At 57.1% G+C, this 56,911-nt stretch carries 54 protein-coding genes, 1 tRNA gene and 2 pseudogenes (1 of these 57 only partly in view); 17 read left to right on the forward strand and 40 right to left on the reverse strand.

Annotated features, from left to right (window positions below):
• Positions 1 to 49 precede the first annotated feature (49 nt).
• Both yfcD and yfcE read right to left on the reverse strand, forming a co-directional pair.
• Complete coding sequence (yfcD, locus tag DXX3274_RS15085; protein ID WP_049853705.1) at positions 50 to 661, reverse strand: NUDIX hydrolase YfcD; 612 nt, start codon at positions 659 to 661, stop codon at positions 50 to 52.
• Between the two features lie 90 nt (positions 662 to 751).
• Entirely contained in the window at positions 752 to 1,303 is a 552-nt protein-coding gene (yfcE, locus tag DXX3274_RS15090) for a phosphodiesterase (protein ID WP_039691151.1), read from the reverse strand.
• Positions 1,304 to 1,553: 250 nt separating this feature from the next.
• Between yfcE and yfcG the strand changes: the two genes are divergently transcribed.
• Positions 1,554 to 2,183 (forward strand): GSH-dependent disulfide bond oxidoreductase, encoded by a 630-nt coding sequence (yfcG, locus tag DXX3274_RS15095; RefSeq protein WP_039691149.1) that lies wholly within the window; start codon positions 1,554 to 1,556, stop codon positions 2,181 to 2,183.
• Between the two features lie 272 nt (positions 2,184 to 2,455).
• The gene (locus DXX3274_RS15100; protein ID WP_042860475.1) at positions 2,456 to 3,364 is read left to right on the forward strand and encodes a TIGR01777 family oxidoreductase; all 909 of its coding nucleotides are present in this window, start codon (positions 2,456 to 2,458) and stop codon (positions 3,362 to 3,364) included.
• 41 nt (positions 3,365 to 3,405) lie between these two features.
• Here DXX3274_RS15100 and hisP read toward each other — a convergent pair whose 3' ends face one another.
• From hisP to tctD, 16 genes are all read right to left on the reverse strand, one after another.
• The gene (hisP, locus tag DXX3274_RS15105; protein ID WP_042860476.1) at positions 3,406 to 4,179 is read right to left on the reverse strand and encodes a histidine ABC transporter ATP-binding protein HisP; all 774 of its coding nucleotides are present in this window, start codon (positions 4,177 to 4,179) and stop codon (positions 3,406 to 3,408) included.
• Between the two features lie 38 nt (positions 4,180 to 4,217).
• Complete coding sequence (locus DXX3274_RS15110; RefSeq protein ID WP_042860477.1) at positions 4,218 to 4,934, reverse strand: ABC transporter permease; 717 nt, start codon at positions 4,932 to 4,934, stop codon at positions 4,218 to 4,220.
• Positions 4,927 to 5,616 (reverse strand): histidine ABC transporter permease HisQ, encoded by a 690-nt coding sequence (locus tag DXX3274_RS15115; RefSeq protein ID WP_042860478.1) that lies wholly within the window; start codon positions 5,614 to 5,616, stop codon positions 4,927 to 4,929. The genes DXX3274_RS15110 and DXX3274_RS15115 overlap by 8 nt, the downstream gene beginning before the upstream one ends.
• Positions 5,617 to 5,684: 68 nt before the next feature.
• Entirely contained in the window at positions 5,685 to 6,464 is a 780-nt protein-coding gene (locus DXX3274_RS15120; protein WP_042860479.1) for a lysine/arginine/ornithine ABC transporter substrate-binding protein, read from the reverse strand.
• 387 nt (positions 6,465 to 6,851) lie between these two features.
• Positions 6,852 to 7,421, reverse strand: a complete 570-nt coding sequence (locus DXX3274_RS15125; RefSeq protein WP_038911555.1) for a UbiX family flavin prenyltransferase — start codon at positions 7,419 to 7,421, stop codon at positions 6,852 to 6,854.
• A gap of 140 nt (positions 7,422 to 7,561) precedes the next feature.
• Positions 7,562 to 9,079, reverse strand: coding sequence for an amidophosphoribosyltransferase (gene purF, locus DXX3274_RS15130; protein WP_042860480.1), 1,518 nt, complete (start codon positions 9,077 to 9,079; stop codon positions 7,562 to 7,564).
• A gap of 30 nt (positions 9,080 to 9,109) precedes the next feature.
• On the reverse strand, positions 9,110 to 9,601 hold the full coding sequence (gene cvpA, locus DXX3274_RS15135; RefSeq protein ID WP_024106620.1) for a colicin V production protein: 492 nt from the start codon (positions 9,599 to 9,601) through the stop codon (positions 9,110 to 9,112).
• Positions 9,602 to 10,157: 556 nt separating this feature from the next.
• Positions 10,158 to 11,039 carry a cell division protein DedD gene (gene dedD, locus DXX3274_RS15140; RefSeq protein ID WP_042860481.1) on the reverse strand — a complete coding sequence of 294 codons (882 nt, stop codon included), beginning with the start codon at positions 11,037 to 11,039 and terminating at the stop codon, positions 10,158 to 10,160.
• Positions 11,029 to 12,297, reverse strand: coding sequence for a bifunctional tetrahydrofolate synthase/dihydrofolate synthase (gene folC, locus DXX3274_RS15145; protein WP_042860482.1), 1,269 nt, complete (start codon positions 12,295 to 12,297; stop codon positions 11,029 to 11,031). Before folC ends, dedD begins: the two co-directional genes overlap by 11 nt.
• 79 nt (positions 12,298 to 12,376) lie before the next feature.
• The gene (gene accD / locus DXX3274_RS15150) at positions 12,377 to 13,288 is read right to left on the reverse strand and encodes an acetyl-CoA carboxylase, carboxyltransferase subunit beta (protein ID WP_038667424.1); all 912 of its coding nucleotides are present in this window, start codon (positions 13,286 to 13,288) and stop codon (positions 12,377 to 12,379) included.
• A gap of 230 nt (positions 13,289 to 13,518) precedes the next feature.
• A complete protein-coding gene (locus DXX3274_RS15155) occupies positions 13,519 to 14,181 on the reverse strand; it encodes a DedA family protein (RefSeq protein ID WP_042862153.1) in 663 nt (220 codons plus the stop codon).
• A gap of 66 nt (positions 14,182 to 14,247) precedes the next feature.
• Positions 14,248 to 15,078: a tRNA pseudouridine(38-40) synthase TruA gene (gene truA, locus DXX3274_RS15160; RefSeq protein WP_038919662.1), complete on the reverse strand. Its 831-nt coding sequence runs from the start codon at positions 15,076 to 15,078 to the stop codon at positions 14,248 to 14,250.
• Positions 15,078 to 16,088, reverse strand: a complete 1,011-nt coding sequence (locus DXX3274_RS15165) for an aspartate-semialdehyde dehydrogenase (RefSeq protein ID WP_042860483.1) — start codon at positions 16,086 to 16,088, stop codon at positions 15,078 to 15,080. Before DXX3274_RS15165 ends, truA begins: the two co-directional genes overlap by 1 nt.
• Before the next feature lie 85 nt (positions 16,089 to 16,173).
• Positions 16,174 to 17,307 (reverse strand): 4-phosphoerythronate dehydrogenase PdxB, encoded by a 1,134-nt coding sequence (gene pdxB, locus DXX3274_RS15170; RefSeq protein ID WP_042860484.1) that lies wholly within the window; start codon positions 17,305 to 17,307, stop codon positions 16,174 to 16,176.
• Between the two features lie 167 nt (positions 17,308 to 17,474).
• Positions 17,475 to 18,866, reverse strand: coding sequence for a sensor histidine kinase (locus DXX3274_RS15175; protein WP_042860485.1), 1,392 nt, complete (start codon positions 18,864 to 18,866; stop codon positions 17,475 to 17,477).
• Positions 18,853 to 19,527 (reverse strand): transcriptional regulator TctD, encoded by a 675-nt coding sequence (tctD, locus tag DXX3274_RS15180; protein ID WP_042860487.1) that lies wholly within the window; start codon positions 19,525 to 19,527, stop codon positions 18,853 to 18,855. The genes DXX3274_RS15175 and tctD overlap by 14 nt, the downstream gene beginning before the upstream one ends.
• A 202-nt stretch (positions 19,528 to 19,729) precedes the next feature.
• Between tctD and DXX3274_RS15185 the strand changes: the two genes are divergently transcribed.
• From DXX3274_RS15185 to DXX3274_RS24310, 5 genes and pseudogenes are all read left to right on the forward strand, one after another.
• A complete protein-coding gene (locus tag DXX3274_RS15185; RefSeq protein ID WP_042860488.1) occupies positions 19,730 to 20,707 on the forward strand; it encodes a tripartite tricarboxylate transporter substrate binding protein in 978 nt (325 codons plus the stop codon).
• A gap of 14 nt (positions 20,708 to 20,721) precedes the next feature.
• Positions 20,722 to 21,150 (forward strand): tripartite tricarboxylate transporter TctB family protein, encoded by a 429-nt coding sequence (locus tag DXX3274_RS15190; protein WP_042860489.1) that lies wholly within the window; start codon positions 20,722 to 20,724, stop codon positions 21,148 to 21,150.
• 15 nt (positions 21,151 to 21,165) lie between these two features.
• Positions 21,166 to 22,683, forward strand: a complete 1,518-nt coding sequence (locus DXX3274_RS15195; RefSeq protein WP_042860490.1) for a tripartite tricarboxylate transporter permease — start codon at positions 21,166 to 21,168, stop codon at positions 22,681 to 22,683.
• 256 nt (positions 22,684 to 22,939) lie between these two features.
• Positions 22,940 to 23,404, forward strand: a pseudogene (locus tag DXX3274_RS24305) (flagella biosynthesis regulator Flk); the annotation flags it as partial.
• A gap of 265 nt (positions 23,405 to 23,669) precedes the next feature.
• Positions 23,670 to 24,158 (forward strand): hypothetical protein, encoded by a 489-nt coding sequence (locus DXX3274_RS24310; protein WP_238556048.1) that lies wholly within the window; start codon positions 23,670 to 23,672, stop codon positions 24,156 to 24,158.
• Between the two features lie 164 nt (positions 24,159 to 24,322).
• On the opposite strand, the gene fabB is transcribed toward DXX3274_RS24310, so the two are convergent.
• On the reverse strand, positions 24,323 to 25,543 hold the full coding sequence (gene fabB / locus DXX3274_RS15205) for a beta-ketoacyl-ACP synthase I (protein WP_042860491.1): 1,221 nt from the start codon (positions 25,541 to 25,543) through the stop codon (positions 24,323 to 24,325).
• Positions 25,544 to 25,701: 158 nt separating this feature from the next.
• On the opposite strand from fabB, the gene mnmC reads away from it, so the two are divergent.
• Positions 25,702 to 27,726, forward strand: coding sequence for a bifunctional tRNA (5-methylaminomethyl-2-thiouridine)(34)-methyltransferase MnmD/FAD-dependent 5-carboxymethylaminomethyl-2-thiouridine(34) oxidoreductase MnmC (mnmC, locus tag DXX3274_RS15210; protein ID WP_042860493.1), 2,025 nt, complete (start codon positions 25,702 to 25,704; stop codon positions 27,724 to 27,726).
• On the opposite strand, the gene DXX3274_RS24015 is transcribed toward mnmC, so the two are convergent.
• Positions 27,723 to 27,986 carry a hypothetical protein gene (locus tag DXX3274_RS24015; RefSeq protein ID WP_042860494.1) on the reverse strand — a complete coding sequence of 88 codons (264 nt, stop codon included), beginning with the start codon at positions 27,984 to 27,986 and terminating at the stop codon, positions 27,723 to 27,725. The two genes, mnmC and DXX3274_RS24015, sit on opposite strands and share 4 nt — an antisense overlap.
• On the opposite strand from DXX3274_RS24015, the gene DXX3274_RS15220 reads away from it, so the two are divergent.
• From DXX3274_RS15220 to DXX3274_RS15230, 3 genes are all read left to right on the forward strand, one after another.
• Positions 27,985 to 28,818: an AraC family transcriptional regulator gene (locus DXX3274_RS15220; protein WP_042860495.1), complete on the forward strand. Its 834-nt coding sequence runs from the start codon at positions 27,985 to 27,987 to the stop codon at positions 28,816 to 28,818. The two genes, DXX3274_RS24015 and DXX3274_RS15220, sit on opposite strands and share 2 nt — an antisense overlap.
• A gap of 86 nt (positions 28,819 to 28,904) precedes the next feature.
• Complete coding sequence (locus DXX3274_RS15225) at positions 28,905 to 29,633, forward strand: AzlC family ABC transporter permease (RefSeq protein ID WP_084478806.1); 729 nt, start codon at positions 28,905 to 28,907, stop codon at positions 29,631 to 29,633.
• Positions 29,630 to 29,944, forward strand: a complete 315-nt coding sequence (locus tag DXX3274_RS15230; protein ID WP_042860498.1) for an AzlD domain-containing protein — start codon at positions 29,630 to 29,632, stop codon at positions 29,942 to 29,944. Before DXX3274_RS15225 ends, DXX3274_RS15230 begins: the two co-directional genes overlap by 4 nt.
• 145 nt (positions 29,945 to 30,089) lie before the next feature.
• Here DXX3274_RS15230 and DXX3274_RS15235 read toward each other — a convergent pair whose 3' ends face one another.
• The 4 genes from DXX3274_RS15235 to DXX3274_RS15250 are packed head-to-tail and all read right to left on the reverse strand — an operon-like array spanning position 30,090 to position 33,355.
• Entirely contained in the window at positions 30,090 to 30,515 is a 426-nt protein-coding gene (locus DXX3274_RS15235; protein ID WP_042860499.1) for an organic hydroperoxide resistance protein, read from the reverse strand.
• A gap of 47 nt (positions 30,516 to 30,562) precedes the next feature.
• A complete protein-coding gene (locus tag DXX3274_RS15240) occupies positions 30,563 to 31,192 on the reverse strand; it encodes a glutathione S-transferase family protein (RefSeq protein ID WP_042860500.1) in 630 nt (209 codons plus the stop codon).
• A gap of 25 nt (positions 31,193 to 31,217) precedes the next feature.
• Complete coding sequence (locus DXX3274_RS15245) at positions 31,218 to 31,895, reverse strand: type 1 glutamine amidotransferase domain-containing protein (RefSeq protein ID WP_042860501.1); 678 nt, start codon at positions 31,893 to 31,895, stop codon at positions 31,218 to 31,220.
• 41 nt (positions 31,896 to 31,936) lie between these two features.
• Positions 31,937 to 33,355: a coniferyl aldehyde dehydrogenase gene (locus tag DXX3274_RS15250; protein WP_042860502.1), complete on the reverse strand. Its 1,419-nt coding sequence runs from the start codon at positions 33,353 to 33,355 to the stop codon at positions 31,937 to 31,939.
• A gap of 307 nt (positions 33,356 to 33,662) precedes the next feature.
• On the opposite strand from DXX3274_RS15250, the gene DXX3274_RS15255 reads away from it, so the two are divergent.
• A complete protein-coding gene (locus DXX3274_RS15255; protein ID WP_042860503.1) occupies positions 33,663 to 34,559 on the forward strand; it encodes a LysR family transcriptional regulator in 897 nt (298 codons plus the stop codon).
• Positions 34,560 to 34,720: 161 nt separating this feature from the next.
• Here DXX3274_RS15255 and DXX3274_RS15260 read toward each other — a convergent pair whose 3' ends face one another.
• From DXX3274_RS15260 to prmB, 6 genes are all read right to left on the reverse strand, one after another.
• Complete coding sequence (locus DXX3274_RS15260) at positions 34,721 to 34,999, reverse strand: YfcL family protein (protein ID WP_042860504.1); 279 nt, start codon at positions 34,997 to 34,999, stop codon at positions 34,721 to 34,723.
• 35 nt (positions 35,000 to 35,034) lie between these two features.
• Positions 35,035 to 35,598, reverse strand: a complete 564-nt coding sequence (locus DXX3274_RS15265) for an elongation factor P hydroxylase (protein WP_084478808.1) — start codon at positions 35,596 to 35,598, stop codon at positions 35,035 to 35,037.
• Complete coding sequence (locus DXX3274_RS15270; RefSeq protein WP_042860505.1) at positions 35,598 to 36,398, reverse strand: sulfite exporter TauE/SafE family protein; 801 nt, start codon at positions 36,396 to 36,398, stop codon at positions 35,598 to 35,600. Before DXX3274_RS15270 ends, DXX3274_RS15265 begins: the two co-directional genes overlap by 1 nt.
• A 3-nt stretch (positions 36,399 to 36,401) precedes the next feature.
• Positions 36,402 to 37,232 carry a penicillin-insensitive murein endopeptidase gene (gene mepA / locus DXX3274_RS15275; protein WP_042860506.1) on the reverse strand — a complete coding sequence of 277 codons (831 nt, stop codon included), beginning with the start codon at positions 37,230 to 37,232 and terminating at the stop codon, positions 36,402 to 36,404.
• Between the two features lie 46 nt (positions 37,233 to 37,278).
• Positions 37,279 to 38,364, reverse strand: coding sequence for a chorismate synthase (gene aroC, locus DXX3274_RS15280; RefSeq protein WP_042860507.1), 1,086 nt, complete (start codon positions 38,362 to 38,364; stop codon positions 37,279 to 37,281).
• Between the two features lie 72 nt (positions 38,365 to 38,436).
• Positions 38,437 to 39,369, reverse strand: a complete 933-nt coding sequence (gene prmB, locus DXX3274_RS15285) for a 50S ribosomal protein L3 N(5)-glutamine methyltransferase (protein WP_042860508.1) — start codon at positions 39,367 to 39,369, stop codon at positions 38,437 to 38,439.
• Positions 39,370 to 39,641: 272 nt separating this feature from the next.
• Between prmB and smrB the strand changes: the two genes are divergently transcribed.
• A complete protein-coding gene (gene smrB / locus DXX3274_RS15290) occupies positions 39,642 to 40,184 on the forward strand; it encodes an endonuclease SmrB (protein ID WP_038667348.1) in 543 nt (180 codons plus the stop codon).
• Positions 40,185 to 40,287: 103 nt separating this feature from the next.
• On the opposite strand, the gene sixA is transcribed toward smrB, so the two are convergent.
• From sixA to DXX3274_RS15310, 4 genes are all read right to left on the reverse strand, one after another.
• Positions 40,288 to 40,773 carry a phosphohistidine phosphatase SixA gene (gene sixA, locus DXX3274_RS15295; protein WP_042860509.1) on the reverse strand — a complete coding sequence of 162 codons (486 nt, stop codon included), beginning with the start codon at positions 40,771 to 40,773 and terminating at the stop codon, positions 40,288 to 40,290.
• An 879-nt stretch (positions 40,774 to 41,652) separates the two neighbouring features.
• Positions 41,653 to 43,845, reverse strand: coding sequence for a fatty acid oxidation complex subunit alpha FadJ (fadJ, locus tag DXX3274_RS15300; protein WP_042860511.1), 2,193 nt, complete (start codon positions 43,843 to 43,845; stop codon positions 41,653 to 41,655).
• A complete protein-coding gene (gene fadI / locus DXX3274_RS15305; protein ID WP_371206785.1) occupies positions 43,842 to 45,161 on the reverse strand; it encodes an acetyl-CoA C-acyltransferase FadI in 1,320 nt (439 codons plus the stop codon). Before fadI ends, fadJ begins: the two co-directional genes overlap by 4 nt.
• Positions 45,162 to 45,426: 265 nt before the next feature.
• Complete coding sequence (locus tag DXX3274_RS15310; RefSeq protein ID WP_072093503.1) at positions 45,427 to 45,723, reverse strand: YfcZ/YiiS family protein; 297 nt, start codon at positions 45,721 to 45,723, stop codon at positions 45,427 to 45,429.
• A 381-nt stretch (positions 45,724 to 46,104) separates the two neighbouring features.
• Between DXX3274_RS15310 and fadL the strand changes: the two genes are divergently transcribed.
• Entirely contained in the window at positions 46,105 to 47,370 is a 1,266-nt protein-coding gene (gene fadL / locus DXX3274_RS15315; RefSeq protein ID WP_042860513.1) for a long-chain fatty acid transporter FadL, read from the forward strand.
• Positions 47,371 to 47,451: 81 nt separating this feature from the next.
• Here fadL and mqo read toward each other — a convergent pair whose 3' ends face one another.
• Positions 47,452 to 49,023 (reverse strand): malate dehydrogenase (quinone), encoded by a 1,572-nt coding sequence (mqo, locus tag DXX3274_RS15320; protein ID WP_042860514.1) that lies wholly within the window; start codon positions 49,021 to 49,023, stop codon positions 47,452 to 47,454.
• Positions 49,024 to 49,113: 90 nt separating this feature from the next.
• Here mqo and DXX3274_RS24020 point away from each other — a divergent pair, with 90 nt between their 5' ends.
• The gene (locus tag DXX3274_RS24020; RefSeq protein ID WP_193747037.1) at positions 49,114 to 49,251 is read left to right on the forward strand and encodes a hypothetical protein; all 138 of its coding nucleotides are present in this window, start codon (positions 49,114 to 49,116) and stop codon (positions 49,249 to 49,251) included.
• Between the two features lie 189 nt (positions 49,252 to 49,440).
• On the opposite strand, the gene mlaA is transcribed toward DXX3274_RS24020, so the two are convergent.
• Positions 49,441 to 50,202: a phospholipid-binding lipoprotein MlaA gene (gene mlaA / locus DXX3274_RS15325; protein WP_042860515.1), complete on the reverse strand. Its 762-nt coding sequence runs from the start codon at positions 50,200 to 50,202 to the stop codon at positions 49,441 to 49,443.
• Between the two features lie 499 nt (positions 50,203 to 50,701).
• Between mlaA and DXX3274_RS15330 the strand changes: the two genes are divergently transcribed.
• Positions 50,702 to 50,776 (forward strand) — tRNA-Arg (locus tag DXX3274_RS15330).
• Positions 50,777 to 50,938: 162 nt separating this feature from the next.
• Positions 50,939 to 52,114 carry a tyrosine-type recombinase/integrase gene (locus DXX3274_RS15335; protein ID WP_042860516.1) on the forward strand — a complete coding sequence of 392 codons (1,176 nt, stop codon included), beginning with the start codon at positions 50,939 to 50,941 and terminating at the stop codon, positions 52,112 to 52,114.
• Between the two features lie 73 nt (positions 52,115 to 52,187).
• On the opposite strand, the gene DXX3274_RS15340 is transcribed toward DXX3274_RS15335, so the two are convergent.
• The 4 genes and pseudogenes from DXX3274_RS15340 to DXX3274_RS15355 all read right to left on the reverse strand — a co-directional run.
• On the reverse strand, positions 52,188 to 52,721 hold the full coding sequence (locus DXX3274_RS15340; protein ID WP_042860517.1) for a hypothetical protein: 534 nt from the start codon (positions 52,719 to 52,721) through the stop codon (positions 52,188 to 52,190).
• A gap of 1 nt (position 52,722) precedes the next feature.
• The gene (locus DXX3274_RS15345; protein WP_042860518.1) at positions 52,723 to 53,898 is read right to left on the reverse strand and encodes a hypothetical protein; all 1,176 of its coding nucleotides are present in this window, start codon (positions 53,896 to 53,898) and stop codon (positions 52,723 to 52,725) included.
• Positions 53,899 to 54,626: 728 nt separating this feature from the next.
• Positions 54,627 to 54,875 (reverse strand): annotated as a pseudogene (locus tag DXX3274_RS15350) (ogr/Delta-like zinc finger family protein); the annotation flags it as partial.
• Positions 54,876 to 55,179: 304 nt separating this feature from the next.
• Positions 55,180 to 56,911, reverse strand: partial view of a DUF927 domain-containing protein gene (locus DXX3274_RS15355; protein ID WP_042860520.1) — the 3' portion only. 971 nt of this gene lie beyond the right edge of the window; the window shows 1,732 of its 2,703 coding nt (coding positions 972–2,703); its start codon lies beyond the right edge, outside the window; the stop codon is at positions 55,180 to 55,182.

Consider the following 56,911-nt stretch of genomic DNA (forward strand, 5'->3'; position numbering starts at 1 on the left):
CCAGCAAATACTGGCGTTTTTTTATAGGTGCCCTTCGGAACAACCTAACTCAATGTTCTTCTTCCACCGCGTCGCGATCTTCCGTTCCGGCCGAATCATCGTTCTGGGCGCGTGACGAAACACGTTGCGGTTTGACGTAGTCGTTGCTGCCGCTGTTGCGGCTTAGCCATAACGACAACGCCTTGAGTGAATCCGGGGTGAACTCATCGCAGCGCGCCGTAATCTCCTCCGGCGTCAGCCAGCTGACTTCGTCAATTTCTTCCGCCTGCAGGGCGAACGGGCCGTGCATTACGCAGCTGAACAGCGCGCCCCATACCCGGCAGTCATCGCTTTCATAGTAAAACAGACCGTGCTCGGCAAACGGCACGCCGGCGATTCCCAGCTCCTCTTCCGCTTCACGGCGCGCCGATTCCAGCAGGTTTTCACCGCTTTGCACCACGCCACCTGCGGTTGCATCCAGCCAGCCGGGGTAAAAATCTTTGGTTTCGGTGCGGCGCTGGACCAGAATCTTGCCCATGCCATCATGTACAACAATGTAGGTAGCACGGTGCCGCAGGTGCTGAGCGCGCATCTGCTGGCGACTCGACTGGGCGATAACCTCGTTGTTTTCATCAACGATGTCGACCCACTCCGTGCCTGCCGTCTGTGTTTGTTCCACCATCCTCTGAAACCCTTTCGTCGTGGCGCGGTCACGCGCATCAGTTTTTAAAAATATTGGAATTATTGATGTGATGTGAGAGTAGCGTCTAAGTTAGTGGCTAATCGCAACCTGTGCAATAGCCTCCCCACCCTGCAATGGCACAACCTGCAACACGCCGTTATCCAGCAGGCCGTAACTGGCGGGATAACCGCCTTTGGGCAGGCTGACAGAGCCGGGATTGAAACAGTAAATATCGTCACGTCGCTCGGCCACCGGGATATGGGTATGACCAAACACCAGTACGTCGCCGGCGTGCAGCGGCGGCCGTTTTTCCGGGTGATAAAGGTGCCCGTGAGTCACAAATAAGCGATGGTCAGGCAGCAGCACCTGTTGCCAGGGCGCGGTGATCGGAAACTGCAACAGCATCTGGTCAACTTCGCTGTCGCAGTTACCCCGTACCGCCATAATCTGTGAAGCGTAGCGGTTCAGCAGGTTCGCCACATCCGCCGGCTGGTAACGATCCGGCAACGGATTGCGGGGGCCGTGGTTGAGAAAATCGCCCAGCAGGATCAGCCAGTCGGCGCCGCTCTGTTCAAAACGGGTCAACAGGGTTTCGGTGGCAGACAGCGAGCCATGCAGGTCAGACGCAAACATCAGTTTCATAATTCTATCCCGATGCGTGAGAAGATTGGGTCCCGCTATAGTACCAAAAACCCATGTCATCACTGGTCAAAATTATCGGCTTATTGCTTTTCCGCACAGATACACGCCGCTCGGCTCCCGGAGCGAAAGGGAAAGGATAGCTATAACGATTATTTATGTTTCAGGCGGGAAAGTGCTAGGCTTTTGCCTGCCAACTGTTTTTCAGAGTCCTCAGTTTCTGGCTGATGACTCCCCTATGGAGAGATGAGTCATGATTGACGTGTACTACGCCCCTACCCCGAACGGTCACAAAATCACCCTGTTCCTGGAAGAAGCACAGTTACCTTATCAACTGCACCACGTGGATATCGGCGCTGGCGAACAGTTCAAACCCGAATTTCTGGCAATTTCCCCCAACAACAAAATTCCCGCCATCGTGGATCAGCAACCTGCCGATCGGGGCGAGCCGATCAGCCTGTTCGAATCCGGAGCCATTCTGCTCTATCTGGCCGAGAAAACCGGCCAGTTCTTGAGCACCGACGTACGGGAACGCGCCACCACGCTGCAATGGCTGTTCTGGCAGGTGGCCGGTTTCGGGCCGATGCTGGGGCAAAACCACCATTTCAACCACTACGCGCCTCAGCCGGTGCCTTACGCCATCGATCGCTATCAGAAAGAAACAGAGCGTCTGTACGGCGTGCTGAACACGCAGCTGCGCCACCACGCCTGGCTGGCGGGCGATGAATACAGTATTGCCGACATCGCCACGTACCCCTGGGTGGTGTCTCATGACCGCCAGCGCATCGACATTGATGCCTTCCCGGCGGTGAAAAGCTGGTTTGAGCGCATCCGTGAACGCCCGGCCACGCAGCGCGCTTACCAACTCGCGACGAAAGCCTGATCGGGCTAGCCGCCACGCCCGGTTTCCCGGGCGTAATTTCCCCTCAATAATTTGCTGCCATCAAACTATTTTCCGTCATCCTGTCACGCTACGCTGTTGGTTTGAAAAGTGCTTGTTCCGCTGATAAAAGTTCCCTGAGATGTGGTTAATATCACCGGCAGGCGAAAACGAATCATCTATGCTGAAACCGAGATGGAGAGACGGTGTTCCAGCGGGCGTAGCACGACTGCCCGGCGGAAGGGAATAACCTGATATACAAAGCGAGGCCAGCTATGAAGCTATTGATCACCGGGGGAACCGGCCTTATTGGACGTCATCTGATTACGCGTTTGCTGTCCCTGTCACATCAGGTAACCGTAGTGACCCGCTCTCCAGAACGCGCGCGACGGCTGTGGGGCGCTCAGGTTGATTACTGGCGCGGACTGGAGAATCAGACCTCGCTGGACGGTTTTGACGGCGTCATCAATCTGGCGGGCGAGCCGATCGCCGACAAACGCTGGACCAAAGCCCAAAAAGCGCGGCTGTGTCAGAGCCGCTGGGATATCACCCGCCAGTTGACGCAGCTGATTCGCCATAGCCAAACGCCGCCTTCCGTGTTTCTGTCCGGCTCGGCCGTCGGCTATTACGGCGATCAGGGGCAAGCGCTGGTGACCGAAGATGAACCGCCTCACGACGACTTCCCTCATGAACTCTGCACGCGCTGGGAAGCGCTAGCGCAGGAAGCGGAAAGCGACCAAACCCGCGTTAGCCTATTACGCACCGGCGTGGTGCTGTCTGCCGAAGGCGGCGCGCTGGCAAAAATGCTGCCGCTTTTCCGGCTGGGATTAGGCGGCCCGATCGGCTCCGGCAAGCAATACCTGCCGTGGATCCATATCGACGATATGACCAACGCTATTTTGTACCTGCTGGATAATCCGATCCTGAGCGGCCCGTTCAACATGGTGTCGCCCTATCCGGTACGTAACGAGAAATTTTCCGCCATGCTGGCGAGCGCGCTGGATCGCCCCGGCTTTGTGCGCACGCCCGGCTGGGCGCTCAGGATACTGATGGGTGAAGCGGCGACGTTGCTGCTGGGCGGACAGCGGGCTATTCCGCAGCGGCTGGAGAAAGCCGGTTTCGGTTTTCGCTTCTTTGAGCTGGAAGAGGCACTGAACGATTTGCTGCATCCCCGCGCAGGCTGACCGGGTCAACCGGTGCGGGGACGACGTGACGGTACGGAACGTTACTTCAGCGCACCGGACAGGAACTGCTGCAAACGCGGGCTTTGCGGGTTGCCGAACACCGCCTCCGGCGGCCCTTCTTCCTCCACCAGCCCCTGATGCAGGAAAATCACATGGCTGGAGACATGCCGGGCGAACTCCATTTCGTGGGTCACCACCACCATGGTTTTGCCCTCTTCCGCCAGTTGCTGCATGATGCGCAGCACTTCGCCCACCAGTTCCGGATCCAGCGCTGACGTGGGCTCGTCAAACAGCAGCACATCCGGCTCCATCGCCAGCGCGCGGGCGATGGACACACGCTGCTGCTGGCCGCCGGACAAATCGGACGGGTATTTCTCCTGTGATGCGCCGGTGATCCCCACCTTGTTCAGGTAGAACTCGGCCCGTTTGCGGGCTTCCGCCTTGCTCAGTCCCAACACCTGCACTGGCGCTTCCATCACGTTTTCCAGCGCGGTCATGAAGCTCCACAGGTTGAAATGCTGGAATACCATAGTCAACCGGGTACGCAGCAGCTGTAGTTGTTTCTTGTCGAATACCTTGAGCTGCCCGTCCTGGTCCCGCACCATGTGAATTTCCTGACCATTCACATGGATCGACCCTTCACAGGGTTTTTCCAAAAAGTTAATACAGCGCAACAAGGTGCTTTTACCCGACCCCGATGAACCGATAATGGAAATAACGTCCCCGGCTTTAGCCTGTAATGAAATGCCTTTCAGCACCTCATGCTGACCATAACGCTTACGTAATTCCGTCACCATCAGCTTATTATTCTGCATGCTTTGTCTGTTCCTGCACTATTTAATGGAATGAACGGTTAATGGGATGAACGGGTATGAAGATGCCGTAACCAGCGGCGCTCAGCCTTTCTGAACAACGAGATCAGCACGAACGATACCGCCAGATACATCACGCCTGCGATGCCGAACGCGTAAAACGGCTTGTAGGTAGCGGCGTTGATGTCGCGCGCCACTTTCAGCAAATCCGGCACGGTCACGGTAAAAGCCAGCGCGGTGGAATGCAGCATCAGGATGACTTCGTTGCTGTAGGCGGGCAGCGCGATGCGCAGCGCGCCCGGCAGAATAATGCAGCGGTACTGTTTGAAACGCGAAAAGCCATAGGCGCGGGCGGCTTCGATTTCGCCATGCGGCACCGAACGAATGGCGCCGGCGAAGATTTCGGTGGTATAGGCGCAGGTATTGAGCGCCAGCGCCAGAATGGCGCAATTCAGGCCGCTGCGGAAAAACGCATTCAGCAGATCGGTGCCGCGCACGATTTCCAGGCTGTACACGCCGGAGTAGAACACCAGCAGTTGCACATACAGCGGCGTGCCGCGAAACACATAGGTAAAGGCCCATACCGGCAACCAGTAGCGGCGACGGGGCGAAACGCGGGCTACCGCCAGCGGAACCGCCGTCAACCCGCCGATAGTCACCGACACAATCAGCAGCCACAGCGTCATCGCCAGCCCGGTGAGGCGATAGCCGTCACTCCACAGCAGGGCCTGCCAGTATTGTTGCAGAATCTCACTCATAATTTACTTTCCGGACTCCCTGCGAGTAGCGTTTTTCCAGCCACCACAGCACCCCATTGGACAGGGTGGTAAAAATCAGATACAGCACGCCGGCCACAATGGCGAAAAAGAACGGATGATGGGTTCCCTTTCCGGCCAGTTGGGTCGCTTTTATCACGTCGCTCAACCCCAGCAGCGACACCAGCGCGGTCGCTTTGAGAATCACCTGCCAGTTGTTGCCGATTCCCGGCAGCGCAAAGCGCATCATCGATGGAAACATGATGCGGCGAAAGACTTTCATCGGCGTAAAGCCAAACGCCACCGCCGCCTCAATCTGGCCGCGAGGCACCGCCAGATAAGCGCCGCGGAAGGTTTCGGTGAAATAGGCGCCGTAAATAAATCCCAGCGTAATAATCCCCGCCGCCAGCGGGTCGATATCGATCTGATCCAGGCCAAGCGCCTCGGTAAGGCTGTTGAGCGCCATCTGCAGACCATAAAAAATCAGCAGCATCAGGACCAGATCCGGTACGCCGCGAATCAGGGTGGTGTAACCGGAAAAACAGCCGGACAACAATCGGCTGGACGACAGCTTCGCCGCCGCCCCCACCAGGCCGATCAGCAGCGCCAGCACCAGCGAACACAACGCCAGTTGCAGCGTCATGCTCGCGCCATCCATGATTAATTCGGAATAGCCATAAAGCATTACATCAATCCGCTCAGAAAAGGCACACATCTGCCTGCTCGGAGCAGGCAGAGGTTAATCAGGAAGGCTTATTCGCCGTAGACGTCGAAGTCAAAGTACTTCTTGGCCAGCTTGTCGTAGGTACCGTCTTTGCGCATGGTCGCAAAGGCTTTATCCAACGCGGCTTTCAGTTCGGTTTCGTTCTTGCGCAGCCCCATGCCGGTACCCACGCCGAACAGTTTGTCGTCTTTCACCGCCGGGCCGGCAAACACATACTCTTTGCCTGCGGCCTGTTTCAGGAAGCCTTCGCTGCCCGCCACTTCATCCTGGAACGCGGCGTCGATACGGCCGGCGGTCAGATCAGCATAGATCAGATCCTGATTCTGGTAGGCGACAACATCAACGCCTTTCGGCTGCCAGTACTGGTTGGCGTAAGATTCCTGCGTGGATGCCTGCAACACGCCGACACGCTTACCTTTCAGCGCCTCCAGCGTCGGCAGAATCGGCGAGCCTTTTTTGGCGATCAGACGGGCATTGGCCGCGTACAGTTTGTCCGTAAAGGCGATTTCCTGCTGGCGTTTCTCGGTGATGGACAGGGAGGAAATAATGGCGTCGATCTTTTTCGCTTTCAACGACGGGATCAGCGCGTCGAAATCACTCTCGACGAAAGTGCAGTTTGCCTGAATGCGTTTGCACAATTCTTTTGCCAGATCGATATCAAACCCGACCAGTTGACCACTGGCGTCCTTGGATTCAAACGGCGCATAAGTGGGGTCGGTGCCAATCTTGATATTTTTCGGAACCTCGGCGAGGGCACTGCCTGCTGCGAATACCAGCGCAAGGGGCAAAAGTTTCAACATTTTTTTCATTGCGTTACCCTTATTTTATGATTGTGTATGCCTAAGTGATTCGTGAAATCTGACCGCGAAATTGTTGTGATGAATGCGTTTGCCGTGTGCGTTAATCCACACATTGTTTGTCAAAACATAGCAAATTTTATGCCATAAAGAATATGCAATTCTGCATAAAATCAGGCGTGGTGATCATGATAGCCGCATCAATATAATCAATGAATTATGTCAACTCATGCTATCGGGATAACGAACAGGACGCTGGTGACTCGCATTGAATGCACGATATTAGTGCATATCGATGCACCACAAAAAACATCACGCCACAAAAAAGTGCAAAACGCCACACCGGCACCGGGCGGCCCGGTGACGCGATGATATGGCTTATTATTGCAAATGAGGCGGTTACGCACCCTGCCAGCGCGTAAACAGATCCTGGGGCAGCGCAATGTCAAACTGATCAATCACCCGATTGACGGTCTGATCGACGATATCCTGCACAGTTTGTGGGCGGTGATAAAACGCGGGCACCGGCGGCATGATCACCGCACCCATTTCAGCGGCGGCATTCATCAGGCGCAGATGACCGAGGTGGAGCGGCGTTTCCCGCACGCACAGCACCAACGGGCGACGCTCTTTCAGCACCACGTCCGCTGCGCGGGTCAGCAGGCTGTCGGTATAGCTATGGGTAATGCCGGATAACGTCTTGATGGAACAGGGAAGAATCGCCATACCTGCCGTTTTGAACGATCCCGACGAAATGCTGGCGGCAATATCGCGGGAATCGTGCACCACATCGGCCAGCGACTGTACATCGCGCACGGTCAGGTCGGTTTCCAGCGACAGTGTTTGTCGGGCCGCCGGACTCATCACCAGGTGAGTTTCAATCCCGGCGACCGGCTGCAACACCTGCAACAACCGCACCCCATATATCACGCCGCTGGCGCCGGAAATACCGACAATCAGTCGCTTCATTCTCACCTCTCAGACCCACCGCAACAGAGACGGCAAAACATGTGCGCTGACTTTGCCGCATCACCAGAGGATTGGCAAGAATAACAGCGACAAAAAAGGGAGCCTGCGCTCCCTTTTTAACCACGATTAGCGATCGGTCATCACCCTTCGTTGTGCAGTTCCAAATCTTCGACTTCATTCTGGCTGCGCATCGCCTTGGCGTCGTCGTTACGCAGTGCTTCCAGATAGTCCAGATAGTCCTGATCCACGTCTTTGGTAACATAGACGCCGTTGAACACCGAGCATTCAAACTGAACGATTTCCGGGTTGTCTTCACGCACCGCTTCGATCAGGTCATCCAGATCCTGGAAAATCAGCGCATCGGCGCCGATGATCTTACGAATCTCTTCCACTTCACGACCGTGAGCGATCAGTTCGTTGACGCTCGGCATATCAATGCCGTACACATTCGGGAAACGGATCTCCGGCGCCGCGGAGGCCAGATAAACCCGACGCGCGCCGGCTTCACGCGCCATCTCCACGATCTGCTGAGAGGTGGTACCGCGCACGATGGAGTCATCCACCAGCAACACATTCTTGCCGCGGAATTCCGCCCGGTTGGCGTTCAGCTTGCGACGTACCGATTTAATGCGGGTTTGCTGGCCCGGCATGATAAAGGTACGGCCGACGTAGCGGTTCTTCACAAAGCCCTGACGGTACGGCTTGTTGATGATGCGGGCGATTTCCAGCGCGATATCGCAGGACGTTTCCGGAATCGGAATCACCACGTCGATATCCAGCTCTTCCCACTGGCGGGCAATCTTTTCGCCCAGCTTCTGGCCCATACGCACGCGGGCGCTGTAGACCGAAATCTTGTCGATAAAGGAATCGGGACGGGCGAAATAGACATATTCGAACAGACACGGGTGGCTTTTCGGGTTTTCCGCGCATTGACGGGTGAACAGCTGGCCGTTCTCGGTAATGTATACCGCTTCGCCCGGCGCCACATCGCGCAAAAACTCAAAGCCCAACGTGTCCAGCGCCACGCTTTCCGACGCCACTATGTACTCGTTGCGCCCATCCTGCAGTTCGCGCTTGCCGATAACCAACGGACGAATGCCGTTCGGATCGCGGAAAGCCACCATCCCGTGACCGATGATCATGCCGATGCAGGCATAAGCGCCGCGAATCTGCTGATGCACCGCCGCCACGGCGGCAAAAATGTTGTCCGCTTCCAGCGGATAGTGCTGGAAACGATCCAGCTCTTTGGCAAACACGTTCAGCAGGATTTCAGAATCCGAGGTGGTATTGACGTGACGGCGCCCTTCTTCAAACAGCTTTTTACGCAGTTCATGGGCGTTGGTCAGGTTACCGTTGTGGGCCAGCGTAATCCCGAACGGGGAATTGACGTAAAACGGCTGGGCCTCTGAGGCACTGGAGCTGCCTGCGGTGGGATAGCGCACGTGGCCGATCCCCATGTTGCCCTGCAACCGTTGCATGTGCCGGGCTTCAAACACATCTTTCACCAGGCCATTGGCTTTGCGCAGGCGAAAGTAGTTGGCATCATTAATGGTGACGATGCCCGCGGCATCCTGCCCACGGTGCTGTAACACCGTTAACGCGTCATAAATCGACTGGTTGACCGGTGTAAAACCGGCGATACCGACAATACCGCACATGTGGTCTTTTCCTCATCAGCGCTACCGCGGCTAGATGTGCCGCGGCAAGAAACTCGACGTGCTTTGCAGGTAGTCAAAAAACCACCTGATGATATAACTGAACTGCGGGATTAAATGGGACTGCTTCCAGTCGGCACTCTGTGAAAAACCGGTGAAGGTATCCAGAAAGAACAGCAGCGCGGAGACGATCAACACACCGCGTAATGCACCGAAGCAAATGCCCAGTACCCGGTCAGTGCCTGACAGTCCGGTGCGTTCAACCAGCGAACCGATCACATAATTAACGATAGCGCCCACAATCAACGTCGCAATAAACAGAATGGCAATGGCGATACCGTTGCGCACCAGTTCATCATTAAACCGCGTGAAATAGACCGCGAGATAGGCATAGTAGTGGCTGGCGATAAAGAACGCCGCCCCCCAGGTCACCAGTGACAGCGCTTCACGTACAAACCCCCGGATGAGACTGACCAGAGCCGAGAATCCGATAATACCGATAATGACGTAATCAACCCAAACCATGAACTATCCTAATAATGAACGATGACAATCGCAGCGCCGGTCATCCTGTTCGCGGCGCATTCTAACAGAAAAAGAAAACGTTTGCGTAGCGTATTTCCCGCCGATTTTTTCGATAGGCGAAGAAATAAAAAAAACCTCTCGCCGCCATGCGGATAGCGCCCCAGTCCGTCGCGCGCCGCCGATAGCGGTTCAGTGCTCCGCCACAAAATTTCAGTACTCCGCACACAAAATAAAGGGGCAAGGTCGCCTCGCTCCCCTACCCCTGCTTGTATATCCCCGTCATACTTCAAGTTGCCGATGCGTTGGCTGCGTTACTCGGCCCATCCCTGGGCCTCGCCCCTGCGGGGCCGCTGCCAGCAGCGTTCAACTCTGCTCCCGGCAGCGTTGTCGCTCACCCCAGTCACTTACTGATGTAAGCTCCTGGGGATTCACTCGGTTGCCGCGTTACAAGGCTCTTATGAGCCTTGCCCTAAAGGGCCAACGCATTGCGTTGTTCAACACGTGAACGTGTTGTCCTGCAACTCGAATTATTTTGGGTATAGGCTGATTAGCCGCCTTAGCGCGCGCTGTACGACCGGACTTGCCCGCTCAGCCCGCTAAGCTGTTGCAACTCGCCCAGCGCCGACTGCAGTTTCTGCTTCGAAGCATCCGGCCCGACGTAGATACGGGTAATCTGCCCCGCCACCGGCGCCGACGGCACGGTATAGGCCCGATAGCCGGACAGACGCAGTTTGGCGACAATCTCATTGACCTTATCGGCATTCTTCAGCGCGCCCAACTGCACCACAAAGGCCTGACCGGCTGGCGCCTGCTCCTGAGGCGTCGGCTTGCTTTCCGGCGCCTTGTTTTCCGTTTTGGCTTCCGCCGCGCGGGTGTCGGCCGGTTTTTCGGCCGGCTTGCTTTCGACCTTCTTACTTTCGGCCAGCTTACTTTCGGCCAGCTTACTTTCAGCCGTCTTGCTCTCCGCCGCTTTCGCCTCGGGCTTCGGCCGGCTTTCCGGTTTGGTCTCCGGTTTTTTGGTTTCAGGCTTCGCCGGCTGCGCCTTCATCGCTGGCGGCGCCACTTGCTGTACCGGCGGGCGTGGTTCCGTCACCACCGGCGCCGGCGTTGCGGCCGGACGGGAAGACGACGGCTGAGACGCGCCATGACGGGCGGAGGATTGCGCGGAATCCGGCTCTTCGGCCGCCTCCGCGGCAGACTCATTCTTACTCTGCATCGCCGCCTCGGCCCCTTCAGGCGGCTGGGCCGGCAGAGACTGATTTATCGGCGGCATCGACTCCGCTTCCAGCGTATCGCCCGGTTTGGGAACCAACGGGATAGCGGCGAAATCATCTTCATAATGCTTTTTCTTACCATCCAGCAGGCCGGGGAGCACGATCACCCCCAGCGCTACCAGCACAACAGTTCCTACCAGGCGATTCTGAAATTTACTCGCCATGCGTTCCGCTCCCGTCCAGCGCTTCCATCACATGCGCGACAGTATGGAAAGAACCACAAACAATCACTACATCATCTTCGCCGGCGTCCTGCATTGCCTGCCGCCAGGCCGTCGCCACATCCGGGAATGACGTACAGCTCTCCAGATGTGTCGCCAGCAGTTCGGCGTCGGCGCCGCGCGGCCCCTCCAGCGGAGCGCAATACCACACATCCACCTGCGGCTTAAGATGCGCCAGCGTACCGGGGATGTCTTTATCCGCCAGCATGCCGATCACCGCCCGAACCCGGCCGGCGCGCGGTAAATCAGCCAGTCGCGCGGCCAGGTAGGCCGCAGCATGAGGATTATGCGCGACATCCAGAATCAACAACGGCTTTTCGCTCACAATCTGGAAACGTCCCGGCAATTGCGCCTGACGCAGCCCCTGACGGATGGCATCGACAGTCAAAACAATGTCGGAGGCTTGCAACGCCGCCAGGGCGGTCGCCGCATTCGCCAGCGGCACGGTTGGAATGGGTAATCCATCATAATGAACATCGCCGCTCTGCCAGCGCCAGCCGCCGTCCTGCAGTGAAAACTGCCAGTCAGAGCCTCGCCGGAACAGCTGCGCGTCTTTTTCCTGCGCTACGGCGGCAATCGATGCCGGCATATCCGGTTCACCCACCACAGCCGGCCGGTTCCCGCGGAAAATGCCCGCCTTTTCACGGCCGATGCTTTCCCGGTCGTTACCCAGCCAGTCGGTGTGATCCAGCGCGATGCTGGTAACGACCGCGACATCGGCATCCACGATATTGGTGGCATCCAGACGACCGCCCAGCCCGACTTCCAGAATCACCACATCCAGTTGCGCCTGCTTGAATAACCACAGCGCCGCCAGCGTGCCGAATTCAAAATAGGTCAGCGAAGTGCCGTTGCGACCGGCCTCGATCGCGGCAAATGCCTCGGCGTGCCGGGACTCCGGCAATTCGCGGCCCTGGATACGCACTCGTTCGGTATAACGCAGCAGGTGTGGTGAACTGTACACGCCAACCCGTAGCCCGGCGGCGCTCAAAATGGATTCCAGCGTGCAGCACGTGGTGCCTTTGCCGTTGGTGCCGGCTACGGTAAACACGCGGGGGGCTGGTTGCAGCAGATGCAGGCGCTCCGCCGCCAGTTGGATGCGCTCCAGACCGAGGTCGATGGTCTGGAAGTGTAGATGTTCAAGATAGTGAAGCCACGTGGCCAGAGGCGACGTGGCTTGAGGTGTCTGAAGATTATCCATGAGTCCCGTTCACTGACTTACGGTTGATTGCTGCCGGGAACACGGCAACGACGCCGCCCTGCTCCCGGTACATCATTGATTAGGCTTCACTCTGTGATTCAGGCGAGGCGGACGGCCGCGCCACGGCGGATTCCTGCGGCTCCGGGCGATTCGTCAACCGGGACAGGATGCTCGCCAGTTTGTAGCGCATATCCGCACGACGGACGATCATATCGATGGCGCCTTTTTCCAGCAGGAATTCACTGCGCTGGAAGCCCGGCGGCAGCTTTTCACGCACCGTCTGCTCAATAACGCGCGGGCCGGCAAAACCGATCAACGCTTTCGGCTCGGCGATGTTCAGATCGCCCAGCATCGCCAGACTAGCGGACACGCCGCCCATCGTCGGGTCGGTCAGCACCGAAATGTACGGCAGGCCGCGTTCGCGCATCTTCGCCAACGCCGCGCTGGTTTTCGCCATCTGCATCAGCGACATCAGCGCTTCCTGCATACGGGCGCCGCCGCTGGCGGAGAAGCAAACCAGCGGGCAGTTGTCTTCCAGCGCCTGCTCAACGGCACGGACAAACCGCGCGCCGACGACGGAAGCCATAGAACCGCCCATGAAGGAGAACTCGAACGAAGCCGCGACCACCGGCATGTCGTACAGCGTGCCCTTCATCACCACCAGGGCGTCTTTTTCGTCAGACTGCTTCTGCGCCGAGACGATACGGTCCTTGTATTTTTTGGAGTCTCTGAATTTCAGGACATCTTTAGGCTCCAGCTCGCTGCCCAGTTCCACCATGCCTTCTTTGTCCAGAAACGCATGGAGACGAGCCCGGGCGGACAACCGCATGTGGTGATCACATTTCGGACACACTTCCAGGTTGCGTTCCAGCTCGGCGCGGTAAAGCACCTGACCGCAACTGTCACATTTAGTCCACACCCCTTCAGGAATATTCGCCTTGCGGGTTGGCGTGACATTACTTTTATTAAGAATTCGTTCAATCCAGCTCATTGATAACCTTTCTGCTTGAACCTGGCACCAGCCAGTACGCTGCTACACGTTACCCCATCCCTGGCAACGCCGCCGATAAAGCGATATCGCATCCCGGATACGCCGGGATAAGACATTGGCATTCAGGCTTGTTTATGCAAACACAGCCGTAAATGCTGCTCATTAAACCATAACGATCCGGACGTGTGGATAAAAAACTGGTCAAACCGGATGTTAAAATAATTTTCCACTTATTTCATATTTTGCCGCGTCAGGGCGCGCTTATGCCGCCAGAACTCGATCAACCCCGGCAGAATGGAGATGAAGATGATCGCCACGATCAATAACTTCAGGTTCTCCTGCACCACCGGCAGATCGCCGAACAGGTAACCGGCATAGGTGAACAACAGCACCCACAGCAGCGCCCCGGTCACGTTGAACAGGGCGAACTCGCGGTAACGCATGTGCCCCATCCCGGCGACAAAGGGCGCAAATGTTCTCACAATCGGCACAAAGCGCGCCAGAATTATTGTCTTGCCGCCGTGGCGTGCATAGAACGCATGGGTGCGATCCAGATAGCTGCGTCGGAAAATACGCGAGTTGGGATTGCGGAACAATTTCTCGCCGAACAGCCGGCCGATAGTGTAATTCACCGCATCGCCCAGCACGGCGGCCACCACCATCAGCGTAACCATCAGATGAACGTTCAGGTCATTGGTCGGCAACGCGGCCAGCGCGCCCGCCACAAACAGCAGCGAATCGCCAGGCAGGAACGGCGTGACCACCAGGCCGGTTTCACAAAACAGAATCAGGAACAGAATCGCGTAGATCCACACGCCATACTGCGCCACCAACCCGGCCAGATGCACATCAATGTGCAGGATGAAATCAATGATAAACCGTACAAAATCCAGCATAATCGCGTCCTTATTCAGTTCAAATGCCGACTTCGCCGTTCGTTGACGGCGCGCCAGTTACCCTTAAATCGCCTCATCCGGCAGAAATAGCGGCCCCATCGACGCGCATGGAATACCGAAATCCTGCGGATAATCCACCGAAACCAGATACAGTCCATCGGCTTTCGCCGTCGCGGCGGCCAGCGTTCGATCCTTTGCCGCCAGCAGTTCGGCCATCCAGTTTTCCGGCTGGTTGCCGCACCCGATCTCCATCAGGCTACCCACAATGTTACGCACCATGTGATGCACAAACGCGTTGGCCTTGATATCCACCACCACATAGTCTCCCTGGCGCACCACCCGCAGGTGCATCAGGTTACGCCAGGGCGTGCGCGACTGGCACTGCACCGCCCGGAACGAGGTAAAATCGTTCTCGCCCAGCAGGCACTGACCGGCGCGGTGCATACGCTCGGCATCCAGCGGCAGGTAGTAATGCGTCACGCCCCGCGACAGGATCGCCGGCCGGAAGCGCCGGTTATAAATCACGTAGCGATAACGACGAGCGGTGGCGCTGAACCGGGCATGAAACGCGTCATCCACCGTTTTCACCCAACGCACCGCGATATCCGGCGGCAGGTTGGCGTTGACGCCCATAGTCCAGGCGGCGTCCTTACGCACCGACCGGGTGGTGAAATGCACCACCTGCCCGGTAGCGTGTACCCCGGCGTCGGTGCGGCCGGCGCAAAATACGTCGATTCGCTCGTTCGCCACCTGAGACAACGCCGCCTCCAGGCAACCCTGAACGCTGTCAACCTCGGCCTGACGCTGCCAGCCGTAATAACGACTGCCGTCATACTCGATCCCCAGGGCGATTTTCAGCGGCGCCTCGTCATCCGCGTGCTGCAACGCCGTCATTACCCCAGGTACTCCTCAATCAGCCGCTCGGCGGTTTCCACCGCCATCAGCGCGCCGCCGAAACGGATATTGTCGGCCACCGACCAGAACTGCAACAGTTCGGGAATGCCGTAATCGTTGCGCAGGCAGCCAATATTCAGGTGTACATTGCCGGAAGCGTCTTCCACCTGCGTCGGATAGTCGTCTTCCTCGCTCAGCGCCACATCGCCCGCCTGCGCCAGTACATCGCGCGCTTCATCGGCAGACAGCGGGCGCAGCACTTCCAGATGCACCACCTGCGCATGACCATAAAACACCGGCGACTGTACGCAACTGACCGAAATCGGCAGGCCGTCGTCCTGCAATACCTTACGCACCTGCTCCACCAGCCGACGCTCTTCACGCACGCTGCCTTCGCTATCCGCCAGCAGCGGCAACAGGTTGAACGCCAGCTGTTTCGGGAACAAACCCGGCTCGGCCGGAATACCGTTGAGCAGACGAGCGCTCTGGCCGGCCAAATCATCTACCGCCGCCTTACCGTGAGCCGATACCGACAGCAAATTGGTCACATGCAGACGCGACAGCCCGGCCTGCTCCGTCAGCGGTTTGATCGCAGTGAGCAACTGGCTGGTCAGGCTGTCCGCCACCGCCACGAGATTGCGGTTGCGGTAATCCGCCAGCACGTGCGGGTTGACGCCCGGCACCACCAGCGGCACGTCCGGCTCCAGCGCGAACAGGCCGCTGCTGTCAATCACCAGACAGCCGGCGTTGCCCGCCGCGTCGGCATAGCGGGCGCTGGCTTCCATACCGGCGACGAAAAAAGCCAGTTGTACCTGCGACCAGTCGAAATCCGCGGCGTCTTCCACCCGCAGCGAACGGCCGCTAAAACGCAGGCTCTCGCCGACGCTGTTTTCACTCGCCAGCGCATAGAGCTCACCCACGGGAAACTCACGTTCCTGCAACAGCTCCAGCAAAGCGGTGCCGACGGCGCCGGTCGCGCCCAGCAGCGCGATATTCCAGCCATTGGACATGTGATCGTTCTCCCCAACAATAATGAATAAAACACACCGGACGATGATCGCACCGCCCGGATTAATCTGATTTTGATACAGGAAATTAGTGATCGTTGACCGACGCGGTGAAACCCAGCCGGTTCAGCCGGTCTGCACTCTCCCGATCGGCGCAGACGACATGCAGCGATGACCACTCGCGCCGCTCCTGATAGAACTTGCGCAGCCGGTCAAATTCGCCGGGCACGTGCGCCACCTGGCGCAGCAGGGCGTCATCACGGCGCACATCATACACCAGATGCACCAACCGTTTGAGCTGACGCTCATCCAGCGGCACGGTCAGGGTGACCTCGGACAGTTCCGGCGTCGGCAGCAGCGACGACAAGGCGACCTGTTGCGGCTGACCGATAAAATGGCTCCAGGCTTCGAAGACCTGGGTGGTGCCGCGCGCTTTGCCTTCCAGTGTATAACCGGCGATATGCGCGGTGCCGATGTCGACCCGCTCAAGCAGTTCGATGGACAATTCCGGCTCCGGCTCCCACACGTCCAGCACCACGCTGATGTTTTTGCCGCTTTGCAACGCCGCCAGCAAGGCGGCGTTATCCACCACCGGACCACGGCAGGCGTTGATCAGAATGACGCCGTCTTTCAGACGCGCCAGCAGCGCGGCATCCACGTTGTGCCAGGTGGCGTAAGGGCCGTCTTTCAGCAAAGGCGTGTGAAAGGTCAGCACGTCGGCCTGCGCCACCACCTCGTCCAGCGACAGGAACGGCCCGTTGTCGCCGCGATCCGCCCGCGGCGGGTCGCACAGCAGCGTGCGGACGCCCAGCGCCGTAAGCCGGTCATTGAGACGGGAGCCCACGTTGCCCACCCCGATAATGCCGACGGTACGATCCGTCAGATTGAAGCCATCGCGTTCCGCCAGCATCAGCAGCGAGGAAAATACATACTCCACCACCGCAATCGCATTGCAACCGGGCGCGGCGGAGAATGCGATTCCCTGTTGGCGCAGGAACGCTTCATCGACATGATCGGTTCCCGCCGTCGCCGTACCGACAAATTTCACCGCTTTGCCGGTCAGCAGGTCGGCGTTCACTTTGGTGACCGAACGCACCATCAGCGCATCCGCCCCGTTCAGAGCATCCGTCGGAATCGGCCGCCCCGGCACCGCCGTCACCTCGCCCAGACGGCTGAACAGCGTCTGCGCGTAAGGCATATTTTCATCAACTAGGATTTTCACGTTGGCTTTCCTGATAGACCGCTGACGACACCCGCGCCGCAGCGATGAAACGAAGGGCATTATTCTGCCACAAACCGGCACAGGGTAACACTGACGACGGGAGCGGCACTCGCCTCGGCAGACAGGCGGCGTTGCGAGCTACGCATCACATTAATGGATACGCCTTATCAGGTCGGCGGCTCGCCAAACGCAATCCGTACCCGCAGCCCGCCCAGCGTCGGGCTGTCCAGCAACTGGACCCGGGTACGATGCCAGCGAGCGATATCCCTGACCAGAGCCAGCCCCAATCCGGCGCCCGGCAGACCGCCGTGGTTATCCAACCGGTGAAACGGCCTCATCGCCTGCTCGCGTTCGCCCGGCGGGATACCGGGACCGCTGTCTTCCACCTCCAGTTGCTGCGCTTGTATCCGGGCGGTCACAACTCCGCCCGATGGGGTGTATTTCAGCGCATTATCCAGCAAATTGGCGCACAGTTCCGCCAGCAGCAGCGGCTCGCCGCGAATCAGGCAGCGCTCATCGCCTTCGTAGCCCAGATCGATCCGCCGGCTGCGTGCCAATGGTAAACGGGAAAAACAGGCGTCCCGCACCAGTTCAGCCAGGTCCACCGTTTGCCAGGTGTGATCTTTGCTGTCCTGCGCCCTCAGCCGCGACAGTTGCAGCAGACGATCGGTCAACTGGATAGTGTCGTCCAGCGTGGCGCGCATGCCGAGCAGGCTATCGCGCCACTGCGCAGGTTGCGAGCTGTTCAGCGCCACGCCGACCTGAGTTTTCAGCACCGCCAGCGGCGTTCTGAGCTGGTGCGCCGCATCCGCGCCAAAACGCTCCTGCCGTTGCACCAATCCGCTGAGCCGCTCGATATAACGGTTGAACGCCACCAGCAACGGCTGCATTTCCGACCAGGGCAATAGCGGCGGCAACGGCGTTAAGTCTCCCGGCTCACGGCGCGCCATCACGCCGGACAGCCGACGCAGCGGCCGCAGCAGTTTGCGAAACAGCAGCAGCACCAGCAACAGCGCCAGCAACACCAGCGCGCTTTGGCTGAGAGCCGCGGTCAGCAGTTGCCGGTGCGCGAAGGCTTCGCGGGAACTCAGCGTTTCCGCCACCAGAATCAGCACCATGCCTTCCACGCCGGATTCATGCACCGGCTGCCACAACGCCGCCACCCGGATGGCCCGCCCGTGATAGCGAGCGTCATAAAAATGCGCCAGCGCCGGATAATGGCGGGATAGCGGAATGCCGCGGGGCAGCGGCGGCAGGTCGTCATAGCCGGAGAGCGTTTTGCCCTGAGGAGTCAGCACCTGATAATAGAGCCGGTCATTCATGTTGCGCTCAAAGCTGTCCAACACCACCCAGGGCACATCCACCGCCAGTTGCCCGTTGCGCACCGTCAGCCGTTCAGCCACCGTGCGCGCCGAAGCCAGCAACGTGCGATCGTAAGCCTGCGTCGCCGCCGCTTTCGCGCTGTGATAGTGGCTCCAGACCGACAATGCCCACAGCAGCGCCATCGGCAAGCCGAGATACAGCATCAGTTGGCCGCGCAGCGAATTAACTTTCGGCATGGCTACGCTCCAGGCTGTACCCCAGTCCGCGCAGGGTGACAATCATCACATCGCTGCCCGCCAGCTTTTTGCGGATACGGTGCACGTACAAATCCAGGCTGTCCGGGCTGGCGTCGTCTGTCAGGGTAAACACCTGATCATACAGATACTGGCGCGACACCGGGCGGCCGCGGCGCTGCATCAACGTATGCAACACCGCCTGCTCCCGCGGCGTCAGCGCCAGCGGCTTTTCCTGCAATAGAAAATAGCCTTCATCGTGCCAGCTAAGATCGCCCAGGCGCTGCACGTCCTGTATCTGCCCCTGACTGCGCCGCAGCAGCGCGCGCAACCGCGCTTCCAGCTCGGCCAGTTCAAACGGCTTGGTCAGGTAATCATCCGCGCCCAGATTCAGCCCCCTGACCCGGTCCGCCACGCTGGCGCGGGCCGTCAGCAGCAGCACCGGCAGATTCTGGCCGCGTTTACGCAACCGCGCCAGCAACGCCAGACCGTCCATGCGCGGTAACGACACATCCAGCACCACCAACGCATAGGTTTCCTGCTGCAACAGGTGGTCCGCCGCCACGCCATCGCCGACCAGATCCACCGCGAATCCCGCCTCGCTCAGGGCTTTCTCCAGCCAGTGGGCCAGTTCAGGATGATCCTCAACCAGTAAAAGTCGCATCGCCGCCAGCCTGTATCCACATTGTCCTTCTCCTTTCGGTAACCGTCCGACGGCTATTGTCCCTCAGGACCGGTCGGTTTTTTAAGCGACCCCAATCACATCCTGAACACATTTTCAATAACCGAAAGGTAACTGAAAGATTACATCATTAACAATCCAACAACGATCCCGCTTCGGGAACGATAAACAGGAAGGAATGACAATGAAAAAATACCTCGCCCTTTCTCTGACGTTGTGCGGATTGTTTACCGGCGCGACGCCCGCCCAGGCTGCCGCGCCAGCCCGCACCGAATGCATCGCCCCGGCCAAGCCGGGCGGCGGTTTCGATCTGACCTGTAAATTGCTGCAAATCTCGCTACAGGAAACCGGCACCCTCGATAGCCCGATGCGCGTTACCTACATGCCCGGCGGCGTCGGCGCGGTCGCTTACAACGCCATCGTGGCGCAGCGTCCGGACGAACCCGGCACCGTGGTCGCGTTCTCCGGCGGCTCGCTGCTCAATCTGGCGCAGGGAAAATTCGGGCGCTACGGCGTGGACGATGTGAAATGGCTGGCGGCGGTCGGCACCGACTACGGCATGATCGCGGTGCGGGCCGACTCGCCTTACCAGACACTGAAAGATCTGCTCGCCGCCATGCAGAAAAACCCCAATCAGGTGGTCGTCGGCGCCGGCGCGTCCATCGGCAGTCAGGACTGGATGAAAACCGCGATGCTGGCGCGCCACGCCGGGATCAGCCCGCGCGACATGCGCTACGTTGCGTTCGAAGGCGGCGGCGAACCGCTGACCGCCATGCTGGGCGGGCACGTACAGGCGGTTTCCGGCGATATCAGCGAAATGGTGCCGCATCTGCAGGGCGGCAAGATTCGGGTGCTGGCGGTGTTCTCCGACCAGCGCCTGCCGGGACAACTGGCCGACGTCCCCACTGCTAAAGAACAGGGATACGACCTGGTCTGGCCGATCATCCGCGGCTTCTACCTCGGCCCCAAAGTCAGCGACGCCAGCTACCAGTGGTGGGAACAGGCGTTTAAGCACATCGCCGCCACCGACGAATTCAAAAAACAACGCGACCTGCGCGGCCTGTTCGAATTCAACCTGACCGGACAGGCGCTGGATACGTACGTCAAAAAACAGGTCGAGGATTACCGCGAACAGGCAAAGCTGTTCGGGCTGGCTAAATAAGCGAGGAACACATCATGAGCGATCGTCTGTTTGCCGGAATCTGGCTGGCGCTGTGCCTCATCGGTCTGGTTATCGGTTGGGAGATCCAGAGTGAATACAGTTACGAACCGGTCGGCCCGCGCCCGTTTCCCCTCGCCATGCTGGGGCTGATGGCGCTATGCGCTGCTCTGCTGCTGCTGCGCAAACCGGACACACTCGTCTGGCCGTCTCCACCGGTTTGTCGGCGATTGTCGCTACTGGTCGTGATGCTGACGCTGTATGCCTGGCTGTTTGAATCACTGGGCTTCCCGCTGGCGACCGCCCTGCTGGGCTGCGGCATCGGCATGTTGTTTGGCGCGGTGTGGTGGATGGCGGCGTTGTCCGGCGCGGTGATGGGCGTATCGCTGTTTTACGCCTTCGATAAACTGCTTGACGTCACGCTGCCGGCCGGCGCGTGGTTCTAACCGGGAGACAATCTCATGGATACCTGGTCTTTTCTGATGCAGGGTTTTGCGGTAGCGATGACGCCGCAAAACCTGATGATTGCGCTGATCGGCTGCTTTATCGGCACCATCGTCGGGCTGCTGCCCGGTCTTGGCCCGATCAACGGCGTCGCGATTCTGATGCCGCTGGCCTTCGCGCTCAAACTGCCGGCGGAGTCCGCGCTGATTCTGCTCGCTACCGTCTATCTCGGTTGCGAATACGGCGGGCGCATCTCCTCCATTCTGCTCAATGTGCCGGGCGACGCCGGCGCCATCATGACCGCCCTCGACGGCTACCCGATGGCGCAGCAGGGAAAAGCGGGCGTGGCGCTGTCCATTTCCGCCGTCAGCTCGTTCGTCGGCTCCAGCATCGCCATCGTCGGCATTATTTTGTTTGCGCCGTTGCTGGCCGACTGGTCGCTGGCGTTTGGCCCCGCCGAGTATTTCGCCCTGATGGTGTTCGCCATCGCCTGCCTCGGCAGCATGATGAGCCACAACCCGCTGAAATCCTTTCTGTCGGCGCTGATTGGCCTGTCGATGGCGACCGTCGGCGTAGACGCCAATACCGGCGTCTATCGTTTCACTTTCGACAATGTTCATCTGTCTGACGGCATCCAGTTCGTGGTGGTGGTGATCGGCCTGTTTTCCGTCAGCGAAATCCTGCTGATGCTGGAACAGACCGGCGGCGGACAAAAGCTGGTAAAAAACACCGGACGCATGCTGTTCAACGTGCGGGAAGGCATACAGTGCGTCGGCGCGACGTTGCGCGCATCGCTGCTGGGGTTCTTTGTCGGGATACTGCCGGGCGCCGGCGCTACCATCGCCAGCGCGATGGCCTGGATGACGGAGAAAAAGATCAGCGGCAACAGCGACAGCTTCGGCAAAGGCGACATTCGCGGCGTGGCGGCGCCGGAAGCGGCCAACAACGCCTCGGCCTGCGGCTCGTTCATTCCGATGCTGACGCTGGGCGTTCCCGGCTCCGGCACCACCGCCGTGATGATGGGCGCGCTGACGCTATACAACATTACGCCGGGTCCGGCGATGTTTACCGAACAGCCCGATATCGTCTGGGGCCTGATCGCCGCTATGCTGATCGGCAACCTGATGCTGTTATTACTCAATCTCCCGATGATCGGCGTATTCACCCGTATGCTGGCGATTCCGATGTGGTTTCTGGTGCCGGCGATCGCCGCCATTTCCGCCGTCGGCGTCTACGCGGTGCACAGCACCACGTTCGACCTGCTGCTGATGGTCGGGCTGGGGGTGTTCGGCTACCTGCTGCGCAAAATGCACTTTCCCATGTCGCCGCTGATTCTGGGTTTTGTGCTGGGGGAAATGCTGGAACAGAACCTGCGCCGCGCGCTGTCCATCAGTAACGGCGAGTTATCCATCCTGTGGGAAGGCCGCATCAGCCAGACATTGCTGGGAATGGCGGTGCTGATTCTGCTGGCGCCGCCGGTTTTGAAATATTGGCGGCGCCGCCGCACCCAACTCCGGTCCGTCCCCCGCACGTAGCCGCGGCACCGGCCGCATAAAGCGAGCGCCGCGGATTACTCCATCCGCGCGCCGCTTTTCCCGTCGGAATCGGCGCGCGTCACGCCGGTCATGCGTTTTCTCGCCTTTTCGTTCGGTTCAGCGGAATTTTCGCCTGTTCACGCCCGACGACTATCGGTAATACCGCGCCGTTGTTATGATGACGGTGGGTATGATGGCGATAATTTCATCGGGTTGATGCGAAATCCCGTCGAGCGTCTACGGTAAGGATCACACCATGCAACCGATCAGTAACCCCGGCAATGTTTCCCTGCAGGGAGAAAAAACGCTGGAAACCGCGTTGTCGAAAACCGCGACATCCCAGACGGACGATTCACCGCTCACGCTGGCGCAGCGCACCACGCTGGAAAAGCTGGTGGTGCAGATATCCACCCTGAGCGGCGCTAAGCCGGCGGAAGTCTGGGCAACCGTGCGCGCAGAGCTCGGCACGAAAAATAACGCGGAGTTGCTTGCCAGCCAGTTTCCGGCGGCCGAGCAGAGTTTGCAAAACCGACTGACGACCGTACAGGGTTCGCAGGATACCCGCCAGTTGCTGCAACAGCTGACCAGCCTGCTGTCGCAGGGGAATAACCGTCAGGCCGTCAGCGATTTCATCCGCCAGCAGTTCGGCCACACCGTGCTGAGTTCGCTGACGCCTTCGCAGCTAAAGCTGGTGGTAACGCTGCTGCAAAACGGCCAGTTGCCGCAGGCTGCCACGCTGTTGTCCACGGGGGGCAATACCCTGCCGGCCGTTTGGCAATACCGCGACAGGGCAACCGATTCAGTTTCCCCAGACGCCTACCGCCGCCACCATACCGCCGCCACTGCCGCAAACCTCGCAGCAACTGGCAGCCCTATTGCAAGCCGGCGTCATTCCGGACGGGGTCACCGCCAATTCATCGCCGGCGGCGACCGCGCTGCTGGACCGCGCGCTGTTGCCCGCGGAACACAACCAGCTCAACCAGTTGGTGTCAAAGCTGGTGGCGCTGACCGGCGAATCGCCGGGTAAAGTCTGGCAAACGCTGATGGATATGCAGGGATTGAAAACCGGCGATCCGATTCCGGCGAAGAACTTTCAGGTGTTAAGCCAATTCCTCAACACCCAAAGCGTTCTGTTGCAGCAGCATACCCTGCCCACCCTGCATACGCTGCAGGCGGCGCTGAAACAGCCGCTCGATCAGCAGGAACAACAACTGCTGCAGGATTTCACCCGCAGCACCCTGAACATCACGCCACAAACGCCGCTCACCCCTTCGCAAATCAGCGACGTGGTGACGTTCCTCTACCGCCGGCGGCTCCAGCAGATCCAGGAAGCCTCCGCCGCACCGCTGCAGCCGTTTATCAACCCGCTAATCGTCGCCTTGCCGCAGGAATGGCGGTCGCTGGTCAATAAACCTATCGGATTGGCGCTGGTGGCGATCCTGGTGGTGGCCTTGCTGATGTGGGTAGTGCTGTAAGCTGGCGTGAATAGTGCTGTAAGCTGAATAGTGCTGTAAGCTGATGTGAATAGTGCTGTAACGCGCGGAAAATCAGCGCAAGCGGCAGAGAAAAGCGGATTGGCGGCAACGATCGTCAGACAAAAAAATACCGGGCAAGCCCGGTATTTTTTATGTTTTCGCGGTTACTGCGCGTATTTGCGCATCACCAGCACGGCGTTGGTGCCGCCGAAACCGAAACCGTTGGACATCACGGTAGTCAGTTGACGTTCGGTCGGCTCGGTGACGACGTTCATGCCTTGCGCCTGCTCGTCCAGCGTTTCAACGTTGATGCTCGGCGCGATGAAACCGTGCTCCAGCATCAGCAGCGTATAGATGGCTTCCTGCACGCCCGCGGCGCCCAGCGAGTGACCGGTCATGGCTTTGGTAGAAGAGATCGGCGGAACGTTGTCGCCGAACACCTGACGGATCGCCCACAGTTCTTTCACATCGCCCACCGGCGTCGAGGTACCGTGAGTATTGATGTAATCCACCGGGGTATCGACATCCTGCAGCGCCAGCTTCATGCAGCGCACCGCGCCTTCGCCTGACGGGGCCACCATGTCGGCGCCATCGGACGTCGCGCCATAGCCAACCACTTCAGCGTAGATATGCGCGCCGCGCGCCAGCGCGTGCTCCAGCTCTTCCACTACCACCATACCGCCGCCGCCGGCGATAACGAAACCGTCGCGATCCGCGTCATAAGTACGGGAAGCGCGTTCCGGCGTCTCGTTGTATTTGGTGGACAGCGCGCCCATGGCGTCGAATTCGCACGCCAGTTCCCAGCACAGCTCTTCGCCGCCGCCGGCGAACACGATGTCCTGTTTGCCCATCTGAATCTGCTCGACCGCGTTGCCGATGCAGTGCGCAGACGTGGCGCAAGCGGAACTGATGGAGTAGTTGACGCCGTGGATTTTAAACGGCGTCGCCAGACAGGCGGACACGCCGGAAGCCATCGCTTTAGTCACCACATAAGGGCCGACCGCTTTCAGGCCGCGTAGGCTACGCATAGCGTCAGCGCCAAACACCTGGAAACGCGGGGAACCGCCGCCGGAACCAACGATCAACCCTACGCGCGGATTGTTCTGGTAGGCTTCTTCGGACAGCCCGGAATCCTTGACGGCTTCCTCCATGCACAGGTAAGCGTAAATAGAGGCATCGCTCATGAAACGTACAACTTTACGTTCAATCAGGCCTGCCGTATCCAGCTTGACGTTACCCCAGACGTGACTACGCATGCCGGAATCTTTCAGCTCTTCGGAGAAAGTGATGCCAGAACGGCCTTCACGCAGGGATGCCAGCACTTCCTCTTTGTTATTACCGATACTGGACAGAATTCCCAGACCAGTAATCACCGCACGTTTCATTCAATACCTCTTCCGCTTATAGAGTTTGGATTTAGCTCCGCACTTTAGCGTACAGATGTAAGCTGAACAAGTCCGATCAGACTAACTTTTCTCAAATTTGCGACTTAATAAACCGCTCGCTAAAATCGCACCACCGCCTGAATAATGAGTTAGTTGCCGTGACACGCCCTTCCATCCAGCATGCAGACCTGAACTGGAACGCTCAGGGTACACCTGTATCGCAACAGTTTGATGACGTTTATTTCTCCAACCAGGATGGCCTGGCGGAAACCCGCTACGTCTTTCTGCAGGGCAACGGTTTTCCGCAGCGTTTCCCCGACCATCCCGGCCCGGCCTGCACCGTGGCGGAAACCGGCTTCGGCACCGGGCTGAATTTCCTGACGCTGTGGCAGGCGTTCGAACAGTTTCGCCAGCAACAACCGGACGCCGCGCTGCAGCGGCTGCACTTCATCAGTTTTGAGAAATTTCCGCTGCGCCAGTCGGATCTGGCCGCCGCGCACGCCAGTTGGCCGGAACTGGCGCCCTTCGCCGACGAACTGCGCCGGCACTGGCCGCTGGCGCTGCCCGGTTGCCACCGGCTGATTCTGGCGCAGGGGCGCATCACGCTGGACCTGTGGTTCGGCGACGTCAACGCTCTGCTGCCCAAACTGGACAACAGCCTGACCCAGCGCATCGACGCCTGGTTTCTCGACGGCTTCGCCCCGGCCAAAAATCCGGACATGTGGACCGATGCGTTATTTCACGCTATGGCGCGTCTGTGCCGCAACGGCGGGACGTTCGCAACCTTTACCGCGGCCGGTTTCGTACGCCGGGGATTGCAACAGGCGGGATTTGACGTCAGCAAAATCAAGGGATTCGGGCAGAAACGGGAAATGCTGTGCGGCGCGGTGTCGCACGGCAGTGAACAGCCGCACCCCACTCCCTGGTACGCGCGTCCTGCGGCCACACACCCGCAGGAGGTGGCGATTGTCGGCGGCGGCGTCGCGGCGGTGCTGACGGCGCTCGCGCTGCTGCGACGCGGCGCGCGGGTGACGCTGTATTGCGCCGACGAACAGGTGGGACAGCGCGCCTCCGGCAATCGTCAGGGCGCGCTCTATCCGCTGCTGAACGACAAGCAGGATGCGTTATCGGGATTTTTCGCCACCGCGTTCGGCTTCGCCCGCCGCTGCTACGACGCCCTCGCCGCGCAAGGCGTGACGTTTGAACACGACTGGTGCGGCGTCAGCCAGTTGGCTTACGATGAAAAAAGCACGCGCAAAATAACCCAGATACTGGCCGGCAACTGGCCGGATACGCTGGTACGCCCGGCGGACGCGCGCACCCTGACCGAACAGGCCGGCGTACCGCTGCATACCCACGGCCTCACCTACCCGCAGGGCGGCTGGCTGTGCCCGGCCGAGCTGACCGCATCGGCCCTTGCGCTGGCCTGCCGGCAGGGCCTGCAGGCGCATTTATCTACCGCCGTCGCCGCGCTCGCCCACACCGACAGCGGCTGGCAACTGACGCTGGCGGACGGCCGTCAGCGACAACACGCCACGGTGGTGCTGGCCAACGGTCATCAGCTAGGCGACTGGGAGCAGACCCGCCACCTGCCCGTCTACGCGGTGCGCGGTCAGGTCAGCCACGTCCCCGACACGCCGTCGCTGTCCGCACTGCGTCAGGTGCTGTGCTACGATGGCTATCTGACGCCGGTCAGCCCGCATCACCACACGCACTGTATCGGCGCCAGCTATCATCGCGGCGATATGGATACGGATTACCGTGAAACCGATCAACAGCAGAACCGTCAGCGGTTGATTGATTGTCTGCCCGACAGTGACTGGCCCGCCGCGGTGGACATCTCCGGGCAACAGGCGCGTTGCGGCGTGCGCTGCGCGATCCGCGATCATCTGCCGTTGCTGGGTCAGGCGCCGGATTACCCACAGACATTGGCGTGCTATCAGCATCTGCCAGAACAGCTGGCTGACGGCGACGACGTAGCCGCCGCCCCGTCCTGGCCGAATCTCTATCTGATTGGCGCGTTGGGGTCACGCGGTTTATGTTCCGCACCGCTGGCCGCCGAAATACTGGCATCGCAGTTGTTCGGCGAACCGCTGCCGCTGGATAGCGATACGCTGGCGGCGCTGCACCCCAATCGGTTTTGGGTGAGAAAACTGCTGAAAGGCAAAGCGGTATCTACCTAAAATAATTCGAGTTGCAGGACAAAACGTTTTGCGTTTTGAACAACGCGAAGCGTTGGCCCTTCAGGGCAAGGTTCATTTGAGCCTTGTAACGCGGCAAGTGAGTGAATCCCGATGAGCTTACTCAGGTAAGTGATTTGGGTGAGCGAGCGCAGCCAACGCCCCTGCAACTTGAAGTAGGACAGGTATAGTTGAAGATAAGCGGGATAGCGCATTCCATGCGGCAGCAATTTTATACCAAATAGGATTCGGGAGCGGGTCATGGGAAAACCTTCATCGCGGGAAGAAGTACAGTTTCACCACCTGAAAGATCTGGGCGGGCTGGAAATGCTACAGGCTCGCTACCATCACCAGCGTTTTTCCCGCCATTCGCATGAGAATTTCTGTATCGGCGTGATTGAGGAAGGCGCGCAGCGTTTCTATCGCACCGGCGGTGAACACGTCGCCCCCACCGGCGATATCATTCTGGTCAATGCCGATGAAATTCATACCGGCCACGCCGAGGTCGCCAGCGGCTGGTCCTACCGCGCCATCTATCCCTCGCCGGACTTGTTATGCCACCTGTCGCGCGACCTGCGCGTGCCGCAAGGCGCCACGCCGTGGTTTCCCGATGCCGTCTTGCATGACCCCGGCTTGTCCGCGCAATTGCGGCTGGCCTTCACCCTGCTGCCGCAGGCAGGCAATAGCCTGTTGAAAGAAACCCTGCTGTTTTCGTCATTGAGCTGGCTGATGATGCGCTACAGCAAAACCCGCTCCGACGGACGAACCTTACCATCGGCAAACCTGTCCATTCTGCGGGCGAAAGCGTGGCTTGACGAATGCCCGGAGCAGGATATCAGCCTGCTGCAACTGGCGGAGGCAGCCGGTCTTAGCCCGTGGCATTTTCTCAGGCAATTCAAGGCGCTGCTGGGCATGACGCCCCATGCTTATCTGGTTCAGGCTCGCCTGCGTCAGGCGCGTTCGCTGCTGATAAAGGGCGTCAGCCTGTCTGACACCGCATCCCAGTGCGGATTCTCCGATCAGAGCCACTTCAATCGCCATTTCAAACGCGCAATGGGCATCACGCCGGGTGAGTTTGTCCGTACTCTGAAGTAATCAGACATCAGGCAATTTCTTTCAATACCGCCGCCTCTCTCCTGTCTATGCTTCCGGCTCATTCGTTGAAGAAGAGAATCGTGGTTATGTCATTTTCACCTTTCACCGCCTTATCACGACGATATCCGTCGGATTCGGCCTCCAGCCGATTCCTTAGCGGCACGGTGGCGATGCTGCCACTGTGCGTGGCGGTTATTCCCTGGGGCATTCTAGCGGGTTCAATGGCGGTGCAGGCCGGGCTGACATTCTGGCAAGCGGTGGGGATGTCGGCCGTGATCTTCGCCGGCGCAGCGCAGTTGGTGACGCTGAGCCTGTTGATGTCGGGGGGCAGCGTCATGACTATCTTGCTGACCGTCATGGTGATTACCGCCCAACACCTGATTTATGGTCTAACGCTGCGCCCCACCATCGCGCCGCTGAAAGCCCGCTATCGCCTGTTACTCGGTTTTTTGCTGACCGACGAGCTATTCGCGCTGGCGATAGCCGCAAAGACACGGTTGACCACCGCCTATCTACTCGGCGCCGGGCTGATGTTCTATCTGAGCTGGTTGGTATGCAGTCTGGCGGGCGTGATGATGGCGAATGCGATTCCCCATCTTGATCGCTACCATCTGGATTTTTCCATCGTCGCCACCTTTATCACGCTGGTGGTACCGATGGTCAAGCGCCTGCCGGTGCTGGCGGGGACGCTGTTTTCATTGTTGATGTCCATGCTACTGGCTTACTGGCGCATCGAAGGGGCGATCATGATAGCCGGGCTTGGCGGCATGGTCGTTTCGGTTCTGATGGCACGGCTCACCGGAGAAACATCATGAGTTGGGGATTATTACTGCTACTGGCGCTGGTCGTGTTTGCTTACCGCTACGTTTTTCTGGAACCCGGCGTTCCCGTCAGGCTACCCGCGCTGTTCCGGCAAGCGCTCAACTATTCCGCGCCTTGCCTGCTGACGGCCATTTGCGGGCCGGTGATCCTGCTGCATCAGGACGCGCTGCGTCCCTTTCCGGATAACCCGTACTTATGGGGCGCGCTGGGCAGCGTGGCGATCGCCTTGCTGGTTCGCCATACGATGCTGGCGGTGATGGCAAGTCTGGGCGTGTTCTATGCGCTCTGTTTCTGGCTGCAATAGCCTACGTTGAAAGCACCAAGTTGAACTGCTCCGGCGACGCTTCAGGCCAATTGCGTTTTAGAAAAGTAACCGGGAACAGGGGATGATTGCTTAAACGTCATCCCCTTTATCCGACAAACAATTACAACACTTATCCGAAAAACAATTACAACACGGTCAATGTCACATCGATATTGCCGCGCGTAGCGTTGGAATAGGGGCAAACCTGATGCGCTTTTTCCACCAACGCCTGAGCCTGCGCCTTGTCCATGCCGGGAATGGTAATGCGCAGTTCAACTTCAATGCCGAAACCGCCGCCGGATGGACCAATGCCGACAAGGCCTTCAATCACCGTAGTGGAGGGAACCAACACCTTCTCTTTGGAGGCCACCAGTTTCAGCGCGCCGGTAAAACAGGCCGCGTAACCGGCGGCAAACAGTTGCTCGGGGTTGGTGCCGGAACCGCCAAGGCCGCCCAGCTCGCGCGGTGTGGTCAGTTTCAGGTCGAGGTGATTATCATCGGAAACCGCATGTCCATCCCGCCCGCCGGTCACCGACGCCTGGGCGCGATAAAGTACTTTCTCAACAGTCATAGTTGTCACTCCCTTTAAGATAACCGTTTTAAAATCAGTAAATAACGTCAGGCCTGATTTGATTCCAGACGCTGCGCCTTTCGCCAGCTCGGAATATCAGCAATGCGTTGCGCATAACGGAGAATATGGGGGTACTGCTGCCCCAGATTAAAGCGCTCCGTAACCAGCTTCACCACGAACCCCAACATAAAGTCCGCCCCGGTCAGACGCTGCCCGACAATAAACTCGCGTGAAGCCAGGTAGTCGTTCAAATAGGAAAACACTTTTTTGAACTCCACCTCGGCGTAATCATCCAGAAACTTCAGCGTCTGACCGGTATTTTTCTCAAACTGATTAAAGACTTTCAGTAATACAGGCAGCATGGCCGAACTTTCCGCAAAATGAATCCATTGCAGATAGTCGGCATAACCCGCATCCTGCTCATCGGGCGCCAACTGCGGCGCGTATTTGCTGATAATGTACTCAACGATAGCGCCGGACTCGGCAATCACCTTGCCGTCAATCTCCACCACCGGCGATTTACCCAGCGGATGGATAGCCTTGAGCGCTTCCGGCGCCAATTGCGTCTGCGGATTGCGCTGGTAGCGGATCAGCTCATAGGGAAGCTGCGCCTCTTCAAGCAACCAGAGAATACGCATGGATCGCGAGTCATTCAGATGATGTAATCTTATGGTCATTCTGCCTGTTTCCTTTATCAGCCGATTAGGCCAGCTGTTTTAACAACGCCTGAGCGACCGCTTCCGAACTGGCCGGGTTCTGGCCGGTGACAAGCTTACCGTCCTCGACAATGTAAGGGTGCCAGTCAGGGCCTTTGGAATACAGCCCGCCCAGTTTCTGAAACTCGTCTTCAATCAAAAACGGCACCACATCCGTCAATTCCACCGCCGCTTCTTCCGTGTTGGTAAACCCGGTGACCCGACGACCTTTGATCAGCGGCTCGCCATTGGCGGCCTTGACATGACGCAAGACGCCGGGAGCATGGCACACGAAGCCGATGGGTTTTCCGGCCCGTTCAAATGCTTCGATCAGCGCAATGGAGATCGGTGATTCCGCCAAATCCCACAGCGGGCCATGACCGCCCGGATAAAACACCGTGTCGAAATCGTCCATACGCACGCTGTCCAGTTTCGCCGTGGAAGCCAGCGCTTGCTGTGCTGCCGGGTCGGCCTTGAAGCGATGAGTCAGTTCGGTCTGGAATTCCGGCAAATCGCTTTTCGGGTCCAGCGGCGGCTGTCCGCCTGCCGGCGACGCCAGCACCACATCCGCACCGGCATCTTTGAAGGTGTAATAAGGGGCGGCGAATTCCTCAAGCCAGAACCCGGTTTTCTTGCCTGTATTTCCCAGCGCGTCGTGGGACGTCAATACCATCAGTACCTTCATCGTCATTCTCCTTAACTCACCAATTCAGTAGATCGTTCACATCAGCCGTTCAAAAACGCTTCAAGCTGAGACAATTTGTCGCTATAGGGCGCCCGCAAACGCAGGTTGGATGCGCCCTCTTCATCCTGAACCACCACCGCTTTGGCGTGGCTAAAACGGCGGAAACCATGAATGCCGTGGTAAGCGCCCATGCCGGAAGCGCCCACGCCGCCAAAGGGCAGTGCGTCGTTACTGGCGTGCGTCATCACATCATTGATGACCAGCGCCCCTGACGTGATCCGTTCAGCGAACGCGGTTTGCCGCGCCAGCTGCTGACCAAAGTAATACGCAGCCAACGGGCGCGGATGCGCGTTGATGTATGCAATCGCCTCTTCCTGCGAATGACAGGTGCGTACCGGCAACAGCGGCCCGAAGATCTCCTCCTGCATAATCTGCATCTCATCGGTGACATTCAGCACCAGATGCGGTGCGATTTTGCGGGAAACCGCATCAAAATCCGGCTCGCCCTGAGGCGCCAGGCTCACCAGCGTCGCCCCCTGTTTTTCCGCATCCTTTAACAGACCAACCAGACGCTCATAGTGTCGCAGCGTAATGATCGACGTATAGTCAGGGTTGTTCTGAAGCGTCGGAAATGCCTGAGCCATAAACGCTTTACCAGCCTGAATAAAGGCATCAACCTGATCGCCCGGCAACATGACGTAGTCAGGGGAAAGGCAAATCTGACCGGCATTAAAGGTCTTCACGGTCAGGGTACGCTGCGCCGCCAGGCCGACATCCGCATCACGGTCGATGACCACCGGCGATTTCCCCCCCAGTTCCAGTGTAACGGGCACCAGATTATCGGCTGCGGCACGCATCACATGGCGACCAACGGCAGAACTGCCGGTAAATACCAAATGGTCAAAAGGCAGGCTGCTGAACGCGGCGCCAATCGCCGCGTCGCCCAACACCACTTCCAGCTCCAGCGGGTCAAAGTAACGCGCGATCAGTTCCGCCAGCAGTTCCGAGGTGGCGGGCGTCAGTTCCGAAGGTTTCAGCATCGCGGTATTGCCTGCGGCAAACACGCCGGCCAGCGGCCCAAATGCCAGATTAATGGGGAAATTCCACGGGCTTATCACCCCAACCACGCCCAGCGGCTGCTGCTGTATCCAGGCCTGCATGCCCGGCACGGGGCTGTCGACGAATTCCGGCTTCATCCATTGCGCTACGTACTCCGCGGAATGCTCGAGCGTTTTCACCGTCGTCACCATATCCGCCACCAGCGACTGATACACGCTGCGATGTCCAAAATCCGCATCCATCGCTTTGCTGAGCGACGGATAATTTTCCCGGATAAGCCGGGCGCTACGCAGCAGCCTATCGCGGCGCAGCGCCGCGTCGGCCGGGCCATTAGCGATGTGCGCATTCTTCATGGTCTGCAATATCGCTTTTAAATCGTTGGTCGTTTGCGCTAACGGCATGATGGTGAATCCTTAACAATCGTGTGGTGTCTTTCTTCCCGACAGGCGGGAAAACGAAAAGCGCGTCTCTATTCGGTTCACGGTTATCTGGATCGCAGCAGGCGGACGAATCCGCTCAAACCGTAACGACGGAATGCGATCCCTTCGCTTGCCGTCTGGCTTTGATATAAATTTTCCTTTACTTCCTGCAAGCCACCTTCCGAAAAAAAGGCAGTTATGCTTTGATAGGGCGTACTTTACCGGCGTTAATCAGTTGTGACCAACTAGCATATTTGGGTATTGATATAAAAAATTTTATGGGTGATGCATGTCTCTTGTTCGGCTGAGAACCTTTATTGAAGTGTACCGACAGCGCTCTATCAGCGGAGCCGCACGCATGCTTAACCTGACGCAGCCTGCGGTATCGCAGCATATCGCCGGTTTGGAAACGTCGATTGGGCGACCACTGTTTGAGCGGCAAACGCGGGGCGTCGTCCCCACGTCGGTGGCCGATGAGCTGGCGGCGGATATTGGCGACCGGCTGGATGAGGCGGAAAACGCACTGGCCTCGGTGAAAGCGCGCTCACTGGAACTGGCTGGCGCATTACAAATCATTGGTCATGCGGATTTTCTGGCCGAAGTCGTAGCCAAGCAATTGTTGCCGCTGCTGGAGGTGGGGGTGCGCGTCCGGATGCAAACCGGGGATTACGACGCGATAACCCAAAGCCTGATTGAGGGTTACTGTGACCTGGGGATCTCGGCGGCGCCCTCGCATGACACCCGGTTGAAAAGCGAGCTGATGCTGACCGACGAAGTGATGGCGGTCGCGTCGCCCCAGGTCGTCGCCCGGCTGATGAACACGCCGGATACACTGGCGGCGATGCAAACCGAACCGGTGCTGGCCTATAGCCTGACGCTCCCGCTTATCGATAACTGGTTTACGGCGAACCGAGTGCAGGCGCCGACCATCGTTCCCGCCATGGTCGGGCAAGATCTACGCGCCTTATGCAGCTTGTTGTGCCAGGGATTTGGCTGGAGCGCCCTGCCGGCGTATTTATGCACGCCTTATATCGAACGAGGGGAGCTGAGTGAAATTCCCGCCCCCGTAGCGCGTGCCAGCCGAAGTTACTATTTACTGTGGCAACCCAGCGCGCTGCGCCAGCCGCGCGTCGCCCATGCCAGACAAGCATTACTGTTTCGGTTAAGGCAAAAACACCGGCTGTAGATTTGTCGCGCCGTTGAGACAACCCGAATGACGTTCGGGCCAGAAGATGAACCTATTCAGATTCCGTGACCGCACGCCGGCCACGGAATCAGTTTCAGCGAAGGGTTAAGACCCCATCGCGGGTCGAAACAGGCGGCCGCCCATTCCGACCCCCGCGGGTGTTACTGCAATTGCGCCTGCTGATACAACGATTCCCACACCTGGGCGACCAGCGCCTGATCCGGCGGCGACAGCTCGCCGTTGTTAATCGCCTTGTTCAGGCTGTCCTGTACCCGGGCATTCAGCGCCTGCGCCGTCTGTTCGCCATGCGCTTCGGCTTCCGCCACCGCCAGCGTCAGGTGGCCGCGCAGGTAACCGCTGGCAAACAGTTCATCATCGCTGGCGTGCTCCACCATATTGTCAATCAGCGTCAGGATGCGCGCCTCGAATTCTGCGATCATTAAGGGTCCTCAGTTATCGTGTTGCCCGCCGATCATCACAGATCGGCCGGATAAGGAAAATCCGCCGCGGTTTGCGGCGCAGTGTGGTAAAAATCCCGCAGCGCCTGAATAAAGCGCGCAGGTCGGCTGGGCACGCCCTGTTGCAGATAAATCATGACCTGCGCGTGCACCCGGCGCTGGAAGGCGATACGGTCCGGGTCAACATCGCCATTCAGGTTGTCGCAACTGACATTAAACGGGAAGCCGGCGGCCACGCAGAACATCCACTCCAGCGCCTGCGGTTTGATTTCCACCGACTCAAACTGGCTCTGGGTCGTAGCGTCGCGTCCGTCCGGACAGTACCAGTAGCCGAAATCCACCAATTTACGCCGCTCTTCACCGGCGATGCACCAGTGGGAAATCTCGTGCATGCCGCTGGCATAAAACCCGTGTGCGAACACAATGCGGTGATACGGCGCCTGATCGTCGGCCGGCAGATAAATCGGCTCATCGTCGCCCTTCACCAGCCGGGTGTTGTATTCCTCGCTAAAACACCGGTTGAAAATGGCGATCAACTGGTCGTAATGGTGAGTGTGTGCAGTTTCAGTCAACATCGTCATCAGAATAGCTGTCCCAGCCAACGGGCAATTTCGCTGCCGTGGTTGTCATGAATCAATTTGATGCTCATCAGGGCGGACATGATCACCAGCATCGGGCGAATCAGTTTCTGCCCCTTGGTCAGCACCATTCTGGCCCCCAGCCGGGCGCCGATAATCTGCCCGACCAGCATGACCAAACCAACGCCCCATACCACCTGGCCGCCCAGCATGAAAAACACCAGGCCGCCGAAATTGGAGGTAAAGTTGAGCACTTTGGCGTGCGCGGTGGCTTTCGCCAGGTTGAACCCCAGCAGGGTGACATAGGCCAATGCATAAAACGACCCGGCACCCGGCCCGAAGAAGCCGTCGTAAAACCCGACACAGGCGCCGCCCAGCAGGGAAAACGGCAACAGCGACAGGCGCGCATGCCGATCCTCATCCCCCACTTTCGGCATCAGCAGAAAATAGAGGCCGATGCCGATCACCAGCACCGGCAGCAATTTACGCAGGAAATCGGCGTGGATCTGCTGGATCAGCCAGGCGCCGAACATCGCGCCCAGCAAGGTCAGCGGTACCGCCAGCTTCAGTATTCTCATGTCCACCGCTTTGCGGCGGATGAAATACAGGCTGGCGGAAAACGAACCGCCCACCGCCTGCAATTTGTTGGTCGCCAGCACCTGAGCGGGCGACAGCCCCGCCGCCAACAACACCGGAATGGACAGCAACCCGCCGCCGCCGGCGATCGAATCCACAAATCCGGCGATCACGCTAGCCAGAAACAACAGGGCCAGAACATCCGGCCCAACAACAAACCATTCCATGAATTATTCCGCAATGAGATGACGATCAAGCAACGCCTGACAGGAAGGCGGCAACGGGGGAGGCGTCGTTTTGGCCGGCGGTTCGGCGCCCGGTTTGCGCGGCTGGAACCAGCTGTTCAGTTCGGCGCCGCATCCGTCGCCCGCTGGCGGCGCATCCTGCTCCTGGCACTCCAGGCTATCCGCCGGACAACGCAGCCGCACGTGCATGTGCGCGCGATGGGCGAACCACGGCCGGACTTTGTGCAGCCAGTTGCGATCGCCGCCGGCTTCCAGACACAGCTGCTTTTTGATGGCCGGATTGACGAAAATGCGCGTTACGTCACTATCCTGCGCCGCCGTCTTCACCAGCTTCAGCACATCCGGCGACCATGCGCGCGGATTGACGTTTTTACCGTCCGCCAGCACCAGATCCAGCGGTTGCGGCTGCAGCAACTGCTGCTGACTCCAGCGCTGACGCGGCAGTTGCAGCCAGATATCCACATCCAGCCCCGACTGATGACTGGCGTGACCGCTGCTGAACCGTCCGCCGGCCGGCATGCCCATGTCGCCGATCAGCACGGTGCCGCCGGTGGCGCGATGCACGCCGGCGCTGAGACGATTGATGAACGCCAGCAGGTCCGGATGACCGAAATAACGCCGCTGGTCGACGCGCATCACCTGATAATCAGACGACTGCAGCGACAGCGGCTGTGCGCCGATGATACAGCCATTGGCAAACGCGCCGATGGCCTGAGGCTGGCCTGCCACCGGGTGGGTTATCTCCTGCCACGGTGTCTTCGCCAGCGCGGCGCTGCAGAACAGCAGCGCCACCATCCCAATCCAGTTTGTTTTCATTGTTTTATGGTATTCGTGTTCGGTGTATTACCGTGTTCTTATGGTGTTACCAACGGGGAACCTGGCTCGTCACGTCCGCGCACTGCGCGCGCTGGCGCAGCAGATGATCCATCAGGACAATCGCCATCATCGCTTCGGCAATCGGCACTGCGCGAATTCCCACGCACGGGTCATGGCGACCGCGGGTGATCATCTCCGTGGCGTCGCCGTCGCGGGTGATGGTACGCCCCGGCACGGTGATGCTGGAAGTCGGTTTCAGCGCCAGATGGGCGGTGATCGCCTGCCCGCTGCTGATGCCGCCCAGAATGCCGCCCGCATGGTTGCTCTGAAAGCCTTCCGGGGTGATTTCATCACGGTTTTCGCTGCCGCGACGATCCACGACCGCGAAGCCGTCGCCGATTTCCACGCCTTTGACGGCGTTGATGCTCATCAGCGCGTGGGCCAGATCGGCGTCAAGACGATCAAACACCGGCTCGCCCAACCCCGGCGGCACCGACTCAGCCACCACCGTGATTTTCGCGCCGATGGAGTCGCCCTCTTTTTTCAGGGCGCGCATCAGTTCATCCAGCGCGTCGAGCTTGTCCGCGTCCGGGCAGAAAAACGGGTTTTGCTCCACCTGCGCCCAATCTTTCAGTTCGCACACCACATCGCCCATCTGCGCCAGATAGCCGCGAATCACCACGCCATGCTGCTGTTGCAGGTATTTTTTGGCAATGGCGCCGGCGGCTACGCGCATCGCGGTTTCACGGGCGGAAGACCGACCGCCGCCGCGGTAATCGCGGATGCCGTATTTCTGCTCATAGGTGTAATCGGCATGACCGGGGCGGAACAGATCCTTGATGGCGCCGTAGTCCTGCGAACGCTGATCGGTATTTTCAATTAACAGACCGATGCTGGTGCCGGTAGTCACGCCTTCAAACACCCCGGACAGAATACGCACCTGATCCGGCTCGCGGCGCTGGGTGGTATAACGAGAAGTCCCCGGACGACGACGGTCCAGGTCGTGCTGCAAATCGGCCTCGGTCAGCGGAATACCCGGCGGTACGCCATCCACCACGCATCCCAGAGCGATGCCATGAGATTCACCAAAGGTGGTGACACGGAAAAACTGACCAATACTGTTTCCTGCCATCACGGCTCCTTAGCATTGAAAAAACATCAGGGCGCCAGACGGAGACTTACCGCCCGCCGCCCTGCGGAGGGATTAATCCCGGTAAAGGCTGAAATGCGCCTGACAGTCCAGCAGTTGGGAACGGGTCAGCATGAAGACGCCGTCGCCGCCGTTGTCGAACTCCAGCCAGGTAAACGGAATATCCGGATACTGCTCCATCAGGTGCACCATGCTGTTGCCGACTTCGCAAATCAGCACGCCCTCGTCGGTAAGAAAGTCCGGCGCGCATGCCAGAATCCGGCGCACCAGTGTCAGGCCGTCGCTACCCGCCGCCAGTCCCAGCTCCGGTTCGAAGCGGTATTCCTGCGGCAGGTCGGCCATGTCTTCCTCGTCCACGTACGGCGGATTGGTGACGATCAGGTCATACTGAATCGCCGGCAGGTCACGGAACAGGTCGGAACGGATCGGCGTCACGTTGTATTCCATGCCGTGCTGCTGGATATTCTGTTCGGTCACCGCCAGCGCCTCGGCGGAAATATCCACCGCATCCACTTCCGCTTCGGGGAATGCCTGAGCGCAGGCGATAGCGATGCAACCGCTGCCGGTGCACAAATCGAGAATATGATGCGGCGCGTTGGGCAACAGCGACGCAAAACGGTTGTTGATCAACTCGCCAATCGGCGAACGGGGCACCAGCACCCGCTCGTCGACATAAAACTCCAGTCCGCAAAACCAGGCCTTGTTCGTCAGATAAGCCACCGGAATACGCTCGTTGACGCGGCGAATCACCCGCTCAATGATGCGATGACGCTCGCTGGACGTCAGCCGGGCGAGGTACATGTCTTCCGGAATATCGATCGGCAGAAACAGACTGGGCAGCACCAGTTGCAGCGCCTCATCCCACGGATTATCGGTGCCGTGTCCATAGTAGACGTTGGCGGCGTTAAACCGGCTCACTGTCCAGCGCAGCATATCCTGAATGGTATGCAGATCGTTGACCGCCTCATCGACGAAAATTTTGTCCAAGCTTGTCCTCCGCAGACTACTGTCTCTGTAATCGCATGTTTCTGTGATGGCATGTTTCTGTGATGGCAATAGTTTGCCATGAAGACGGCGACAAATCAGCAGATATCACCGCCGGACGGCGCGGACCGGGGGATGCAACGATAAGGTTTTGTTTAGCGACCGGCACGGAACAGGTAAACTATGTGAATACCGAAACTATGCGAATACCGAAACTATGCGAATACGTATTGAGGTTCTGCAACAGAACCGCGACGATGACAGAGTGACGCAAAATGAAAAAAAAATTCATGCTTGATGACGAGGAGCAGGCGCTTTTCCGCACGTCGGTGGCGGGCGCTACCCGGTTACGTCAGGACACCTATGTTCACCGTCCGGCCCGAACCAAACCCGGCGCATTGCCGCCACGACGGATGATTCAGGAACAGGTGGACGCCAGTTTCTATTTCTCGGACGAATTCCAGCCGCAACTGGAGAATGACGGGCCGACGCGCTATGTCCGGCCGGGCGCCAGTCATTACGAGCTGAAGAAGCTGCGTCGCGGCGACTATTCGCCGGAACTGTTTTTGGATTTGCACGGACTGACGCAGTTGGAAGCCAAGCAGGAGCTAGGGGCGCTGCTGGCCGCCTGCCGGCGCGAACATGTCTACTGCGCCTGCGTGATGCACGGCCACGGCAAACACATTCTCAAACAGCAAACGCCGCTGTGGCTGGCCCAACACCCGGATGTGCTGGCGTTTCATCAGGCGCCGAAGGAATTCGGCGGCAATGCCGCCCTGCTGGTGCTGGTGGCGCAGGAAAGCGCCGACGAGGAATAATCCTCCCCGCCTCACCTTCTTCCGCCATTCTGGAAAATCGCCCGCGGCGGGAAACCGCATGAAAACCAGACAGGCGCCGCTAACGGCGCCTGTTGTCGGACGATCAGGGTTTAACTTTGGCCGTCAATTGGGACGGCGTGACCTGCCAGTGGTATACGCCCGCACCGGAGACATCATCCAGCTCGACGTTGGCAATGGCCGACGTGGCGAACATCGGCGCGGTCTCAGACGGGCACAGCCCGGCGACCAGATACCCCACCAGCGGCAGGTGGGAAATCACCAACACCGCGCTGGTGCCTTCTTTCGCCAGCGCCAGCAGATAGTCGCACACCAGTTCGGCGTTGCCGCCCGGCGTCAGTTCCGGCAGACATTCACTTTCCGGCAGCGGCAACACCTCCGCCACGACCTGCAACGTCTGCTGAGCCCGCACGTAAGGACTCACCAGCACCCGATCAATATCAATCGACTGATCGTTGAGCCAGGCTGCCATCTGACGAGATTCTTCATCTCCCCGGCTGCTTAAAGGCCGGAGCGCATCACTGGCGGCGTCAGGTACGGCATCACCATGACGCATGATCAAAACTTGCATATTACACCGCTATATTGATGAAAAAGGGCAATAAAACCCTGGGGATAGCTTCAGATTAGCTGAATCGGCACGGGGCCGTTTTGCGGCAGGTCACAGCCTGGTATCGGGTATCGCCACATCATGCTGATGGCGTTTTGACCAGCGCAAAGCGCATTTTTTTACCCCAATTGCCGGCGAATCGCAACCAACCGCATCATGCATCGCGCTGCGCCACGGACCCGCTATCGCGCCGTAGTCGGCAACCTCCCGTTTTTTCAGGCAATTAACCTTAATTTTTTCAGGGCAAAGCCGACATCACGTCATCATAATATGCTGTTGGCTCGCTTTCAGATTTCATTTAACAGCAGTTTAGACTAAAAAATAATTTTCATTCAGATAAAAAAATTATCAATCTCCACAATACAGAATAAACCGGCACCGGTTTTATTTTTCTGACACTTTTACACTTTTTCATCTTATAACCGCGGGAAACACTGGAAAAAATACCCTACCTCACTATAGTGAACAGAGAAAACACCGGTGCCGAATACAGTACGTTTAAATAATTCAGCGCGGTATTATGCCCAGCATTCAGGGAATTCTTATACTGGGTGGTAAAAACGATGGACCGTTTAAATAAAAAACAAGCATTTTCAATAAAATATAATTATCACCCCGCTAATGCGCCATTGTGTTCAGCATTTTTATCAATTAACTTTTTTCACCTGAAAGTGAATCCGATAAATAAAGTTGCTCGTCAGCCAATAAAATAATTTTTTAAACAAGATCGGGTTCTTTCATTCAAAAAATCTGCCTTTCGGCTTTTTAATTTATTATTTACTCATCCGACAAGAATAAAAACGAGGGGGGATAACGGGTTCAGGTTTTGCCTTCACCCGCTCAGCGCTCCGTTTCATCAGCAAAACCAACCTGCTGCGACTGTCGCCGGAGCAGCCCTTCCGCCGGCGCAAACCGATCGCCGTACTGCGCCTGCAACGACAGCAGGGTTCCCACCACCGTTTCTATCCCTAATCGATTCATGTAGTGAAACGGGCCGCCCAGAAACGGCGGAAATCCGATCCCCATCACCGCGCCGATATCGCCGTCGCCTGGACGACGGATCACCCCTTCATCCAGACAGCGCACCGCCTCATTCAGCATCATCATGACGCAGCGTTGTGCAATCAGCGCCGGATCCAGATGCGCTTTGGGCGTCACATCCAGCAATGGATAGAGGCTGCCGTCGGACACTTTGCCCTGACGTCGCCACAAACCGCATAACCGTTCATAACGCGACTGATCGTAGCGATAAAAGCCGCGGCCGTTCTTGCGGCCTTTACGGTTGTCGCGGGCAATGGCTTCCAGCGCCGGCGGCGCGCAAAACCGCTCGCCCAGCTCCGCTACCAGCACCGGTACAATCTTCATCGCCACATCAATCCCCACCTCATCCAGCAGGGTAAAAGGCCCGACAGGGAAACCGAAACGCACCAACGCCTGATCAACCGACTCGACCGGTTCGCCTTCCAGCAGGCAGCGAGCCGCCTCATTCAGGTAAGGCGCCAGAATGCGGTTAACATAAAACCCGGCTTTATCCGCTACCACGATCGCGGTTTTACCCTGCGTCTTCGCCAGCGCCACCGTGGTGGACAACGTCTGCTCGCTGGTTCCGGCATGCGGAATAACCTCAACCAGCGGCATCTTGTCCACCGGGCTGAAATAGTGCAGGCCAATCACCTGTTCGGGTCGGCCGGCGCCGGCGGCGATCTGATGAATCGGCAGCGACGACGTATTGGTGGCAAACACCGCATGCGGCGGCGTCACCGCTTCGGTTTCCCGCACCATCTGCTGTTTGAGCGCCAAATCTTCGAATACCGCCTCCACCACCACATCGACGCGCTCAAACCCCCGGTAATCGGTTCCGCCGGACATCAGGCTCATTTGTCGCCGCTGCTCTGCGGGCGTGATGCGGCGGCGTTCTACCTGTTTGCTCAGCCGTTGCCAGCTGTTGCGCAGCGCGAGGGTGATGCCTTGCTCATGAATATCTTTAATCCTTACCGGCAATCGGCCGTTCAGCGCGGTAACGCCGGCGATGCCGCCGCCCATCAACCCGCCGCCCAGCACCCCGACCCGGCGCAGTGGGCCGGGTTCGACCGACGCGCCCCGATCTTTTTTCAGGGCTGTGGCGGTAAAAAACAGTCGCCGCAACGCCACGGACTCCGGCGACGCCACCAGTCGGCCGAAAGCGCGGGCCTCCGCCTGATAGCCAGCCTGACTGCCCTGCTCCAGACCACGGCGCACCACCGCCAGGATGCGCGCCGTCGCCGGGTAATTGCCCTGGGTTTTCGCCTGCGTCTGCCGCCGCACCCGCTCAAACAGCCAGCGGCGTACGTAAGGCAGCATCAGTAACCGATGCCGCCAGCCGGGCGAAGACGGCTGCCGTTTACCGCGGCGGATAAACCCCAGCGCCGCCTCCAGCAATACCGCGTGCGGCACCACCTCATCCACCAGCCCGAGCCGACGCGCCTGAGCCGCCCGCAACTGCCGCCCGGTCAGGATCAACTCCAGCGCGCGGTCCACGCCAATCAGGCGTGGAAGCCGCTGGGTGCCGCCTGCGCCCGGCAATAGCCCCAATTGCACTTCCGGCAACCCGAGACGGGTACTGTCGTCCGGCGTACACAGGCGATAATCGCAAGCCAGCGCCAGTTCCAGCCCGCCGCCCAGACAGGCGCCGTGAATGGCCGCCACCACCGGGAACGGCAGACGGGCGATCGCCTCCAGCGTTTCCTGCCCGGTTTCGGCCAGCGCTTGCGCCGCCGCCGCGTCGGAACAGGCATCCAACATGCCGATATCCGCCCCGGCGATAAACGATTCCGGCTTGCCGGAGAGGATAACCAGCCCCTGCAGGCCACTGTGCTGTCGGGCCTGCGTCAGCACCGCGCGCATCTGTTCCGCGAATTCCGCTTTCAGGGTATTCACTTTCTCGCCGGGGACATCCACGGTAATCACCCCGATATGATCGGGGCGTAGCGTCAGTTGGAAAGCGGCGTGCGCCTCATGTTCGTGCGCCTGATGCATCGAATTCAGCTCGGTCATTGCGTCACCTCCAGCACCATGGCTGCCCCCAGGCCGCCCGCCGCACAGGCGGTAACCAGCCCCAATCCGCCGCCTCGCCGGCGCAGTTCATGCAGCGTCTGGGTGATCATGCGCGCGCCGGTCGCGGCAAACGGATGGCCATAGGCGATCGAGCCGCCCCGCACATTGAAGCGCTCCCGGTCCACCTCCCCCACCGGCTCGCTGCGCCCGAGTTTATCGCGGGCGAATTCAGCGCTGGCGAACAGGTGCAGATTAGCCAGCGTTTGAGCGGCGAAGGCTTCATGCATGTCGATCAGCGCCAGATCATCGAGCCGGATACCGGCCCGATCGAGCGCCAGCGGGGTGGCGTAAGCCGGCCCCGCCAGCATGTCCTGCTGTACCGGAATGGCGCTGAACGCATAGCTGCGCAGGTAGCCAAGCGGCGTCAGTTTCAGTTCGCTGGCGCGGGATTCGCTCATCAGCAGCACAGCGGCGGCGCCATCGGTTAACGGCGAACTGTTGCCGGCGGTCACGCTGCCGTAGCGACGGTCAAAGGCGGGTTTCAGGCGGGAATACTGTTCCGGCGCGCTGTCGCGACGAATCGTGTTGTCTTCATTAATCGCCTGCTTATACGGCGGCACCCAGGCGGTCATCACCTCGTCACGCAGCACGCCGTCGGCCCAGGCCTGCGCGGCGCGTTGATGCGAGAGATGGGCGAACGCGTCCTGCGCGTCGCGGCTGATGCGGTAGTCTTTCGCCATCTGCTCGGCGGTATCGCCCATGCGCAGCCCGGTGGAGTACTCAGCCACGGCGGGCGCCACCGGCAGTAAATCCCGCGGCCGCAGGCGAGCGAATAACGCCAGCCGCTGGCGGAAGGTTCTGGCGCGCGAGAGATCGACCAGCGTGCGCGCCAGCGCCTTGCTGACGCCGATAGGCAGCACGGAAGCCGAATCAGCGCCGCCGGCGATGCCGATGTCGATAGCGCCGGCCAGAATGCTTTCCGCCACGTTGGCGACCGCCTGAAAGCTGGTGGCGCAGGCGCGGGAGACGCTATAAGCATCGGTATTCACACTCATGCCGCTGCCCAGCACGATTTCGCGGGCGATATTGGGCGCCTCCGGCATCTGAATCACCTGCCCGAACACCAGTTGCTGCACCAGCTCCGGTTCGACGCCGCTGCGAAGCAACAGCTCATTGACCACCAGCTTGCCCAGCTCCAGCGCCGGAATACCATGATAAGCCGTCGCCTGCCGGGCAAATGGCGTTCTCAGCCCACTGACAATCGCAATGCGGTCGCCACGCCGGGTGACCAGCGGCACTACTTCGCGTTCGCGCATAACCATTCCGTTCATCCCTTTTCAGAGACCGATGGGGTCTGAACTCATTGTTAACCTGAAGATTACATTATGCAAACAAGCGGATACCAAACAGCGAGCCACGCCACGCTTCCAGGCGTTCATACGCAACGGGAATAAGACGGTAAAGGTAATGAAAGAGAAGGAATAATGAAGTGGAAGGACTCGGGGACGCGGCTGATCTCAGCGGATCAGCCGCAAAGCGAAGGCGCGCGCGCCGCTATTGACGCGCTTAGCGTGATCGCGGTTAACGCAGGCCCAACTGGAAGATCAGGGTTTCAGCCTGGCAGCTAAACGTGAAATCCATATCCAGTTTGAATCCGCCTTCCGCCTCGGACAGACGGGCGTCAATCACGCAAGGCTCGGATTCAACCGAACGGGCTTTTTCCGTCAGTTGCTTCTGTGTCTGTTCCGCGTCGCTGCGGTGGGGAAATACACGGCTGTAAGATGCGGTGCAATCGGTGTTATCCATTACGGTTCCCACATCCACACAGCAACAGGCGGCGGTTTCTTCTGCGCTACATTTATTAATCGCGTTTGTCATGGCAAAACTCCTCTGCGGCGACAGGCGCCTCCACAATCGGAAGCACGCTATCCATCTATTCTGCCCCCATTTTACTCACCACAGCCGTCTATCACTAGCACTTACCGATTAAAGGGACATTACGTGATGTAAATCACATCTTAACGTTATTTTTCAATGAAATAGGATAAATGCTCTAAACACAATCATGACATTTGTTAACTAGATCTAATTTCTAAATCATTTTTGCAACATTTATGGAACCAAGGGAAAACATTTCGTCGTTTTACTTTTATACTTTTCGCAACTGGTCTGATTTGTCAGCCCATTAACCCCCCCTACAATGCGCGTCCCTTGTTACACGCTTAACAAAAATTACAAACGTTCAGTGAGGTTTCGGTCATGAGCCAGAAAGTCCTGTTAAAGAAAACATCACTTGCTGTGGCGCTGGCGCTAATGGCATCCAATGCAACCGCTGCAGGTTTCCAGTTGAATGAGTTCTCCTCATCCGGTCTGGGGCGCGCCTTCTCAGGTGAAAGCGCCATTGCAGACAATGCGACCTCTGGCAGCCGCAACCCGGCGACCATGACGCTGTTTGATCGCCCGGCCTTTTCCGGCGGCGTAACCTACATTAACCCTGACATCGACCTGCGCGGCTCCAGCAGCACCGGCCGTGACGCCAGCGCTGACAATATTGCGCCGCACGCCTGGGTGCCCAACCTGCATTTCATCATGCCGCTGAACGAGCAGTGGGCGGTAGGCGCATCCGCCACCACCAACTTCGGTCTGGCGACTGAATTCAGCGACAATTTCAGCGCCGGTTCCATCGCTGGCAAAACCGACCTGAAAACTTCCAACCTGAATCTGAGCGCGGCCTATCGCCTCAACCAGCATTTCAGCTTTGGTCTGGGCGTCAACGCCGTGTACGCCGATGCCAAGATTGTGCGTAACGCCGGCGAAGTCGGTCCGGCGCTGGGCGTGCGTTCAACGTCCGAGATCACCCATCTGGATGGTAAAGAATGGGGCTATGGCTGGAACGCCGGCATCCTGTATGAACTGGATAAAAACAACCGCTTCGGCCTGAGTTACCGCTCCAAAGTCGACATCGACTTTGATGGTTCCTTCCGAAGCGACCTGGCGGCGCCGCGCGGCACCAGCGGCACCACCATCCCCGGCAAGCTGACGCTCAACCTGCCGGAAATGTGGGAGCTTTCCGCTTACCACCGCGTCGCCCCGCAATGGGCGGTTCACTACAGTCTGGCCTACACCAGCTGGAGTTCCTTCCAGGAACTGCGCGCCACCGGCAGCAACGGCCAGCAACTGTTCCAGAAAGACGAACGCTTCCACGATGCCTACCGCATCGCGCTGGGCACCACCTACTACTACAACGATAACTGGACTTTCCGCACCGGTATCGCGTTTGACGACAGCCCGGTACCGGCCGACAAACGCACCATCTCCATCCCGGATCAGGATCGTCTCTGGCTGAGCGCCGGCACCACCTACGCCTTCAACAAAGACGCCTCGGTGGATGTGGGCGTGTCTTACATGCACGGTCAGAAAGTGACGATTCACGAAGCCGGCGTCGCGGCCAACCTGCCCTCCTACACCTTTACCTCTAAAGGCCGGGCGTGGTTGTACGGCGTGAACTTCAACTACAGTTTCTAATCCGGGTACCTAATCCGTATTCGTAAAAAAGGCCGCTATCGCGGCCTTTTGTTGTATGGGAAGTCGGCTATGCCGGCGGCATTATTCCGGCTTCACTTCCATGTAGTTCAGTTTCAGCGTGCTGCTGGTGTAACCGCGAATCTTGTTGGTCAGGTCGATATTGCCTTCCAGTTTCTGGCCGTAAGACGGAATGATTTCCTTCAGTTTGGCCTGCCATTCCGGCGTCGCGACCTTATCCTTGAACACGGTCTGCATCAGGCTCAGCATGATCGGCGCAGCAGTCGACGCACCCGGCGACGCGCCCAGCAGCGCGGCGATGGAGCCGTCTTTGTCGCTGACAATCTCGGTGCCCAGCTTCAGTACGCCGCCCAGATCTTTGTCTTTCTTGATGACCTGTACACGTTGACCCGCCACCGCCAGACGCCAGTCAGACTGTTTGGCCTGCGGGAAGTACTCTTTCAGCGCGGCAAAACGGTCGTCGTCGCTCATCATTAACTGACCGATCAGGTATTTCACCAGATCGAAGTTATCGATCCCCACATTCACCATCGGCATAAAGTTGGAGGTGTTCATGGACGAGAGCAGATCCCACAGCGAACCGTTTTTCAGGAATTTGCTGGAGAAGGTAGCGAACGGCCCGAACAGCAGCACCTGCTTGCCGTTGAAGATACGGGTATCCAGATGCGGTACGGACATCGGCGGCGCACCAACCGAGGCTTTACCGTATACCTTGGCGAGATGACGTTTTACGATGTCCTGATTATCGGTGACCAGAAACTCGCCGCCAACCGGGAAACCGCCATAGTTGCCTGCTTCCGGAATGCCGGATTTCTGTAGCAGTTGCAGCGCCGCGCCGCCGGCGCCGATGAACACGAACTTGGCTTTGATCGCGCTTTCTTTACCGCCGTTTTTCAGGTCGGCAACCACTACGTCCCAGGTTTTATCCGGGTTGCGCTTGATGTCGCGCACTTCGTTGCTCAGTTTCAGGTTGAAAGTCGCATGCTGTTTCAACCCATCCACCAGTTGGCGGGTGACTTCGCCGTAGTTGACGTCGGTACCGATCGGCATACGGGTGGCGGCAATCTTCTGTTGCGGATCGCGCCCTTCCATCACCAGCGGGATCCACTGTTTGATCTGATCCGCTTTGTCGGAAAACTCCATGCCGCGGAACAGGGTGCTGTGTTGCAGCGCCTGGTAGCGTTTGTGCAGGTAATTAACGTTGTCGTCGCCCCACACGAAGCTCATGTGCGGCACGCTATTGATAAACGACGACGGGTCTTTCATCACATTGTGAGAAATTTGATAAGACCAGAACTGACGGGAAACTTCGAACGCTTCGCTGATTTCGACCGCCTTGCTGATGTCAATCGAGCCATCGGCTTTTTCCGGCGTGTAGTTCAGTTCCATAAAAGCGGAGTGGCCGGTACCGGCGTTATTCCAGCCGTTGGAGCTTTCCTCAGCCACATTGTCCAGACGCTCGACCATGCTGATGGTCCAGTTCGGCTCCAGCGCCTGCAGATAGGTGCCCAACGTGGCGCTCATGACGCCGCCGCCGATCAGTACTACATCCACTGCCTTACTTTCTTCCGCCATGACAGGCTGTGCCAGCCCTATGGCGCCCAGACACAAGGTGGTAACCAATAGTTTTTTCATGTTTATGTCCCGTTATGTCAATGTGTCATCCCTGCAGGTGAACAAGGGTGATTCCAGATTAGCGAGATAACGATGCAGGAGCGATGAGCCATGAGAAACACGGCGGCAACCCGTAAGCAGGTGCGCGACAACGCCTTCGTCTATTTCAGCATAGAGCAAAAATGGCTGACGGCAGGCGGAGATAAGAGCACATTACGCAATATGCGGATTGCTGCTCAGGGCTGCTGAATCGTTACCCTCTCTAACCGGCTGTTATTATTGTTACATAGACGGTGGAAATAAATTTATGTAATTAAATAAACGCTCAACAACCATATAACGTTTCACAAACAATCAGTTTGGCGGGTTTCAGGCGGGCAGGTAAGACGATTAGTGACAAAAGGCGCCCTCAGGCGCCCATCAATACTAAAAAAACGCTTATTTATCTGAATCGATTTCGTCCAGACTGCCTTCAATCGCTTTAGCGTTCGGGTTAACCACCGGGGCGGATTTACCGTCGTTAGCCAGGAAATCGTGCCGCTGGAAATAGGCGTCACGCACCATCAGGTAAGGGTCGGACGAATTACGCAGCAGCCCGTCGGAATCCAGCAGGCGGGCACGAGTTTCCAGGCCTTCCACCGCCCACTTACCGGCGGACATCCAGAAAGTGAGATAACTCAACGGCGGATAAAGCGTATCCACTACCCCGCCGCCGTCTTCACGCAGCGTGGCGCTGCCATAACCCGGCAGCACCAGATAAGGCCCGTAGCCTACATCGTAATGCCCCAGCGTACTGCCGAAACGGTGTGGTTCTTCTTTCGCCAGTTTCGGATTCGCCATTGCCGCGACGTCGATCAGGCCGCCCATCCCCAGCAAGGTGTTAAGGAAGAAGCGGTTAAAGTGAATCATCGCCTGATAGGGTTTGCCCTCGACGAAATAGTTCACCATAGTGGCGGGTTCAGACAGGTTGACGAAGAAATTGGTCAGACCATTTCGCGCCGGTTGCGGCATATAATCGCGCCAGACCACCGCTGCCGGGCGCACTACATACGGATCCAGCACGTTGTAGTTGAAGCCGAACATGGTGCGGTTGAATCCTTCCAGCGGATCCGAACGCTGCTCAGGCGCTGAGGTTTTAGAGCTGGCACAGCCGGCAAGCAATGCGCTCGCCAGTACTACACCACCCAGACGAAAATTCATAACGTATCTCCCTGCTGAACTTTCATGCAGTCCGCACGACCTGCCATCGGGCCGCCAGCGCACAAGGCCACATGTTATCATCTTAATACACCGGGCTTTGGTTTGCCCGTACCGCCGGCGGCGGTCTGTTGGAAAAATGGCGATTGTTTAATAGCGGCGCCAGAAGTGACGCCCCTCCCGTCAGCGCTTCAGAATTGTCCGGTTCATACCGGACACCCTTGCTCGGGAAACAACCGCCGTCGCATCGGCTGACGCGACGGTCAACATTGGAGGATGCGGATCCTGCTTCAGGCACCGGTATAATTCCAGCACCAATTGTGCGATCGCACCCTAATTCAGTGACTTGCGTAGCCCGTCACCCATTTGTCTGACGGCCAGCGTAGCGAAAGATACCACGATTAAGGCCGCTATTCAGGCCAAAACTGGTGGCGGATTGAGCAAACGCACCGGCAAGTGCTTATGGCGACAGCCAAATCGGTTATAATGCGACGCCAGCGCAGTCCCCATAGTTAAATGGATATAACAAGCCCCTCCTAAGGGCTAGTTGCAGGTTCGATCCCTGCTGGGGACGCCATCAACCCGTCTCACACCTTCTTAGCAAGTCTAAAAATCCTTTAAAAACAAATAAAAAGAAGAAAATCCAGTCTTATCCCATCCAACGAAAGCCTATAGAAGCCCGGCAATTATGTGTATAAAATTGTGTATATGACAGGTTCGATCTTTTTTCTATACACCTATGCTGCTGACTGACATCAAAATCAAAAAGGCCAAAGCCCAGGATAAACCCTATACCCTCAATGACGGCAATGGGCTGTCTTTGCTGATCGACAGCACCGGTACGAAAGGCTGGCGTTTCCGCTACCGGTTTGCCGGAAAGCCAAAGCTCATTTCCTTTGGCACCTATGACAACGTATCCCTTGCTGAAGCGCGGAAGAAGCGAGATGAAGCTAAAGCGATGTTAGCCAACGGCATCAACCCCAGCGATGCCCGCAGGGCGGAAAAATTGTCGCTTCAGTTCTCTACAGAAAACACCTTCGAGGCCGTAGCAAAAGAATGGCACGCCTCAAAACTATCAACCTGGTCAGAAGGGTATGCCAAAGAAGTGATACGCTATTTGGAAAAGGAAATTTTTCCGTTCCTGGGTAAACGCCCGATAGACCAAATCACGCCACTTGAACTCTTGGCCGTTCTGCAAAAAATCGAAAAACGCGGGGCATTGGAACAAGCCAGCAAGATCCGCCGCCGGTGTGGTGAAGTCTTCCGCTATGCGGTGGTGACCGGACGTGCCAGGTATAACCCGGCCCCTGATCTGGCCAGCGCCATGAATAAGCCTCAGAGCCAGCATTTCCCGTTCCTGACGGAAAGTGAGTTACCGGAGTTTGTCGCTGCGCTAAACAATTACACCGGCAGTAAGATAACCCAATGCGCCACCCAGCTTTTAATGCTGACCGGCGTAAGAACCATTGAACTACGCGCCGCAAAATGGGATGAATTTGATTTAGATAATGCGCTGTGGGAAATCCCGAAAGAGCGCATGAAAAAACGACGCCCGCACCTGGTGCCTCTGTCTACACAGGCAATAGCCATCCTGAAAGAGCTAAAGACACTAACCGGTTACTATGAATTCGTTTTCCCAGGAAGAAACGACACCAGAAAACCGATAAGCGATGCCACTATCAACAAAGTGATAAAAAAACTGGGTTATCACGGACGTTTAACCGGTCATGGTTTTCGCCACACCATGAGTACGATTTTGCATGAACACGGATTTAACAGCGCATGGATTGAAATGCAGCTTGCGCATGTTGATAAGAATTCCATCCGTGGGGCTTATAATCATGCGCAATATTTGGAAGGGCGTAGGGAGATGTTGCAGTGGTATGCAAATACTATATTTCCCAGTCACATTTAAATTATTAGTGTTATTAAAAAATAAAAAACGTCTTCAAAATCTTGCCACCCTCATGAAAATGAGGGGAGTGGGATCAATCATGCTTCAACTTAGATTCATTAATCCTCGAGTAAAGATTATTGGCAAACCTGAAGTTACTAATAATTACACTAAAGATGCAGCGACTCTGCAGCCAACATAAAAAGTAAACAAAAACCAAACCTGAAAATTTTATGCTGTCCTTATGCTCGATATAAAATGAAGAATACCCAATTAAAGACTTAACAATATAGAACATTAGCGTCCCAAGCATAACTAATGCCGAGAATATTATCACATAAATTAATCGTTCAATTCTAGGAACATCTTTTGTGTTTTTTATATAATCAACATTGTCACTTACAATGCCTTGAATTGCATTCGGATACAAAAAACCGACCCATAACCCCACAATAGTGAAAATTGCAGCAGAGATATTTTGCAGAGTACCAATAACATCTTTTACTTCATTAAATTTCAATGAGTCTTTAAAGAAAAAGACCATTAGAAAAATCAAGATAAGGCCAAGAAAATCCCACCTTACTCCTTTTATTAACTCCATCCATGCTTTTTTTATTTTTGGTTTCATATCATCCACCTATCGCGTCATTAAGATCATCCATTGATAATTGGTCATCGACCTCTTGTACGATTATCTCTGCTCTTGCTTCAATTGATGCCTCTTGAGCTAAAACAGCATTTATAATATCCGACCTGAAGTTATTTATTTCCTCAAGCAATTTTTCTGGAGAATAATGAGAAAGCCCATCAGAATCAATTGACAATGTAGATTTAACTACATATTTTGTAAGCCAAATTGGAATGTCTGAATCTTTTATTTTGAACCCTACATCAACCCAATCAGTTTCATCAACTCGTTGTTCAAATAGACGTGCAATCTCCTCTGCAGAAGGAGCGCCATCAATTCTAACTTCAACGCGCTTTGGAGCTTGCAAGGGAGGCACCTCACCGAACAGTGAGGGCAAATATTCGCTACCTAACTGGAGCAAGGGACTACGTTCATCATCAACACGGGCAGTTGCCGTGTCTCGTATAATAGTCTGAGTTATATTCGGGATCATCTCCTCCAAATTACTTACAGCAGTTTTTATTTTAGTTTGCTCAACATCAAACTTAAATATACAATTGCATTTATCTTTGCCTTCCCCATACTCAAACCTTGTCTTAGTTACATTAACAGTACGTTCAGGATCACGATTATGAGGGTGACTTGCTATTGTTTGTGTTTTTTTGCCACCTGCATTGGAATGATTATTAACAAACGCTGTAAAGTAATTACAAAATCTTGTTGTATCAGCTCCTGAGTGTCGAAATATAATAGACGCAACTTTATTATACTCAGGAATCACCCAATAATAGCAGGGTTCTCCCCAAATAATTCTCTGCCCCTGAACATGCGATCCAGCTTTGACGGTTTCACTTTCACCGGCACCTACCGCTGACCCCATTCTTACACCATGTAAATTCCCTGAACCATCACCAACTTCGCGAAGCAAAACTACAACAATATCTTTTGTTTGAGGATCAATGGCGATTCCTCGACAATATGTCTTAGAACGCATGGGATTGACATTCATATCCCAAGGAATTGTATCCTCAATTGCTTTACCTCTGAGCCATACATTGAACTCATCAAAAATATCCTCTAAAGTCCCAAATTTATAATCAAGATTCTTTGCATTCTGCTTTAACCTATAAAAGCCAAAAGCATTAATATCAAAAAAAGTAATAGCACCATTATCCATAAATAATTACCTTATGCTTTGATTTATTCGATAGCTAATATTTAACACGCAAATTAAAATCCAAGCCACATCACATAAATAGCATTATTTTAGCCCTGCTAACTCTAAGGTGTAATGTATTAAATACAAAGTGATAATAGCCCTAATCTGTTATACCACGCCAGACATCTTACAGCGAGTTCTAAAGATCTCAGGTTCTTTATGTAGCTATAAGCATTTCTACTTTTAAATAGTCATCCATTGGCCTGAAAATTAAACACAACATAGACAAAATCGGCACTACACCGCACCCGCCTGCGGTTTTCGTAGTCATGAAATTTTTCAGTTTTCCTTTTCTACAAACCATAGCGCCAGCCCGCATTGTACCTGGGCTATCAGCGTACACAGCCCAACTGAAATGATTGAAACACATTTCAGCATTTTTCAGTTTTCAGGCTTTTTGGGGGAACGGAAAGACCATGCAAACCAATATTATCTATATGACTGTAAAGGATATTTTTTATTTTGTGTGAGTTTTTCGGCAACGAAGGGATAACGATACAATCAGCCAACGCTCCGGCAATCCCTTGCCGGATGCGGCTTACACGCGAATGGAAATACTCAGCACACTGAAAAACGTGAACGGTGAGAACACAGCGATAAGGAGCCTATCAGCGCCGACTTTGCGCCGTGGCGCTCACCTGCCCTTGCGTTTTACTCACCTTTTGGTCGTCATCCTGTGCCTGGCTTAACAGGTCGATCATTTCCTGGCGTTTGTCTGGTGCGATGGCATCAATCATGTTTTTCATCATTCGGCCGTGCGTCAACGCACTGGGGCTTAAGGTATGTGAAAAGGTCATGTTCATCACAAACGTGTGACCGCATTCCATATTGCTACAGGCGCAGTAGATATCGGCAATCTGTGGATGTTTGCGGTTGGTCTTTCGCACCACCGCCAGCGAACTACATTCAGGACAATACACGCGCATTACTCTCATCAGTTCCTCACCTTTTCTTCACCTACCGCCCGCCAGGAAAAAAGCCCTTACGAGCGGCCATTCCTAATTGTCTGTCTCTTCTCTGCGCGTGGTAACAGCGGTAACACTGGTAACAGCTTTGATATATATGGCTTTTCTCTGTTACCTCTGTCTTATTTCTGCTGGTAACGCTGGTAACAAACTCATGAGTGTTACCACTGTTACCAGTGACTATGCCTTACTGGTAACAGGTTTCCCCCTTGTCCTGCCTGTCTGTTACCAGTGTTACCTCTGTTACCTCAGAAAAATAAGATACGCGCGAGAATTACCCTAAAACGCTGCTGTTAAACTGGTACACCCGCTTGACGCCTATTTCTGGCAGGCGGATGTTTTTCTGTGTCCGGCTGGCATCATCCGGTAAGTCCAGATACCCCGCCCTGGCACACAACTGCGCCACCTTTTTGGCATCAAACCCCTGACAGATTTCTTTCCAGCCTGATGGCAGCACATAGAAAAGCGTGACAGCTTCTTCGCTGTGGCCTCCTTTCACCACCTGACGAAATCCCACCATATTGGACGGGCGACTTTGCTCGTTATGCCAGTCAGCAAAACGGCTAAACTGGTTGCGCGTCATAAAGGTTTTCACCTGCTCCAGTGCGGCCGCTTCTTCCTGATTGGCTGCATGACCACGATCAGCCATCCACGCCGCCAGGCAGCTTTTAGCCGCCTGCAATGCTTCCCCGGCAGGCCAACCGGTTATACCGGCTTGGGTTGCCAGCTCTCCGGCCATTGCCACCAGCGCAAAGCGCGTGACCGCCCTGCCCACCTGATTACCGGCATCCTGCGGCGTCATCTCGCGGGTGTAGGTCTTTAACAGGCTTTTGGCTTTAGCCGTCATACCGTGCAAATCCGCCGTCAGGTGATGTAGCCAGGCACGAAACGCCGTGCCGTGGTATTGCGTGACCGCCTGCTCTAAATGCTCGGCCAGCGCCTTGCCTCCGGCAAAACCGTGCAACGTTTCAAATACACCGTATTTACCGGAATCACTGGGGATTTGTACCATCCGCACCTCAACCCCGGCATAGGTTCGCTCCCCGGCATTGGCGGCATGTTCCACCAGCGATAATTCCCCGGTAGATAAAAACAGCAGACACCAACGGTTGGTTTCCCTGACACTGCCGTCAGTTCTGGCCCGCGCTTTGCCCTGACCATTCGCCAGCATATAGGCGATATTTCCGGCTTCGCGCCCGTCCACTTCGCGGATTTCATCCAGCATCAGGGCGGCATCATTACGGCGGCTGGCGGTGCCTTCCAACGCGTTGCCCGTCGCTCGCCAGGTATGCCAGTAATCCGCGCCGCCACAGACTGACGCCGCTACCTTCATGGTGGTGGTTTTGCCGTCCGTTGATTCTCCTTTCAAGTGATAACCACCGCCGCCGACACCGGCCAGTTTCAGCAGTGGCGCAGCAAAAGCCAGGCTAACCGCAAATGCAACACGGGCATTACCCACACAATACCGTGCGACCTGTTCACGCCAATCCGCCAGTGATCCGGCAGTACGAAAATCACGCCCTTGAACACAGGACGTTTGCAGGATCACCGTATCCGCCTCATCGCCGATCACTTCGTCCTGCAACACGTACACCCCACCATGCCAGCCGGTTTTATCTACACAGGTCACTTTGCGGTCAGGCTTGCACAACGAGATATATTCCATCAGGTGCGCCCGCGCCTGGCCGTTAGTGTTGATGTACGACAGCCCATTAACCAGCAGTACCCGGCGTAACTCTTCCCCACTGCCGCCCAGCATTTCCATCGGCATCGCCCATTTTCTCTGGATGCCGTTGGTATCTTCCCACTCCAGTAGGCGACCGTAGTTGCTGCCGTCAATGTCGCAAGTAATGGCCGTTACCCACAGCGGGCTGCATATCTTGATATTGCGGATTTCCACATCGCCATCGGACTTGTTCACCTGCTTGTCAAACCACAGATATTCCTGGGTAAGCCGGAACCCCTGCGGCAGACGGGTTTTACCTTTGCAATAAAGCACCATTTCC

It is taken from the genome of Dickeya sp. NCPPB 3274 (assembly GCF_000406205.1).
Classification (GTDB): Bacteria; Pseudomonadota; Gammaproteobacteria; order Enterobacterales; family Enterobacteriaceae; genus Dickeya; species Dickeya fangzhongdai.

Excerpts from the sequence above, each read along its gene's own strand:
- yfcD (WP_049853705.1), bottom strand. The coding sequence starts at position 661 with ATGGTGGAACAAACACAGACGGCAGGCACGGAGTGGGTCGACATCGTT.
- yfcE (WP_039691151.1), bottom strand. The coding sequence starts at position 1,303 with ATGAAACTGATGTTTGCGTCTGACCTGCATGGCTCGCTGTCTGCCACC.
- yfcG (WP_039691149.1), top strand. The coding sequence starts at position 1,554 with ATGATTGACGTGTACTACGCCCCTACCCCGAACGGTCACAAAATCACC.
- DXX3274_RS15100 (WP_042860475.1), top strand. The coding sequence starts at position 2,456 with ATGAAGCTATTGATCACCGGGGGAACCGGCCTTATTGGACGTCATCTG.
- hisP (WP_042860476.1), bottom strand. The coding sequence starts at position 4,179 with ATGCAGAATAATAAGCTGATGGTGACGGAATTACGTAAGCGTTATGGT.
- DXX3274_RS15110 (WP_042860477.1), bottom strand. The coding sequence starts at position 4,934 with ATGAGTGAGATTCTGCAACAATACTGGCAGGCCCTGCTGTGGAGTGAC.
- DXX3274_RS15115 (WP_042860478.1), bottom strand. The coding sequence starts at position 5,616 with ATGCTTTATGGCTATTCCGAATTAATCATGGATGGCGCGAGCATGACG.
- DXX3274_RS15120 (WP_042860479.1), bottom strand. The coding sequence starts at position 6,464 with ATGAAAAAAATGTTGAAACTTTTGCCCCTTGCGCTGGTATTCGCAGCA.
- DXX3274_RS15125 (WP_038911555.1), bottom strand. The coding sequence starts at position 7,421 with ATGAAGCGACTGATTGTCGGTATTTCCGGCGCCAGCGGCGTGATATAT.
- purF (WP_042860480.1), bottom strand. The coding sequence starts at position 9,079 with ATGTGCGGTATTGTCGGTATCGCCGGTTTTACACCGGTCAACCAGTCG.
- cvpA (WP_024106620.1), bottom strand. The coding sequence starts at position 9,601 with ATGGTTTGGGTTGATTACGTCATTATCGGTATTATCGGATTCTCGGCT.
- dedD (WP_042860481.1), bottom strand. The coding sequence starts at position 11,039 with ATGGCGAGTAAATTTCAGAATCGCCTGGTAGGAACTGTTGTGCTGGTA.
- folC (WP_042860482.1), bottom strand. The coding sequence starts at position 12,297 with ATGGATAATCTTCAGACACCTCAAGCCACGTCGCCTCTGGCCACGTGG.
- accD (WP_038667424.1), bottom strand. The coding sequence starts at position 13,288 with ATGAGCTGGATTGAACGAATTCTTAATAAAAGTAATGTCACGCCAACC.
- truA (WP_038919662.1), bottom strand. The coding sequence starts at position 15,078 with ATGACGGCGTTGCAGCACGCGGATGACGAGGCGCCGCTGAAAATCGCC.
- DXX3274_RS15165 (WP_042860483.1), bottom strand. The coding sequence starts at position 16,088 with ATGTCCAATGGCTGGAATATCGCGCTGCTGGGCGCGACCGGCGCCGTC.
- DXX3274_RS15175 (WP_042860485.1), bottom strand. The coding sequence starts at position 18,866 with ATGCCGAAAGTTAATTCGCTGCGCGGCCAACTGATGCTGTATCTCGGC.
- tctD (WP_042860487.1), bottom strand. The coding sequence starts at position 19,527 with ATGCGACTTTTACTGGTTGAGGATCATCCTGAACTGGCCCACTGGCTG.
- DXX3274_RS15185 (WP_042860488.1), top strand. The coding sequence starts at position 19,730 with ATGAAAAAATACCTCGCCCTTTCTCTGACGTTGTGCGGATTGTTTACC.
- DXX3274_RS15190 (WP_042860489.1), top strand. The coding sequence starts at position 20,722 with ATGAGCGATCGTCTGTTTGCCGGAATCTGGCTGGCGCTGTGCCTCATC.
- DXX3274_RS15195 (WP_042860490.1), top strand. The coding sequence starts at position 21,166 with ATGGATACCTGGTCTTTTCTGATGCAGGGTTTTGCGGTAGCGATGACG.
- fabB (WP_042860491.1), bottom strand. The coding sequence starts at position 25,543 with ATGAAACGTGCGGTGATTACTGGTCTGGGAATTCTGTCCAGTATCGGT.
- DXX3274_RS15220 (WP_042860495.1), top strand. The coding sequence starts at position 27,985 with ATGGGAAAACCTTCATCGCGGGAAGAAGTACAGTTTCACCACCTGAAA.
- DXX3274_RS24015 (WP_042860494.1), bottom strand. The coding sequence starts at position 27,986 with ATGACCCGCTCCCGAATCCTATTTGGTATAAAATTGCTGCCGCATGGA.
- DXX3274_RS15225 (WP_084478806.1), top strand. The coding sequence starts at position 28,905 with ATGTCATTTTCACCTTTCACCGCCTTATCACGACGATATCCGTCGGAT.
- DXX3274_RS15230 (WP_042860498.1), top strand. The coding sequence starts at position 29,630 with ATGAGTTGGGGATTATTACTGCTACTGGCGCTGGTCGTGTTTGCTTAC.
- DXX3274_RS15235 (WP_042860499.1), bottom strand. The coding sequence starts at position 30,515 with ATGACTGTTGAGAAAGTACTTTATCGCGCCCAGGCGTCGGTGACCGGC.
- DXX3274_RS15240 (WP_042860500.1), bottom strand. The coding sequence starts at position 31,192 with ATGACCATAAGATTACATCATCTGAATGACTCGCGATCCATGCGTATT.
- DXX3274_RS15245 (WP_042860501.1), bottom strand. The coding sequence starts at position 31,895 with ATGAAGGTACTGATGGTATTGACGTCCCACGACGCGCTGGGAAATACA.
- DXX3274_RS15250 (WP_042860502.1), bottom strand. The coding sequence starts at position 33,355 with ATGCCGTTAGCGCAAACGACCAACGATTTAAAAGCGATATTGCAGACC.
- DXX3274_RS15255 (WP_042860503.1), top strand. The coding sequence starts at position 33,663 with ATGTCTCTTGTTCGGCTGAGAACCTTTATTGAAGTGTACCGACAGCGC.
- DXX3274_RS15260 (WP_042860504.1), bottom strand. The coding sequence starts at position 34,999 with ATGATCGCAGAATTCGAGGCGCGCATCCTGACGCTGATTGACAATATG.
- DXX3274_RS15265 (WP_084478808.1), bottom strand. The coding sequence starts at position 35,598 with ATGACGATGTTGACTGAAACTGCACACACTCACCATTACGACCAGTTG.
- DXX3274_RS15270 (WP_042860505.1), bottom strand. The coding sequence starts at position 36,398 with ATGGAATGGTTTGTTGTTGGGCCGGATGTTCTGGCCCTGTTGTTTCTG.
- mepA (WP_042860506.1), bottom strand. The coding sequence starts at position 37,232 with ATGAAAACAAACTGGATTGGGATGGTGGCGCTGCTGTTCTGCAGCGCC.
- aroC (WP_042860507.1), bottom strand. The coding sequence starts at position 38,364 with ATGGCAGGAAACAGTATTGGTCAGTTTTTCCGTGTCACCACCTTTGGT.
- smrB (WP_038667348.1), top strand. The coding sequence starts at position 39,642 with ATGAAAAAAAAATTCATGCTTGATGACGAGGAGCAGGCGCTTTTCCGC.
- sixA (WP_042860509.1), bottom strand. The coding sequence starts at position 40,773 with ATGCAAGTTTTGATCATGCGTCATGGTGATGCCGTACCTGACGCCGCC.
- fadJ (WP_042860511.1), bottom strand. The coding sequence starts at position 43,845 with ATGACCGAGCTGAATTCGATGCATCAGGCGCACGAACATGAGGCGCAC.
- fadI (WP_371206785.1), bottom strand. The coding sequence starts at position 45,161 with ATGCGCGAACGCGAAGTAGTGCCGCTGGTCACCCGGCGTGGCGACCGC.
- DXX3274_RS15310 (WP_072093503.1), bottom strand. The coding sequence starts at position 45,723 with ATGACAAACGCGATTAATAAATGTAGCGCAGAAGAAACCGCCGCCTGT.
- fadL (WP_042860513.1), top strand. The coding sequence starts at position 46,105 with ATGAGCCAGAAAGTCCTGTTAAAGAAAACATCACTTGCTGTGGCGCTG.
- mqo (WP_042860514.1), bottom strand. The coding sequence starts at position 49,023 with ATGAAAAAACTATTGGTTACCACCTTGTGTCTGGGCGCCATAGGGCTG.
- DXX3274_RS24020 (WP_193747037.1), top strand. The coding sequence starts at position 49,114 with ATGAGAAACACGGCGGCAACCCGTAAGCAGGTGCGCGACAACGCCTTC.
- mlaA (WP_042860515.1), bottom strand. The coding sequence starts at position 50,202 with ATGAATTTTCGTCTGGGTGGTGTAGTACTGGCGAGCGCATTGCTTGCC.
- DXX3274_RS15335 (WP_042860516.1), top strand. The coding sequence starts at position 50,939 with ATGCTGCTGACTGACATCAAAATCAAAAAGGCCAAAGCCCAGGATAAA.
- DXX3274_RS15340 (WP_042860517.1), bottom strand. The coding sequence starts at position 52,721 with ATGAAACCAAAAATAAAAAAAGCATGGATGGAGTTAATAAAAGGAGTA.
- DXX3274_RS15345 (WP_042860518.1), bottom strand. The coding sequence starts at position 53,898 with ATGGATAATGGTGCTATTACTTTTTTTGATATTAATGCTTTTGGCTTT.